53 protein-coding genes and 1 pseudogene (1 of these 54 running past the window's edge) are annotated in these 56,234 nt (G+C 71.4%); 33 read left to right on the top strand and 21 right to left on the bottom strand.

All coding sequences use genetic code 11. The features are described from left to right. On the top strand, positions 1-593 hold the final stretch of the coding sequence (locus tag ABN273_RS47415) for a WD40 repeat domain-containing protein (RefSeq protein WP_349456185.1). It extends 3,007 nt beyond the left edge of the window; the window shows 593 of its 3,600 coding nt (coding positions 3,008-3,600); its start codon lies beyond the left edge, outside the window; it ends in the stop codon at positions 591-593. A 68-nt stretch (positions 594-661) separates the two neighbouring features. On the opposite strand, the gene ABN273_RS47410 is transcribed toward ABN273_RS47415, so the two are convergent. The 8 genes from ABN273_RS47410 to ABN273_RS47375 form a co-directional block, all read right to left on the bottom strand. Next, entirely contained in the window at positions 662-1,156 is a 495-nt protein-coding gene (locus ABN273_RS47410; protein ID WP_349456184.1) for a virginiamycin B lyase family protein, read from the bottom strand. Positions 1,157-1,329: 173 nt separating this feature from the next. Beyond that, on the bottom strand, positions 1,330-1,788 hold the full coding sequence (locus tag ABN273_RS47405; RefSeq protein ID WP_349456183.1) for a hypothetical protein: 459 nt from the start codon (positions 1,786-1,788) through the stop codon (positions 1,330-1,332). Between the two features lie 106 nt (positions 1,789-1,894). Beyond that, positions 1,895-2,296 (bottom strand): type 2 periplasmic-binding domain-containing protein, encoded by a 402-nt coding sequence (locus ABN273_RS47400; RefSeq protein ID WP_349456182.1) that lies wholly within the window; start codon positions 2,294-2,296, stop codon positions 1,895-1,897. A 42-nt stretch (positions 2,297-2,338) separates the two neighbouring features. Continuing rightward, a complete protein-coding gene (locus ABN273_RS47395) occupies positions 2,339-3,220 on the bottom strand; it encodes an ATP-binding cassette domain-containing protein (RefSeq protein WP_349456181.1) in 882 nt (293 codons plus the stop codon). Then, complete coding sequence (locus ABN273_RS47390; RefSeq protein ID WP_349456180.1) at positions 3,217-4,206, bottom strand: ABC transporter ATP-binding protein; 990 nt, start codon at positions 4,204-4,206, stop codon at positions 3,217-3,219. The genes ABN273_RS47395 and ABN273_RS47390 overlap by 4 nt, the downstream gene beginning before the upstream one ends. Then, positions 4,203-5,933 (bottom strand): ABC transporter permease subunit, encoded by a 1,731-nt coding sequence (locus ABN273_RS47385; RefSeq protein ID WP_349456179.1) that lies wholly within the window; start codon positions 5,931-5,933, stop codon positions 4,203-4,205. The genes ABN273_RS47390 and ABN273_RS47385 overlap by 4 nt, the downstream gene beginning before the upstream one ends. Further along, positions 5,930-7,300 (bottom strand): ABC transporter substrate-binding protein, encoded by a 1,371-nt coding sequence (locus ABN273_RS47380; protein ID WP_349456178.1) that lies wholly within the window; start codon positions 7,298-7,300, stop codon positions 5,930-5,932. Before ABN273_RS47380 ends, ABN273_RS47385 begins: the two co-directional genes overlap by 4 nt. A 254-nt stretch (positions 7,301-7,554) precedes the next feature. Then, a complete protein-coding gene (locus ABN273_RS47375) occupies positions 7,555-7,977 on the bottom strand; it encodes a MerR family transcriptional regulator (RefSeq protein ID WP_349456177.1) in 423 nt (140 codons plus the stop codon). Between the two features lie 28 nt (positions 7,978-8,005). Here ABN273_RS47375 and ABN273_RS47370 point away from each other — a divergent pair, with 28 nt between their 5' ends. Beyond that, positions 8,006-8,755: an MBL fold metallo-hydrolase gene (locus tag ABN273_RS47370; protein WP_349456176.1), complete on the top strand. Its 750-nt coding sequence runs from the start codon at positions 8,006-8,008 to the stop codon at positions 8,753-8,755. A gap of 13 nt (positions 8,756-8,768) precedes the next feature. On the opposite strand, the gene ABN273_RS47365 is transcribed toward ABN273_RS47370, so the two are convergent. Next, positions 8,769-9,686 (bottom strand): SPFH domain-containing protein, encoded by a 918-nt coding sequence (locus tag ABN273_RS47365; protein ID WP_349456175.1) that lies wholly within the window; start codon positions 9,684-9,686, stop codon positions 8,769-8,771. Positions 9,687-9,817: 131 nt separating this feature from the next. Between ABN273_RS47365 and ABN273_RS47360 the strand changes: the two genes are divergently transcribed. Continuing rightward, positions 9,818-10,492 (top strand): class I SAM-dependent methyltransferase, encoded by a 675-nt coding sequence (locus tag ABN273_RS47360; RefSeq protein WP_349456174.1) that lies wholly within the window; start codon positions 9,818-9,820, stop codon positions 10,490-10,492. A 209-nt stretch (positions 10,493-10,701) separates the two neighbouring features. Here the strand turns inward: ABN273_RS47360 and ABN273_RS47355 are convergent, their stop codons facing one another. Further along, positions 10,702-11,676, bottom strand: a complete 975-nt coding sequence (locus ABN273_RS47355) for an Lrp/AsnC family transcriptional regulator (RefSeq protein WP_349456173.1) — start codon at positions 11,674-11,676, stop codon at positions 10,702-10,704. Positions 11,677-11,803: 127 nt separating this feature from the next. Between ABN273_RS47355 and ABN273_RS47350 the strand changes: the two genes are divergently transcribed. The 5 genes from ABN273_RS47350 (at position 11,804) to ABN273_RS47330 (ending at position 16,247) form a co-directional block, all read left to right on the top strand. Beyond that, positions 11,804-13,225 carry an MFS transporter gene (locus ABN273_RS47350; RefSeq protein ID WP_349456172.1) on the top strand — a complete coding sequence of 474 codons (1,422 nt, stop codon included), beginning with the start codon at positions 11,804-11,806 and terminating at the stop codon, positions 13,223-13,225. Between the two features lie 65 nt (positions 13,226-13,290). Beyond that, entirely contained in the window at positions 13,291-13,581 is a 291-nt protein-coding gene (locus tag ABN273_RS47345) for an antibiotic biosynthesis monooxygenase family protein (protein ID WP_349456171.1), read from the top strand. Beyond that, entirely contained in the window at positions 13,581-14,732 is a 1,152-nt protein-coding gene (locus ABN273_RS47340) for a serine hydrolase domain-containing protein (protein ID WP_349456170.1), read from the top strand. Before ABN273_RS47345 ends, ABN273_RS47340 begins: the two co-directional genes overlap by 1 nt. Before the next feature lie 82 nt (positions 14,733-14,814). Continuing rightward, entirely contained in the window at positions 14,815-15,414 is a 600-nt protein-coding gene (locus ABN273_RS47335; protein WP_349456169.1) for a TetR/AcrR family transcriptional regulator, read from the top strand. Positions 15,415-15,434: 20 nt separating this feature from the next. After that, positions 15,435-16,247: an SDR family NAD(P)-dependent oxidoreductase gene (locus ABN273_RS47330; RefSeq protein WP_349456168.1), complete on the top strand. Its 813-nt coding sequence runs from the start codon at positions 15,435-15,437 to the stop codon at positions 16,245-16,247. A 97-nt stretch (positions 16,248-16,344) separates the two neighbouring features. Here the strand turns inward: ABN273_RS47330 and ABN273_RS47325 are convergent, their stop codons facing one another. Then, positions 16,345-17,196 (bottom strand): FadR/GntR family transcriptional regulator, encoded by an 852-nt coding sequence (locus ABN273_RS47325; RefSeq protein WP_349456167.1) that lies wholly within the window; start codon positions 17,194-17,196, stop codon positions 16,345-16,347. Between the two features lie 231 nt (positions 17,197-17,427). Between ABN273_RS47325 and ABN273_RS47320 the strand changes: the two genes are divergently transcribed. Both ABN273_RS47320 and ABN273_RS47315 read left to right on the top strand, forming a co-directional pair. Continuing rightward, positions 17,428-18,630 (top strand): mandelate racemase/muconate lactonizing enzyme family protein, encoded by a 1,203-nt coding sequence (locus tag ABN273_RS47320; protein ID WP_349456166.1) that lies wholly within the window; start codon positions 17,428-17,430, stop codon positions 18,628-18,630. Further along, positions 18,627-19,223 carry an alcohol dehydrogenase catalytic domain-containing protein gene (locus ABN273_RS47315; RefSeq protein ID WP_349456165.1) on the top strand — a complete coding sequence of 199 codons (597 nt, stop codon included), beginning with the start codon at positions 18,627-18,629 and terminating at the stop codon, positions 19,221-19,223. Before ABN273_RS47320 ends, ABN273_RS47315 begins: the two co-directional genes overlap by 4 nt. Here ABN273_RS47315 and ABN273_RS47310 read toward each other — a convergent pair. Continuing rightward, positions 19,201-19,632, bottom strand: coding sequence for a MarR family winged helix-turn-helix transcriptional regulator (locus ABN273_RS47310; RefSeq protein ID WP_349456164.1), 432 nt, complete (start codon positions 19,630-19,632; stop codon positions 19,201-19,203). The two genes, ABN273_RS47315 and ABN273_RS47310, sit on opposite strands and share 23 nt — an antisense overlap. Before the next feature lie 100 nt (positions 19,633-19,732). Between ABN273_RS47310 and ABN273_RS47305 the strand changes: the two genes are divergently transcribed. After that, positions 19,733-21,184, top strand: a complete 1,452-nt coding sequence (locus tag ABN273_RS47305; protein ID WP_349456163.1) for an MFS transporter — start codon at positions 19,733-19,735, stop codon at positions 21,182-21,184. On the opposite strand, the gene ABN273_RS47300 is transcribed toward ABN273_RS47305, so the two are convergent. From ABN273_RS47300 to ABN273_RS47290, 3 genes are all read right to left on the bottom strand, one after another. After that, positions 21,181-23,829: an NACHT domain-containing protein gene (locus ABN273_RS47300; RefSeq protein ID WP_349456162.1), complete on the bottom strand. Its 2,649-nt coding sequence runs from the start codon at positions 23,827-23,829 to the stop codon at positions 21,181-21,183. The two genes, ABN273_RS47305 and ABN273_RS47300, sit on opposite strands and share 4 nt — an antisense overlap. Continuing rightward, positions 23,826-24,422, bottom strand: coding sequence for a hypothetical protein (locus tag ABN273_RS47295; protein WP_349456161.1), 597 nt, complete (start codon positions 24,420-24,422; stop codon positions 23,826-23,828). Before ABN273_RS47295 ends, ABN273_RS47300 begins: the two co-directional genes overlap by 4 nt. 86 nt (positions 24,423-24,508) lie before the next feature. Continuing rightward, positions 24,509-28,153, bottom strand: coding sequence for an nSTAND1 domain-containing NTPase (locus ABN273_RS47290; RefSeq protein WP_349456160.1), 3,645 nt, complete (start codon positions 28,151-28,153; stop codon positions 24,509-24,511). Positions 28,154-28,364: 211 nt separating this feature from the next. On the opposite strand from ABN273_RS47290, the gene ABN273_RS47285 reads away from it, so the two are divergent. After that, the gene (locus ABN273_RS47285) at positions 28,365-29,702 is read left to right on the top strand and encodes a helix-turn-helix domain-containing protein (protein WP_349456159.1); all 1,338 of its coding nucleotides are present in this window, start codon (positions 28,365-28,367) and stop codon (positions 29,700-29,702) included. A 225-nt stretch (positions 29,703-29,927) separates the two neighbouring features. Here the strand turns inward: ABN273_RS47285 and ABN273_RS47280 are convergent, their stop codons facing one another. Next, positions 29,928-30,677: an SDR family NAD(P)-dependent oxidoreductase gene (locus ABN273_RS47280; protein WP_349456158.1), complete on the bottom strand. Its 750-nt coding sequence runs from the start codon at positions 30,675-30,677 to the stop codon at positions 29,928-29,930. 89 nt (positions 30,678-30,766) lie between these two features. On the opposite strand from ABN273_RS47280, the gene ABN273_RS47275 reads away from it, so the two are divergent. The 7 genes from ABN273_RS47275 to ABN273_RS47245 all read left to right on the top strand — a co-directional run bounded on the left by ABN273_RS47275 (position 30,767) and on the right by ABN273_RS47245 (position 35,094). Then, on the top strand, positions 30,767-31,327 hold the full coding sequence (locus ABN273_RS47275; protein WP_349456157.1) for a TetR family transcriptional regulator: 561 nt from the start codon (positions 30,767-30,769) through the stop codon (positions 31,325-31,327). A gap of 59 nt (positions 31,328-31,386) precedes the next feature. Continuing rightward, positions 31,387-32,184 carry an alpha/beta fold hydrolase gene (locus ABN273_RS47270; protein WP_349456156.1) on the top strand — a complete coding sequence of 266 codons (798 nt, stop codon included), beginning with the start codon at positions 31,387-31,389 and terminating at the stop codon, positions 32,182-32,184. A gap of 128 nt (positions 32,185-32,312) precedes the next feature. After that, positions 32,313-32,936: a DivIVA domain-containing protein gene (locus ABN273_RS47265; RefSeq protein ID WP_349456155.1), complete on the top strand. Its 624-nt coding sequence runs from the start codon at positions 32,313-32,315 to the stop codon at positions 32,934-32,936. Positions 32,937-33,020: 84 nt separating this feature from the next. Then, positions 33,021-33,326: a hypothetical protein gene (locus tag ABN273_RS47260; protein ID WP_349456154.1), complete on the top strand. Its 306-nt coding sequence runs from the start codon at positions 33,021-33,023 to the stop codon at positions 33,324-33,326. 54 nt (positions 33,327-33,380) lie between these two features. Next, a complete protein-coding gene (locus ABN273_RS47255) occupies positions 33,381-33,956 on the top strand; it encodes a CGNR zinc finger domain-containing protein (RefSeq protein ID WP_349456153.1) in 576 nt (191 codons plus the stop codon). Further along, positions 33,953-34,507, top strand: coding sequence for a GNAT family N-acetyltransferase (locus ABN273_RS47250; RefSeq protein ID WP_349456152.1), 555 nt, complete (start codon positions 33,953-33,955; stop codon positions 34,505-34,507). The genes ABN273_RS47255 and ABN273_RS47250 overlap by 4 nt, the downstream gene beginning before the upstream one ends. A 26-nt stretch (positions 34,508-34,533) precedes the next feature. Further along, complete coding sequence (locus ABN273_RS47245) at positions 34,534-35,094, top strand: nitroreductase family deazaflavin-dependent oxidoreductase (RefSeq protein ID WP_349456151.1); 561 nt, start codon at positions 34,534-34,536, stop codon at positions 35,092-35,094. 30 nt (positions 35,095-35,124) lie between these two features. Here the strand turns inward: ABN273_RS47245 and ABN273_RS47240 are convergent, their stop codons facing one another. Further along, positions 35,125-37,137, bottom strand: a complete 2,013-nt coding sequence (locus tag ABN273_RS47240; RefSeq protein ID WP_349456216.1) for an ATP-binding protein — start codon at positions 37,135-37,137, stop codon at positions 35,125-35,127. 74 nt (positions 37,138-37,211) lie between these two features. Then, positions 37,212-39,542: an ATP-binding protein gene (locus ABN273_RS47235; RefSeq protein ID WP_349456150.1), complete on the bottom strand. Its 2,331-nt coding sequence runs from the start codon at positions 39,540-39,542 to the stop codon at positions 37,212-37,214. 300 nt (positions 39,543-39,842) lie between these two features. Between ABN273_RS47235 and ABN273_RS47230 the strand changes: the two genes are divergently transcribed. Further along, positions 39,843-40,265 carry a DUF7144 family membrane protein gene (locus tag ABN273_RS47230; protein WP_349456149.1) on the top strand — a complete coding sequence of 141 codons (423 nt, stop codon included), beginning with the start codon at positions 39,843-39,845 and terminating at the stop codon, positions 40,263-40,265. Positions 40,266-40,296: 31 nt separating this feature from the next. On the opposite strand, the gene ABN273_RS47225 is transcribed toward ABN273_RS47230, so the two are convergent. Continuing rightward, positions 40,297-41,883 (bottom strand): IclR family transcriptional regulator domain-containing protein, encoded by a 1,587-nt coding sequence (locus ABN273_RS47225; protein WP_349456148.1) that lies wholly within the window; start codon positions 41,881-41,883, stop codon positions 40,297-40,299. A gap of 118 nt (positions 41,884-42,001) precedes the next feature. Between ABN273_RS47225 and ABN273_RS47220 the strand changes: the two genes are divergently transcribed. The 4 genes from ABN273_RS47220 to pcaH all read left to right on the top strand — a co-directional run bounded on the left by ABN273_RS47220 (position 42,002) and on the right by pcaH (position 45,364). Then, entirely contained in the window at positions 42,002-42,751 is a 750-nt protein-coding gene (locus tag ABN273_RS47220) for a CoA transferase subunit A (RefSeq protein ID WP_349456147.1), read from the top strand. Beyond that, complete coding sequence (locus ABN273_RS47215) at positions 42,748-43,377, top strand: CoA transferase subunit B (RefSeq protein ID WP_349456146.1); 630 nt, start codon at positions 42,748-42,750, stop codon at positions 43,375-43,377. The genes ABN273_RS47220 and ABN273_RS47215 overlap by 4 nt, the downstream gene beginning before the upstream one ends. After that, on the top strand, positions 43,374-44,519 hold the full coding sequence (locus tag ABN273_RS47210) for a thiolase family protein (protein WP_349456145.1): 1,146 nt from the start codon (positions 43,374-43,376) through the stop codon (positions 44,517-44,519). Before ABN273_RS47215 ends, ABN273_RS47210 begins: the two co-directional genes overlap by 4 nt. 77 nt (positions 44,520-44,596) lie before the next feature. Then, on the top strand, positions 44,597-45,364 hold the full coding sequence (gene pcaH / locus ABN273_RS47205; protein ID WP_349456144.1) for a protocatechuate 3,4-dioxygenase subunit beta: 768 nt from the start codon (positions 44,597-44,599) through the stop codon (positions 45,362-45,364). On the opposite strand, the gene ABN273_RS47200 is transcribed toward pcaH, so the two are convergent. Continuing rightward, the gene (locus ABN273_RS47200; RefSeq protein ID WP_349456143.1) at positions 45,347-46,576 is read right to left on the bottom strand and encodes an RNA-guided endonuclease InsQ/TnpB family protein; all 1,230 of its coding nucleotides are present in this window, start codon (positions 46,574-46,576) and stop codon (positions 45,347-45,349) included. The two genes, pcaH and ABN273_RS47200, sit on opposite strands and share 18 nt — an antisense overlap. A gap of 149 nt (positions 46,577-46,725) precedes the next feature. Here ABN273_RS47200 and pcaG point away from each other — a divergent pair, with 149 nt between their 5' ends. From pcaG to ABN273_RS47175, 5 genes are all read left to right on the top strand, one after another. Further along, the gene (gene pcaG / locus ABN273_RS47195) at positions 46,726-47,250 is read left to right on the top strand and encodes a protocatechuate 3,4-dioxygenase subunit alpha (RefSeq protein ID WP_349456142.1); all 525 of its coding nucleotides are present in this window, start codon (positions 46,726-46,728) and stop codon (positions 47,248-47,250) included. Between the two features lie 28 nt (positions 47,251-47,278). Continuing rightward, positions 47,279-47,488, top strand: coding sequence for an ATP-binding protein (locus ABN273_RS47190; RefSeq protein WP_349456141.1), 210 nt, complete (start codon positions 47,279-47,281; stop codon positions 47,486-47,488). Between the two features lie 79 nt (positions 47,489-47,567). Continuing rightward, positions 47,568-48,224, top strand: coding sequence for a YqjF family protein (locus tag ABN273_RS47185; RefSeq protein ID WP_349456140.1), 657 nt, complete (start codon positions 47,568-47,570; stop codon positions 48,222-48,224). Between the two features lie 107 nt (positions 48,225-48,331). Beyond that, positions 48,332-49,534 (top strand): hypothetical protein, encoded by a 1,203-nt coding sequence (locus ABN273_RS47180; protein ID WP_349456139.1) that lies wholly within the window; start codon positions 48,332-48,334, stop codon positions 49,532-49,534. Between the two features lie 92 nt (positions 49,535-49,626). Continuing rightward, positions 49,627-50,061 carry a hypothetical protein gene (locus tag ABN273_RS47175; RefSeq protein WP_349456138.1) on the top strand — a complete coding sequence of 145 codons (435 nt, stop codon included), beginning with the start codon at positions 49,627-49,629 and terminating at the stop codon, positions 50,059-50,061. Between the two features lie 51 nt (positions 50,062-50,112). Here ABN273_RS47175 and ABN273_RS47170 read toward each other — a convergent pair whose 3' ends face one another. Further along, on the bottom strand, positions 50,113-50,898 hold the full coding sequence (locus ABN273_RS47170; RefSeq protein WP_349456137.1) for a DeoR/GlpR family DNA-binding transcription regulator: 786 nt from the start codon (positions 50,896-50,898) through the stop codon (positions 50,113-50,115). 170 nt (positions 50,899-51,068) lie between these two features. Between ABN273_RS47170 and ABN273_RS47165 the strand changes: the two genes are divergently transcribed. The 4 genes and pseudogenes from ABN273_RS47165 to ABN273_RS47150 all read left to right on the top strand — a co-directional run. After that, positions 51,069-52,370 (top strand): extracellular solute-binding protein, encoded by a 1,302-nt coding sequence (locus ABN273_RS47165; protein ID WP_349456136.1) that lies wholly within the window; start codon positions 51,069-51,071, stop codon positions 52,368-52,370. Next, entirely contained in the window at positions 52,367-53,278 is a 912-nt protein-coding gene (locus ABN273_RS47160; protein ID WP_349456135.1) for a carbohydrate ABC transporter permease, read from the top strand. Before ABN273_RS47165 ends, ABN273_RS47160 begins: the two co-directional genes overlap by 4 nt. Next, entirely contained in the window at positions 53,275-54,087 is an 813-nt protein-coding gene (locus ABN273_RS47155) for a carbohydrate ABC transporter permease (RefSeq protein ID WP_349456134.1), read from the top strand. Before ABN273_RS47160 ends, ABN273_RS47155 begins: the two co-directional genes overlap by 4 nt. After that, positions 54,084-56,234: pseudogene (locus ABN273_RS47150) on the top strand (hypothetical protein); the annotation flags it as partial. The gene ABN273_RS47155 and the pseudogene ABN273_RS47150, both read left to right, overlap by 4 nt.

The following is a 56,234-nucleotide window of genomic DNA, read 5'->3' as shown; positions in this document are numbered from 1 at the left end:
CCGCCAGCGGCCTCTACTCGCTCGGCGGCGGGGAGACGGCGGTGCGTCTCTGGGACACGCGGGATCGCGCGAAACCGCGCCTCGTCAGCGACACGATCGTCGACGACAGCGGCCTGAGCGGCGTACTCGCCCTGTCGCCGGATGGCCGCATGCTGACCGTGGGCAACGCCAGCGGCGCCATCGTCCTGTGGGACATCTCCGACCCCCGCGCGCCCGAACGCGTCGGTCAGCCCCTCACCGGCGGCGGCGAGTCGGTCGTCGCCGCCTTCACCGGGGACGGAACAATGTTGGCGGTGGGCGACGGGAACACCGGTGTCTACCTCTGGGACGTGAGCGACCCGGCCCGGGCGGGCCAGATCGGCCACTCGCTGTACGGGCTCGACGCGCGACCGGCTGCGATGGCTTTCCTGCCAGGGGCAGATGACCTCTTCGCCGTGGACACGCGGGACACCCTTACCGGATGGGACTTCCGCAACTTGCACCGGCTGCGGGCGGACCTGGTGGGGAGCGCCTGCCGGCTGGCCTCGGGTGGGCTCGACATCAACCAGTGGCGCCGCTACATCGTGGGCTTGAACTACGAGCGAACCTGCTAGATCAGGCGCGACGTCGTGGACATCCTCGTGCCGGCCGGCAGCACCGTCATCACGGTCCGCTGGCCTGGTCATGGAGTGACGACTGCTATTCGGTCGACGTAGTTCTCGGTGAGCCAGAGCTTGGCGTCGGGGCCCTCCGTGATCTCGAAGCCCCCCGAGAAACGGGTCGGCAGCGGATACTCGTTGATCGTCCCCGCCGTGGTGATGCTGCCGACCTTGTCGCCGATGAACCACAACGCGTCATCCGGCCCCTTCTTGATGCTGATGGGACTCGCGGGACTGCTCGGCACCGGAAGTTCGTTGATCGTCGCCCGCTGGGCGCCGTTGGCCGCGAGCCTGGCAGGCGAGAGGCTCCAGGGCGGGGTCCTGGGCGGGCGGGGGCAGCGTATGCCCCGGTGCACGGGCATCTGCTTGAGTACCTGGCAGAGCTTCACCCAAGGGCGTGGGGGCGGCGGCTCGAGTCTCGCGCCGGCGGACGCGGACACGGGCGAGAGCGTGCTCGCCGCCAGGGCCACCGCTGTGACCACGAGCGGGTATTTCCGGCGTCGAGTCGAGGAACGCATGGCATCCTTCCAGACGGAGAACGAAGGACCGCTGGCGGCCGTAGTCGCTCCCAATATCACGCACGGTGACCGTCTCTTCGCGCCGTCCGCGTTCGTGGCTGGTCATGGAAATGCCAACTCATCAGCGCGCCCATGCTGCCCCGGGCCTTACCGAGCCGGCCGATGGCCTCCGCTCAGGCGGGGAGCTCGAACCAGAGAGTCTTGTCCGAGGTGCCCCAGCAGCACGCCAGCTGCTCGAAAACATCGGGATGGCGCTGCGTCAGCGCGCCGGTCGCGGCCTCGACCTCGACCTCGACCTCGCAGCGCAGCAGGCCACCCGTGGCCCAGACGGTCAGCCGGTACGACCCGCGCGCCTGCCACACCGCATCGGCGACCAGCTCGCCGGCCAGCCGCTCAGCGGCCGCTGCCGGTCCGGCGAGACCCCACGTGGCAAGCCGGGTACGGACGAGACGCCGCGCCCGGAGCGCGGAGAACATGTTCGGCGAAAGCGACCAAGAGGCGATCCGCTCGCCCTGACCCTCGCTCTCGTCGGCGCCCAGGACCTTGGATCTGATCCGGTCCCAGGCCAGACCATGGACGCTCGTGTCGAGGTCCTGCCGGATGCTCTGTCCCATGAAGGCATAGGTGTTCATGCAGCACTCCCACAGTCGAGACGCTGTCCATCATGCGCATGGCGGCCGCGCGTGGGGGACGGGAGGGTCACCCATATGGGTACCTATTCCTGCGAAACTAAGTACCTTAGCCTCTAGCTCCAGGCCCGGGCAGCCTGCCGGAGCCGGTCGCGGACCCGCACGAGCCGGCCCGAGGCCAGGTGCTCCTGGCACAGCGAGCGGGCAGCACGCTGTAGCCGGCGCCCGCGGTGACCGCCGACAGGACGGCGTACAGGTTCGGCACGGTGACCGCGGCCGGGGTCGCGAGCTGCTTGCCGAAGACGTGACGCCAGTAGCGGCGCACGATGGGCAGGTCCTCCGCGTACGTGACCAAGGGCGCGCCCCGGCGCGCGGCGCAGAGATCCTCTGGACGTCCGGTGTACGGCACAGTCACGCGGCCGGTGGGGGTCCACAGCGACACGATGCGGGCGTCCCGGTTCCAGCTCATCAGCCGCGCGTCGTAGGGGACCGCCCCGTACGGGCGGAACACATGGCCGGAGCTGCGCCGACCTGTACGCCATCGCCAACCAGCTCAACCGCCAGCCTGACTTCCACGAGGGCCACGATCTGCGCCGCAAGCCGTACCTCCCGGTACGCGTGCCGATCGACGCGGGTCCGGTACGCCTCCGGCGCTGAGCGAGGGCCTGCCCACCGAGAGCAGCTCGCGGGTGTAGGGATGGGCGGGCGCGTCCCACACCTGGTGCGCCGGGCCGGTCTCGACGATCCGGCCGTGGTGCAGCACCGCGACGTCGTGCCGCGCCACATGCCGGACCAGGGCCAGGTCGTGGGCGATGAACAGCTGGCCGAGGCCCAGCTCGTCGCGCAGCTCGGTGAGCAGGTTGACGATCCCGGCCCGTACGGACGGATCGAGCGCGGACACGGGTTCGTCGAGCACCAGGAGCCTGGGGGAGCAGGCGAGGGCGCGGGCGATGCCCACGCGCTGGCACTGGCCGCCGGACAGCTCGTGCGGCCGGCGCCGGGCGAGCGAGGCGTCCAGGCGGACGAGCTCGAGCAGCTCGGCGACCCGCGCCCGGCCCGTCACCGGATCCCAGCGTCCCTGGACGCGCAGCGGTTCGGCGATCGCGTCGTGGACGCGCAGCCGTGGGCTGAGCGAGCCGTACGGGTCCTGGAAGACGGGCTGCAGCGCGGGCCGCAGCGGGCGCAGGGCCCGCTCGTCGAGTCCGGTGAGCTCGCGCCCCTCGAACCGCACCGACCCGCCCTCGGGCCTGCGCAACATCAGCACGGCGGCGGCGATGCTGGACTTCCCCGACCCCGACCCGCCGACCAGGGCAAGGGTCTCGCCGGCCCGCACGGTGAACGAGACACGATCGACCGCGAGGACCGGCGGGGTACGGCGGCCACGTGCCGGGTAGCGGACGGTCAGGTCACGCACCTCCAGCAGGGGCGTTGTCATCGGGACTCCTCGAACAGCTCGGTGACCGGATCCGGCAGCTCGCCGAGCCGGTGGCAGGCGGCCAGCCGCCCGTCGCCGGCCTCGTACGGCTGCGGCTCCCGCGCTCGGCAGGCGTCAGCGGCGGCCGGGCAGCGGGGCGCGAAGGCGCACCCGGTCGGCAGCGCGCCGGCCGACGGCGGCGAGCCGCCGATCGAGGGCAGCCGCCGGCCCGTCATCCGGACAGAGGCGACGAGGCCGCCGGTGTAGGGGGCGCGCGGGTGGCTCAGCACCTGGCCGACCGGCCCGGATTCCGCGAGCCGGCCCGCGTACATGACGAGCACGCGCTCGGCGTGCGCCGCGGCCACCGCCAGATCGTGCGTGACCAGCAGCACGGCCGCCCCCGACCGTTCGCGCTGCTCGCCCAGCATGCGCAGGATGCGGTCCTGGACGAGGGGATCCAGCGCGGTGGTCGGCTCGTCGGCGATGACGAGGGCGGGATCGTTGACGGTGGCCATGGCGATCACCACGCGCTGGCGCATCCCGCCGGAGAACTCGTGGGGATAGGCACGCGCGCGCCGCGCCGCGTCCGGGATGCCGGCCCGGTCGAGAGCGGCCACCGCCCGCTCCATGGCGGCACTACGGCTCAGCCGCCGCACCGATCTCGCGGCGAGGGCGATCTGGTCGCCGACGGTGTGCACGGGGCTGAGCACCGACAGCGCGTCCTGCGGCACGAAGGCGACAAGCCGTCCACGTACCCGCTGGTAGAGGCGCTGGGGCGCGCCGCACAACTCCTGCCCGTCCAGGCGTACGCTGCCGGAGGCGCGCAGGCCGGGCGGCAGCAGCCCGAGCACGGCTCGCGCGGTGAGCGACTTGCCCGCGCCGGACTCGCCGACGACGGCGAGCATCTCCCCACGGTTCACCTCGAAGGACAGCCCCCGTACGAGCTCCGTGTCCCGGCCGGTGACGCGCAGGTCGCGCACGGCCAGCAGCGGCTCGGGGCCCGTCATGCCGGATCTCCCGGCCCGCGGCGGAGCGTGGACAGCGACACCGCCAGCGCGGCCAGCAGCAGGAGCATGCCCGCCGGGACCAGCGCCGCCCACGGCGCGCGCTCGACGTACGGCAGCGACTCGGCCAGCGTCAGCCCCCACTCGGGGGCGGGCGGCTGGGCGCCCAGCCCCAGAAAGCCGAGGGACGCCAGGGCCAGCGCGACGCCGGGCAGCCGCAGCACCGCGTGGCGGGCGATCGGACCGGCGACCGCGGGCAGGACGTGGCGGGTCAGGATCCAGGCGGGCGGGGAGCCGATGGCACGCTGGGCCACCAGGTGGGCCGCGGCGCGGGTCTCGGACACCAGGGCGGCCGCGTGAGCGGCGAGCACGGGCCAGGACACCAGCGCGACCGCGACGGAGGCGCCCAGCGTGCCGGGCCCCAGCAGCGCCGCGACCAGGATGCCGGCGATCACCGGCGGCACGGCGTTGGCGATCTCGGCGGTGCCGGAGGCCACACCGGGCAGGAAGCCCATGGCCAGGGAGAGCGCGTACGAGGCCGCACACACCAGGGCCGCCACCCCCAGCGTGGCCGCCGCCCCGTGACCGGCCCTGGCCAGCACGTCCCGGCCCAGCGCGTCGGTCCCCAGCGGATGCTCCCAGCTCGGCCCGGCGAGCCTGGCCGCCAGGTCGACGGCCAGCGGATCGAGGAACAGACCCCAGCCGATGGCCACCGCCAGCACGGCGGCGCAGGCGGCCGGTACCAGCCGGCCCGCCCTGGCCGCCGGGAGCGGGTCCGGCGCGGGCAGCGACAGGGCGGCGTCGCGCAGCCCGGGGCCGAGCATCCAGCGCCGGACGGCACCGGCCAGCGTACCGGCGAGCACGCCGAGGAGGACGAGGGCGAGCACCGCGGCCTGCAGCAGCGGCAGGTTCTGCGATTCCGCCGCGCCCAGCGCGGTCCGCCCGATGCCGGGCACCGCGAACACCGTCTCGACGGCCACCGCGCCGCCCGTCAGCCCCACGGCGACCAGCCCGAACTGGGGGATGAGCGCGGGCAGCGCACGGCGGAGCACCGCCCGCGCGACGACCCCGGGACCGCAGCCGGCCGAGCGCCACAGCCCCACCCACGGCTCGGCGAACACCGCGGGCAGCGCGTCGTCCACCAGCCGCCCCAGGATCCCGCCGGCCGGGATGCCCAGCGCGAGCGCGGGCAGCACCAGGTTCCGCGGCTCCTGCCAGCCGTAGGGCGGCAGCCAGCCCAGCCACACCGACAGCGTCACCAGCAGCAGCGTCGCGATGAGGAACTCGGGCAGCGCGCCCAGCGCCGCCGCCGCGGCCCCGGTGCCCCGGCCGCCGCGCAATGAGCCCCGCGCACCGCGCACCAACGTCGGCGCGCACAGCACGCACACCAGCACCAGCGTCACGGCCAGCGCCGCGGCCATCAGCGTCAGCGAGACGCTGACGGACGACAGCACCAAGGGCAGCACCGGGCCGCCGTCCACCCAGGAGCGGCCGAAGTCGCCGCGCAGCACGCCTCCCAGCCAGTCGCCGAGCAGCGGCACGGGACCGCCGTCCAGGCCGAGCTCGCGCCGGATGGCCGCAAGCGTCTCCGGTGACGGCTCCTGCTCGGCAGAACGGGCGCGCAGCAGCGACAGCGCCGCGTCGCGACCGGACAACCAGGGCAGCAGCCCGACCACGACGATGATCGCGACCAGCGAGACGGCGCGCGAGATCAGCGGGGACGCCCTCATTTGAGCCGGGTGTCCACCGTGACCAGGAGCCGCTCGCGCGGGTCCTTCGCCGAGTCCACCACCGCGGTGGCGTCGCCCTGGATGACGCGCTCGTGCAGCATCGGGATCGCGGCATCGGTGCCCAGGATCGCCGCCTCTGCCTCGAGGATCGCCGCGCGCCTCGCGGCGCCCGCCTCCGTCGCCGCAGCCCTGCGCACCGCCCGGTCGACGTCCTTGTCGCACAGCTTGGCCAGGTTGAACGAGCCGTCGCAGGTGAAGTCGGCCTGCAGGTACGCGACGGGGTCGCCGGAGTCCAGCATCGTCGCCCGGGAGAGGATGAACGCGTCGAACTTGCCGGCCAGCGCGTCCTCCTCGATGTGCGCGTACTCCCGCACCACGAGCCTGACCGTGAACCCGGCGGCCTGGAGCTGCTGCTGCAGCACTGAGGCGATCTCGGGCAGCTCCGGCCGGTCGGAGTAGGTCGCGAGGGAGATCGACGTGCCCTTGGCGTCGGCGGGTGCCGTCCTTTCTGTCAGGGCTCGACGGCCTTCGGCGGCCCACGGGAGGGCGGGCCCCAGCAGGCCCCCCGCGACGTCGGCGCGGCCCTCGTACACGCCCTTGACCAGTTGCGCGGCGTTGATCGCGGCCCGTACGGCGGCGCGCGCCCCCGGGTCCTTGAAGGGGCCGGTCGCGGTGTTCAGGTAGAGGGTGTTGGTACGCGGCATCGGCACCTCGCTGATCGTCTCCTTCGGCAGCAGCGCGGCCTGCGAGACCGGCACCGCCTCGGCGATGTGCGCCGCGCCGCTGCGGATGGCGGCAGCGCGCGCGGTGCCGTCCGGGACGAAGGAGACGTCGATGCCGGTTGCCTTGGCCTTTCCGCCCCAGTAGCCGTCGTAGCGGTCGAGGGTCGCGGTCGTGGTGCCGTTGACGCGGGTCAGCTTGAAGGGGCCGCTACCGGTGCCGACCGGGTTCACCTTGCCGTTCTGGCCGTAGGCGCTTTCGGCCAGGATCGACAGCTGCGGAGAGGACAACCGGTGCGGTACGAGCGGGTCCGGCCCGCCCGTGGTGACGACGACCTTGTCGCTCTCGGCCCTGGCCTTGAGCGCCACGCCGTCCAGAATGCGCGGTTTGGGAGTGGCCTCCGCCGCGTGGGTCAGCGCGTTGGCGGCGACCTGCGCGCTCAGCCGGGTGCCGTCATGGAAGGTCACGCCCTGACGGACGGTGAACTCCCAGGTCCGGTCGTCACGCCGCGTCCACACGGTGGCCAGCCCGGGTCGCGCGTTGCCCTGCTCATCCAGGTTGACCAGGGTCTCGGCGGTGGACCAGCGCGACAGCTTGAAGGCGTCGTCGCTCAACGGCGACAGGCCCGCACGCGGGGGCAGGAGCATCGCCACCTTGATCCGGCCACCGGCGGGGGAGGAGCTCGTGCTCTGCCCGTCTACTGGGAGGGAACACGCGGCCAGTGAAAGGGCACAAGCTGTCATGAGGGCATGCAAAGACCTGGGATTACGCATGGACGGTCCAGACGTGGAGGAGTTAGGCGATCGAGAGATTAGCACATTGAAAACCGTTCCCATTTTCACAAGTGCTTGAGCCCGCAATACGCCCGCTTCGTCCCCGTCGGCCTCGCCGGCCGGCCGGGTCAAACCCCCGAGCGCGGGGTGTCCCCGGGCGGCGGGATGTGTGCCGCGATCTGCTCGCGGGCGTGCTCGCATTCGGCGAAGCTGTGCGGACAGGCCAGGGCGTGCTCGATGAGTTCCTTGGCCGCGCGAGCCCGCGAGATGCGCTCCTCCAGCTTCACGACGTGATGGCGCAGCAGGTCCCGGTGGTCCATCGGGCTGGCGGTGGACAGGAGCGAACGCAGTTCGGGCAGCGTGAAGCCGGCTTCCTTGCCCATGCGGATCAGCGCCACCCGCTCCAGATCGGCGTGCCCGTAACTCCGCCGGCCGCCCGTCTGCCGGGCCGGCTGGAGCAGGCCCATGCTCTCCCAATGCCGCAGCACATGAGTGGGCAGACCGAAGCGTTCGGCTAGCTCGCCGATCGACAGGTCCTCGCTTGACTTCATGTATACATTAACCGGCACCGTGGGCGGCATGATCAAGCAATCGATCGCGGTCACCCGCGTGGTGAACTCCTGTGTGCTGCTCGAGCTGGACGGGCACCAGGTGCTCACCGACCCCTGGTTCATCGAGCGATGGTGGCTGCGCCGTGGCGAGCCACTGGGCCTGCGGGTCGCCGACCTGCCTCCCCTGGCCGCCGTCGTCGTCACCAACCCGGCCACCAACCACTGGGATCTGCGCGCCCTGCGCCTCCTGCCGGACAAGGACGTCCCCGTGTACGTGCCCTTCCCGCGCATGGCTCGCCAGGCCAGAGCGCTCGGTTTCCGGAACGCCGAGCGGCTGGGCTGGGGCGAGACCCGGAAGATCGCGCCGGGCGTGTCCATGCGGGTGGTGCCCTCCGGGCGCACTCTGATGTGGCCCAACAACGCCTACGCCTTCAGCACGGCCGACGCCGAGGTCTTCTTCGGCGGGGAGATCGCCGAAGTGGGCCCGCTGGAGCGGTACCGGTCCGAACACCGGGCAGTGGACCTCGCCCTGCTGCCGGTCAACGGGCTGCGTCCGGTGTTCGGCCCGCGCCTGGTGATGGATCCCGCCCGCGCGGTGGCCGGGGCGTCCGTCCTGGGTGCGGAGGTGCTCATCCCGGTGCACGACGCCCACGGGCACGATCCGCTGTCGGCCCTGTTCCGGACCGGCGGCACCGCCGCGGACGCGGCGGCGCTGGCCGGGACGCGCTTGCGGGTCGCGGACCTGAGGCCGGGCGAGCGCTGGACACCCGCGCCCTGAGCCGGCCCTTGGTCTATGCGGTACGTGCGACGCCACTTCTCGCGGCCGGTTCCGCGGCGGGACGTTCGAACGAAGGCCCTGGCGGGGCCAGCTCGGGCGTGCCGGCGTCCGTCACGGCCGGTTGCTCTTCCTGCTGCCGCTCCGAGGGAGCGGCGGCCTGCTCAGCGGCAGGCGTGTCCTTCCCGGAGCGCTCGAAGAAGCGCAGCAGCTCCACCGGCAGCGGCATGACGAGCGTGGAGGTCTTCTCGGCCGCGACCTCCACCACGGTCTGCAGCAGACGCAGCTGCAGCGCGCCGGGGGTCTCGGTCATGATGGCCGAGGCGTCGGCGAGCTTCCGCGCGGCCTGGAACTCTCCGTCCGCGGTGATCACCCGCGCCCTGCGCTCCCGTTCGGCCTCGGCCTGGCGGGCGATCGACCGCTTCATGGTGTCGGGAAGATGGACATCCTTGATCTCCACGCGGTCGATGTGGATGCCCCATCCCAGCGCGGGGCTGTCGATCATCAACGCCAGGCCCTTGTTCAGCTCCTCACGGTTGGAGAGCAGGTCGTCCAGATCGCTCTTGCCGATGATCGAGCGCAGTGAGGTCTGCGCCACCTGCTCGATCGCGAACAGGTAGTTCTGCACCGCGATGGCCGCCCGTAGCGGCTCCTCGACCCGGAAGTAGGCGACGGCGTCGACCTGTACGGAGACGTTGTCACGGGTGATGCCCTCCTGCGTGGGCACCGGCATCGTGACGATCTGTACGTTCACCTTCCTCATCCGGTCCACGACCGGGATGAGGAAGGTGAGCCCTGGCTGGCGGATCTCCCGCTGTGCCTTGCCGAAACGGAAGACCACGCCGCGTTCGACCTGGTTGACGACCCTGACGCTGGAGACCGCCAGCCAGACCGTGATCAAGACGATCAGTGCGAGCACAATATTGATGATCATGGTCTCATCCCTCCCTTCAAGGCTAGATCCGGAGACATGCCTGCGTAGGTAAGGAAGTCGTCAAGACCTGGACATCGCCGCCCGGCACATGTCGTGCCGCACGCCGCGGAATCAGCGGGTATGAATAGATCATGACCGCACGGTATGACGGGCAGGCCGAGTGGTACGACGAGCGCATCGGGTCCCACGCCGCCGTTACCATCGCCGACCTGGGTGACCTGCTCGGTCCCGGCGAAGGGCGGTGCCTGGACCTCGGCTGCGGCACCGGCCTCTACCTCGACGCCATCCGCTCCAGCGGCCGGGCCGTCGTCGGCCTCGACCGTTCCGCCGACCAGTTGCGTCTCGCCCGCCGCAGGGACGGCGCCGCCCCGCTCCTCCAGGGCGACGCGACGGTGCTTCCGTTCGCCGCGGACACGTTCGGCACCGTCACCGCGCTCTGGATCTCCACCGACATCGCCGACTTCGCCGGGCTGCTGCGCGAGGCGGCCCGGGTCCTGCGCCCTGGCGGGTTGCTGCTGTTCTACGGCGTGCACCCGTGCTTCAACGGCCCGCACATCGAGACCCGCGAGGACGGAGCCGTGGTCATCCATCCCACGTACCGGATCAAGGGCTGGCACAAGAGCTCGCCGTGGTGGCGCAAGGGCGGGATCCGGGAGCGGGTCGGGATGAGCCATGTGCCGCTGGCCGACCTGGTCAACGCCTTCATCGACGCGGGACTGACCGTCGAGCGCGTGTACGAGCCCCAGCAGCGCCCCATCCCGAACGTGCTGGCCGTACGGGCAGTCCGCCGGGACTCCAGCGGGTGATGGGGGCTCACTTCCAGACCGTGACCTTGGAGGTGGTCACCCGGCCGCCTGCGCGGAAGACCAGGTTCGGGTCCGAGCTCGTGTAGTGGGCAGGCGTGTAGTACCGGCCGCCGTTATAGGTGAACGGTCCGCACTGGATCCAGCCCTTGCCCTTGGTGCTGGAGACGTCGAGCCAGAACTTGTGCCCGGGATGGCAGCGGCCGGGGACCTCAGGAGGGGCGGCGGGGCGAGTGCCCGGCCGCCTTGAGGGTGTGCATGACCGGGGCGGTCTCCAGGGCGCGGATCTGGTCCAGCGCGCTGAGCCGGTGGGTGAGGTAGCGGTGCAGGTCGGCGGGGGTGGGGCAGAGCGCGCAGGCGAGCAGGTTGGTCGCGCCGGTGGTGGCGGCGACGACGGCGAGCTCGTGGTGGGTGGCGAGGGTGGTCGCGACCTGGTCCAGGTGTGCCGGCGCGACGGTCATCCACAGCAGGGCCTGGGTGGTGACGCCGTACGCGGCGGCGTCGACCTCCACGTCGAAGAAGACCAGCCCCCGGGCGCGCAGGTCGGCCAGGCGGCGCGCCACGGTCGCCTGGGACCAGCCGGTCGCGGCGGCCAGCTCGGCGTAGCCGGCCCGGCCGTCGTGGCGCAGGGCGTCGATCAGGCCGTGGTCCGCACCGGTCAGTGCGGACGGGCCTGGCGCGACGGCGGGTTGAGCCGGTGGCGCCAGCCGCTGCCGCTGCCGCTCGTCGAGTGCCTGGAGGCGTCCGTGCCACGCCGTCGGACCGCCCAGGTACGTGTGGAGCAGCAGCTGCGCGGAGACCGCGGTGATCCCGGACGTGCGGGGGATGTCGTGCAGCAGCAGCGACCGTGACGGCCCGCTGTGGCCCGGCGCCTGGACGATCGCGAAGATCTCCGTGCCTCCGGAGGCCAGCTTGACCCAGGAGGTGTCGGGCCGCCGGGCCAGCGCGTGGGCCAGAGCCTGCGAGGCGGACGGGGCGGCGGTGAGCCGGACCACCCATTGCGCCTGGCCGGTGCGGTCCTGTTCGGGGAGGCCGACGACGCGCAGCCCGGCCTCGGCGCGCAGCCGCCGGTAGCGGCGCGCCACCGTCTGCGTGGACACGCCGAGCACCTCCGCGATCCGGCTGAACGGGGCCCGCCCGTCGATGTGCAGAGCATGGATCAGGCCCCGGTCCAGATCGTCGAGCATGGTCACATTCTTTCGCCTGGCGGACTCTGGTGGAAGAAATCATCCAATACAGTCCTGTGGCTGGAACACCGGCACCTCCCGGGATCACGCTGCTGCCTGCAATCACAAGCCGGCAAAGGAGTAGCGGATGCTCGTACGAGAGGACACATCGGCGGCGGTGGCGTATCGGTGGCGGTGGCTCGCCCTGGTCACGCTGTTGATCGCCGAGGCGATGAACCTGTTGGACGCCACGATCGTCACGGTGGCCGCTCCGGTGATCCACCACGATTTCGGCGGCGCCGGATCCGATATCCAGTGGTTCAGCGCCGCCTACACGCTGCCCTTCGCCGTGCTGCTGATCCCCGGCGGCCGCCTGGGCGACCTGGCCGGTCGCAGGCGGATGTTCGCGGCGGGCGTCGCGGCCTTCGCGCTGGCATCGGTGATGTGCGCGTGCGCCACCGGCCCGGGAATGCTGATCGGCATGCGCGCGATCCAGGGCGCCGCGGCCGCACTGATCATTCCGCAGACCATCGGGCTGATCCGGGCCATGTTCGACGGGGCCGAGCTGGCCAAGGCGATGGGCAGCATCGGACCGGTGATGGGCCTGGCCGCCATCTGCGGGCCGGTGCTGGGCGCCGTGCTCACCCACGCCGACCTGTTCGGCGTGTCGTGGCGGGCGGCGTTCCTGATCAACATCCCCCTCTCCGCCGTCGTGCTGGCCACCGTTCCGGCGCTGCGGGAGAACAGGTCGTCCCGGCCCGTCCGCTTGGACCTGAGCGGGACCGCCCTGGCGATGCTCGGAACCGGACTGGTCGTCTACCCCCTCATCCAGGGCAACACGGCCGGCTGGCCGGCCTGGACCTGGGCCGCCCTGGGTGCCGGCGTCGTGGTGCTGGTGGCGTTCGGCCGGCAGCAGCGTCGCCGCGCCCGCCGCGGCCGCACCGCGCTGATCGAGCCGAGCCTGTTCCGCGGCCGGGCCTTTCCCGCCGCGCTGGCGACCTCCACGCTGTTCTTCGCGGCGGTGAACGGCTTGACGGTGGTGATCGTCCTGCAGGTGCAGCTCGGCCTGGGCGGCGACGTCCTCGCGTCCGGGATGACCCTGCTGCCGTGGTCGGTCGCGATGGCCGTCGCGTCATGGGTCTGCGGCACCCGCCTGTTCCCCAGGTATGGGGCCAGGGTCATGTTCGCGGGGCTCGCCGCCCTGCTCGCCGGGGTCTTCGGCGCCATCGCCGCCTACCGGACCGCCACCTGGCTGCTTCCCGCCGCCCTGGCGCTGGGCGGGCTCGGGAACGGGCTGTTCACCGTTCCGTTCTTCACCACGGCGCTGTCGCGGGTCCGCCCCCATGAAACCGGCTCCGCCGCGGGCCTGCTCAACGCCGTCCAGCAGTTCGGCGGCACGCTCGGCATCGCCGTACTCGGCACGGCCTTCTTCCACGTCTTCACCCGTGCCGGCATCGCACCCGGGACGGCCGCTCTCGACGCGACCGGGCTCGCGTTCTGGATCGCCGCGGCGCTCATCGTCGCCACCGCCGCCACGGCGGCTCTCATGAACGCCCAAGATAGTCACTAAATTTGACTGTATGGATTGGTGACTATATGGTGGCCTGTGTTGGAGCACGAACGATGGAGGCAGAGATGACCGCGGTGGAGTTGACCCGGTTCACGGTGGCGCCGGACAAGACTGAGGAGATGCTGGCCGCCCGTCCTGGGATGGTGGCGGATTTCCGGGCCGACCGGGAGGGCTTCCTCGGCGCCCGGCTGGTGCGGTTGCCCGGCGATGAATGGCTGGACGTGGTGGAGTGGCGATCGCCGGAGGACTTCGCCGCCTCTCGTGCCAAGGGCGCCAACCTTCCAGGCATCGCCGCGTTCTTCGCCACGCTCGGCGACCTCGTCAGCGACGAGCTGGGCACTCTGGAGGTGCAGTGATGCCCGGCACGACGAGCCTGGTTCATGGCACGGTGGCCACGGGATTCGAGGGCGTCGCCGAGCGGTTCGCCGCCGTCGTGGCGGCCGAGCCCGACCCCGGCGCGCAGCTCGCGGTCTATCACCGGGGCCGCCAGGTGGTCGACCTGTGGGCCGGCCGGGAGGTGAGCGCGGATTCGCTGCACGCCCTGTTCTCCTCGGGCAAGGCCGCCGCGCACCTGGTGGTCGCGCTGCTGGTCCAGGACGGAACGCTGGACCTGGACCGGCCCGTCGCCTCCTGGTGGCCGGAGTTCGCCGCCGAAGGCAAGGCCGCGATCACGTTGCGGGAGCTGCTGGCCCACCGCGCCGGGCTGATCGGCGTGGACGGCGGATTCACCGTCGCCGAGCTGGCCGACGACCGGCTCATCGCCGAACGGCTCGCTTCCCAGCGCCCCTATTGGCAGCCGGGGACCGGATACGGCTACCACGCCTTCGTGATCGGCGCGCTCACCGGCGAGGTGGTGCGCCGGGCCACCGGAAAGTCCCTCCAGGAGGTGTACGACGAGCGCATCCGCGTTCCGTACGGACTGGACTTCTATCTGGGGCTCCCCGAGCACCTCGAGCCCCGCTACGTCCCGGTCCAGCCGCTGTTCCCCGAAGAGCAGGAGGCCGCCGCGGCACACGCGCCCGCGCCGGACAGCCTCACCGGGATCGCCTTCAACCTCAACGCCACCCCAGCCACCGATCTGGCCGAGTTCGCCAACACCCGGATGGTCCGGGCCCTGGGTCCCGCCTCCTCCGGCAGCGTCGGCAGCGCGCGCGGCCTGGCCAGGATGTACGCGGCGGCCATCGGTCGGATCGACGGCCACCCGCCGCTCCTGCGTCCGGGCACGCTGGCCGAGTTCACCGCGCCGCACACGCCCGGCCGTGACCTGGTCACCGGCGAGAGCGACCACTTCCTGCTCGGCTTCGAAGCCCAGGGCGTCCGATACCCGGCACTCGGCCCCGCCGCGTTCGGCCACAGCGGCGCGGTGGGCGCCCAGTCCTTCGCCGATCCCGCCACCGGCATCGCCTACAGCTACACCCGGCGCCGCTTCTCCTTCGGAGGAGGCGGCGGGGCGTCCGAGAACCAGCACCTCATCCGCGCGGTCGTCCAAGCCGCGGGCAACGCTTGATAGCCATTCGCGGAAGTGTGCATCGTTAACTTGGTCGGCGGCCAAAGTTGAACTCCATCCAACTTTCTACTATGTTCGAGATGTGACCGAAGAGGAGAAGCTGGGGCTACGGGAGCGCAAGAAGCTGGAGACGTGGCGGTCCATCAGGGCCGCCGCGCTGCGGCTGATCAACGAGCGGGGCTACGAGGCGGTCAACGTCGACGACATCGCCGCCGCGGCCAACGTCTCGCGCAGCACCTTCTTCAACTACTTCGCCACCAAGGAAGCCACCGTCTTCGACCCCGACCCCATGGAGGCGGACGCGTGGCGCGGGCTCATGAACGACCGGCCGGACGACGAGCCGCTCTGGGTCTCGCTGCAGGAGATCCAGCTGGGCTACATGTCGCTGCTGGCCGACCGCCTGGCGCTGCAGAAGCGGCTCAAGGCGGCCTCACCGGCCCTGGCGACGTCCAAGCGTGACTCCTCCGACCGGTTCTTCGCCGAGCTTCGCGAGTGGGTCGCCTCCCGCACGCCGCCCGGCGCGGAGATGCATGCCGCCCTGCAGGCCAACACCGCGCTCGCCGTACTGAGGACCGCGTACGACGCCTGGTCGCCCGAGGACGGATTCGAGCGGTTCCTCCAGCTCGCCCACGACTGCTTCGACCGGGCCGGCCGAGGGCTGGCCCCGGACCGACCACACTGATCATCAGAAGGACACCCATCATGAGCAAGGTCTGGTTCATCACCGGCACTTCGCGCGGCTTCGGCCGCAGCTGGGCCGTCGCCGCGCTGGAGCGCGGCGACAAGGTCGCCGCCACGGCCCGCGACACCGCGACCCTCAAGGACCTCGTCGAAAGGCATGGCGAGTCGATCCTCCCGATCGCGCTGGACGTCACCGACCGCGAGGCCGCCTTCGCCGCCGTACGGCAGGCCCACGCCCACTTCGGCCGTCTGGACGTCGTCGTCAACAACGCGGGCTACGGCCACTTCGGCATGGTCGAGGAGCTCACCGAGGCGGAGGCCCGCGCCCAGATCGAGACCAACGTGTTCGGCGCGCTGTGGGTCACCCAGGCCGCGATCCCGCTGCTGCGCGAGCAGGGCGGCGGGCACATCATGCAGGTCTCCAGCATCGGCGGCGTCGCCGCGTTCCCCGGTCTGGGCATCTACCACGCCTCCAAGTGGGCGCTGGAGGCCTTCTCCGAGGCGCTCTCCCAGGAGGTCGCGCCCGCCGGCATCAAGGTGACCATCATCGAGCCGGGCGGGTACGCCACCGACTGGGCCGGCGACTCCTCCGTCCACTCCGAGCCCAACCCCGTCTACGAGCCGTTCCGCGAGGTCAGGGCCAAGATGCGGGCCGGCATCACCGCGCCGGGGCCGGACGCCACCGTCGCGGCCGTGCTCGCCGCCGCCGACGCCGGCGAGCCGCCGCTGCGCCTGCTGCTGTCGGGCGCGGCCTACGACATCGCCGCCGGCGTGTACGCCCAGCGCCTGAAGACCTGGGCCGAGTGGGAGGACACCTCCCGCGCCGCCGGCTGACCCGCCGCCACCCGCCACGCCGAACGCGGTGACGCCCTGCGGCTCAATGGGCCGCGCATCCTGAACGGGGTGCCGATCAGCGGCGGCGGGGGCGACGTCATGAGGGCGTGCGCTCCGCCATGAGGTCGTCGCCGGACTGCGCCGCAGGGGAGGCGAGCTGGTGCTCGATGACCTCGGCGAGATTGGCGTCCATGTCGGGACCGTAGAACTCCTCGGCGAGGTCGAGGTGGCGGCGCATCGCCTCGCGCGCGCCGTCGGGATCGCGGTCGAGGATGTGCTCCAGGATCACGGTGTGCAGGGGCTCGCCGGCCTCCCGCACCTCGCGGTCGCTGAGGCTGCGCAGCATCAGCCCGTACGTGAGGTCCTGGATCGAAGTGAACATCATGTGGATGACCGGGTTGCCGGAGGCCCTGGCGATGGTCTCGTGGAAGGTGAGGTCGACCCGTGCCCTGGCGTGCACGTCGCCCGGCCGGGCGAAGAGCTGGTGGACGCGGAGCAGATCGGTGCGGTCCCGCTTGGTGGCGTTGACGGCGGCCAGGCCCGCGGCCTCGGTCTCCAGCATGACCCGCGCCCGCATGAGCTGGCGGGCGGTCACGCCGGCGGCGCGGGCCGCGAGGTACATCGGCCGCATCAGGTTCTCGGCCGTGTAGCGGCGCACGAAGCTGCCGCGCTGCGGCGAGACCTCGATCAGCCCGCGCTCCTGCAGGGCACGGAGCACCTCCCTGATGACCGGGCGGCTGACCGCGAACTCGGTCGCCAGGTCGCGCTCGGACGGCAGCCGCACGCCGGCGGCCCAGTGGCCGGTCAGGATCCGGTCCTCCAGGACGGCGATCAACGCTCCCGGCGTGGTCTTACCACTTTCCGCGGTCACGCTCTCGGGCGACGGCCTCTTCCCGTCATCGGCGGTCACGCTCTCGGGCGACGGCTTCTTCGCGCCATCAGCGGTCATGCCGACCACGGTAGCGGCTCGCCGCCGGTGGCGAGCCCGGTGCCGTGCCAGCACGCCCGGTCCAGCCAGGAGAAATCCCACATGGTGATCGCTAAGGGACTGTTGGTCAACGTCATGGTCTCAACATCCGTTCTGACGTTGGTCTTACCAGATTGCTCGAGCTTCCCTGGCAGATATGGTCCTGTCAAGGTCCTTGTGTGTGCTGGTCTGACCAGATATGGTCCTCGAACCATGAGCATCCGAGCCGTCGGCCTGGAAACCATCCGATGCCCGATTCAGCCCAACGTGCTCCTGGTACGGCTGCACACCGACGACGGCCGGACCGGCCTCGGTGAGTCGTTCTTCGGGGCGGAGTCGGTCGAGGCGTACCTGCACGAGACCGTCGCGCCGCAGCTCGTGGGCGCGCCGCTGCCCAGCCCGGAGCGGCTGCGCCGGCTGCTCACCGGCCACGTGGGCTTCCAGGGCAGCGGGGTGGAGACCCGCGGCAACGGGGCGATCGACATGGCCGTGTGGGACCTGCTCGGCAAGGCGGCGGGCCTGCCGGTGGCCGCCCTGCTCGGCGGGCCCTACCAGGACGGCCTGCCGGTCTACAACACCTGCGCGGGGCCGTCGTACGTCAAGAACGAGTCGCGCCAGGCCGTGTCGAACTGGGGCCTGGCGGAGACGTCGCCGTACGAGGACCTGCGCGGCTTCCTCGAACGGCCGGGCGAACTGGCCAAGGACCTGTGGGACGAGGGGCTGCGCGCCATGAAGGTGTGGCCGTTCGACCAGGCGGCCGAGCGCACCGGCGGCATGCGGCTGGAGCGGGCCGACCTGCTCGCCGGACTGCGGGTGCTCGACGAGATCAAGAACGCCGTACCCGACATGGACGTCATGGTCGAGCTGCACGGGCTCTGGAGCCTGCACGCCGCGCTCGGCCTGGTCGCGGAGCTCGAGCGCTTCGCCCCGTACTGGGTCGAGGACCCGTTGCGGTCCGACAGCCACGCCTCCTACGCCACGCTGCAGGCCGCGACGTCCGTGCCGCTGGCCACCGGCGAGACGCTGACCGGGCAGCGCTCGTTCCGCGCGCTGCTGGAGCGCTCGGCGATCCGGGTCGCGATCGTCGACATCGGTTGGACGGGCGGGCTGACCGAGGCGCGCAAGATCGCCGCGCTCGCCGACTCGTACGACTTGCCGTTCGCGCCGCACGACTGCACCGGGCCCGTCTCGTTCGCGGCCTGCGTGCACCTCGCCCTGAGCCAGCCCAACGCGCTGGTGCAGGAGAGCGTGCGCGCGTTCCGCCACACCTGGTACCAGGAGCTGGCGACCGGCCTGCCGCGGGTGGAGCACGGCCGGGTGACCCTGGACGGGCGGCCCGGGCTGGGCGTCGAGCTCGCCGACGGCCTCACCGAGCGGCCGGGCGTGACGACCCGGCTGACCGGGTCCCGGGCATGAAGGCGCTGCGCTGGTACGGACGCGGCGACGTCCGGCTGGTCGACGTCGACGTGCCGAGGCCCGGCCCCGGCGAGGTGCTGATTGCGGTCACGCTCTGCGGCATCTGCGGCAGCGACGTCGAGGAGTACCACGCGGGCCCGATCGTGGTGCCGGTGTCGCCGCACCCGCTGACCGGCCGGGCGGCGCCGCTCACCCTGGGACACGAGGTCGTCGGCGTGGTGGCGGAACCCGGCGAGGGCGTCACCCTCGCCCCCGGCACCCCGGTCGTGCCCGACGTGGTGCTGGGCTGCGGGCGGTGCTGGTGGTGCGCGCGCGGGGAGTACCCGCTGTGCGAGCGTGGGGCGGCGCTCGGGCTGCAGGACGACGGCGGGCTGGCGGAGTACCTGGTGGCTCCGGCCGACCGCTGCGTCCCCCTGCCCGACGGCATGCCCGCCGACGTCGCCGTCTTCGCCGAGCCCGCGGCGGTCGCCGTGCGCGCGCTCGACAAGGCCGGCCCCGTGTCCGGCCCCGTGTCCCGCCCCGGTGGGCTCGCCGTTGCGGGGCGCGGCGGGGCGTTCGGCGTGTGCGAGGCTAGTGCTCGATGCTGGCGTTGAAGTGCGCCAGTCCTTCGGCGAAGGCGGCCAGCTCCTGCGGGGTCCAGTCCCTCAGGACCGTGGCGAGGCCGTTGAGCCGGTACTCGCGCTCACCGGCGACCCGGCGCAGGCCCTCCTCGGTGATGCGGAGTTTGCGCGCCATCCCGCCCTCGGGGTCGGGGATGCGCTCGGCCAGGCCGTCGCGGAGCAGGACGGCGGTCTGCCGGTTGACGGTGGAGGTGTCGAGGCTGAATGCCTGCGCGAGCTGGCCGATCGACATCGGTCCCTCGGCCTCGAGCCGGCTGAGCAGGATGTAGCTGCTGCCGCGCTCGAGCCGCCGTTCCTGGGCGGGCGCGGCCGTCGCCGCCAGCTCCTTGTAGCGGCCGATGAGCATGAGCTCGCGCTCAATGTGAGCGATCTCCTCGCGCACGAGTACCTCCCCACCGCGTCTCGAATATCCCTCTATATAGCGAACTGTAGGATACACACCATATGCATCGTGCATACTCTCGGTGAGATTCGGAGAACTCATGAGTTCGACGCGCGCCGCCCCGTCCAGCGGAGCGATCATCAGTGTGCTGGCGGCGGCGGGCATCACGGTCTCGCTGATGCAGACCCTGATCGTCCCGCTGATCGCCACCCTGCCGACCCTGCTGCACACCACCGCTGCCGACGCCTTCTGGGCCATCACCGCGACCCTGCTGGCCGGCGCGGTGGCCATGCCCGTGTCGGGACGGCTCGGCGACCTGTACGGCAAGCGCCGCGTCATGATGGCCAGCGCGCTCCTGCTGGCCATCGGCTCCCTGGTGTGCGCGCCCGCCGACTCGCTGACCCCCATGGTGGTCGGCCGCACGTTGCAGGGGCTCGGCATGGGCGTGATCCCGCTGGGCATCGCCATCATGCGTGACGTGCTGCCGCCGCAGCGGCTCGGCTCGGCCATCGGGCTGATGAGCTCCTCGCTGGGCGTGGGCGGTGCGCTCGGGCTGCCCGCCGCCGCGCTCGTCGCCCAGTACGTCAGCTGGCATGCGCTGTTCTGGGCGGCGGCCGGGCTCGGCCTGCTGATGAGCGTCCTGATCCTGCTGATCGTGCCGGAGTCGCCGGTGAAGTCGCCGGGACGCTTCGACTTCGTCGGGGCGGCGGGGCTGGCGGCCGGCCTGGTCCTGCTCCTGCTGCCGGTCTCCAAGGGCAGCGACTGGGGCTGGACGAGCGGCACCACGCTCGGCATGTTCGCCGCCTCGGCGGTGATCCTGCTGTTGTGGGGGTGGTGGGAGCTGCGCACGCCCGCGCCGCTGATCGACCTGCGCACCAGCGTGCGCCGCCAGGTGCTGATGACCAACCTGGCCTCCATCGTCATCGGCTTCGCCATGTACGCGATGTCGCTGATCACGCCCCAGCTGCTGCAACTGCCCACGGCGACCGGGTACGGCCTTGGCCGTTCGATGGTCGAGGCCGGCCTGTGGATGGCGCCGGCCGGGCTGATGATGATGGCCATCTCGCCCGTGGCGGCGCGCCTGTCGGCCGCCCGCGGACCCAAGACGTCCTTGCTGCTCGGCACGATCGTCATCGCCGCCGGCTACCTCCTGGCCCTCGTGCTGATGGGCGAGGCGTGGGGAATCCTGATCTTCTCCGCCGTGGTCGCCGCCGGGATCGGCTTCGCCTACGCGGCCATGCCGTCCATCATCATGAGCGCCGTACCGCTCACCGCGACGGCCGCCGCCAACGGCCTCAACAGCCTGATGCGCTCGATCGGCACGTCCTGCGCCAGCGCCGTGCTCGGGGCGGTGCTGGCCAACATGACGATCAAGCTCGGTCCCGTGACGCTGCCGTCCGAAGCCGGCTTCCGCGCCGGCTTCCTCATCGGCGGCGGCGTGGCGCTGCTGGCGGCGCTGATCGTCCTGACCATCCCGGGCCGCCGCGCCACCGCGCCCCGTGCGGCCTCCGACCGGCCCGCCGACGCCGGCCGCGAGGTCCGCACGCACTAGCCGTACCGGCCCGACGGTGTTCCTTCGTATCGTGACGACTCGCGGCCGGTGCCGTTCCCGGCGCTCTCGGGCGGAGTCAGGAAGTCCTGGAGTTCGCGGTGCCGGAACTGGTACGTGGCGCCGGTGACGCGCAGCAGCCGTGCCTCGCAGGCCCAGTCGAGAAAGTCCCACAGCCGCAACGGAAGCAGACCGCGCGTGGCTGCGACGGCCAGGCCGATCATGGCGCGGGTCCAGGCGATCGCGCCGAAGGCCAGGCCGAAGGTCACGCCGCCGACGATCGCGCACACCAGTGACTCGACGACGTCCTGGTTCATGACGAACACCAGGAAAGCGGCGACACCGCCGGTGAGGCCGAAAGCCAGGCCGATCGTCGGGTTGCGGTGGAGGGCCTCCCGCGGGTGGGCGAGCTCCGCATCCCTGCTCCAGCCCCCAGTGGCGATCTTGAAAACGACCCCGAGCGCGAAAGCCAGGACGAAGGCTCCGGTGACGCCTACGGCCAGCGGCACCGGGCCGGCGTGGGCCAGCCGCAGCGGCGCCAGTCCGGTGAGCGCGCCGCACAGTCCGAAGCCCAGCAGGATGACGGGTTCGGCGCGGACCGCCTCCGACACAGTCATGCGCTCGGCTCCCCGCCGACCGGCAGCGGTCACTCCGATGACCGCGCCAAGCGCCAGCCCCCCGGTTCCCCCCGCGGCGACGGCGAAGACGGGACCGAAGATTCGCTCTCCGGTCAGTATCAGCCCGGCCAGGCCACCGAGCACTCCGACGGGGAGCCCCGCCAGGGCGCCGAGCAGACCGCCGGTGACGCGCCGCCCGCGAGGGACATTGGTTCGCCCACCGGCGGCGGCCGGCCACGGCGACAGCGACAGGCCGGTTGCGATGCCCACCCAGCCCGTCATGAGGGCCAAGGTGAGCATCTCCTCCGGGGCGAGTCCGTCACGCAGGTCGCCAGGGCTGTCGACCGCCGAGCCCGTCCAGAAGACCAGCATGGCGATGACCGAGAAGAGCACACAGCACAGACAGTGCAATGCCTGGACCAGGCGCCGGCCGCCGATCGGCCACAGCAGGTGGGGGACGATGTCGATCGCCGTCAGGCCGGGCGGCGGCCGATCCTCCTCGGCGGTGCGAGCGGCCTGCCAGCGCAGGTGGGCCGCGAGGTGCACGAGCCACGATCGCACCTGAGGGGGCTGGTAGGGAGCGCTGTGGGCGGCGCGGGGCGTGAGGCCGGTCGCCGCCGGGACGTACGCCTCCAGCAGCCGCCGGCCGATCACCGCCGCTCCCTCACGAGGGTCGGCGCGCGGATCCACCCGGAGCAGTTCGACCGGGTCGGCGCCGGCCTCCACGGCGGTGGCGGTCAGCAACAGCCGCCAGGGTGTGGCGAGAGCGGTGTGCACGGCCTTTCCCCCCGGTCCGGACAGTGCCGCGTGGATGTCGTCGCGGTGCCTTTCGCATGGATGGCGGTCCGGCCAGCGGGCGTGCAGGTACGTGCTGATCTGTTCGGTGGTCAGGTTGCGAAGATGGATCCGGGCGGCGTTGTCCAGCTCGACCCCGGCCTCGCGCAGCTCGGCGTGACGATCGGCGCGACAGGTCACGACGACCGCTCCCGGACGCCGCCCGGAAAGGTCGCTGTACCGGTTGAGCTCGGTGAGCAGCCCGATCGCCCGGCGCGGCGGGCCCATCGACGGCTCGGGGTCCAGCTCGTCCAGCCCGTCCACCACCGGCAGCACCCGGCGATCGCGCACCAGCCGCAGCGCGTCCTTGGCCGCGAGCCCGAAGTCCTGCACCAGCTGCTCGGCCAGCCATGGTTCGAACGGCCGCCCCAAGGTCCATCGGGTCGCGTTCAGGCGTACCGGCACCATCTGCGGCTGACCGGGTCGGCCATCTGCGGCCACGAAAGGCTCCAGCAGTTGCAGCACCAGCTCGATGGCGAGCACTGTCTTGCCCGACCCTGAGGAGCCCACGACGAGCAGGCGCTGCGGGCGCAGGCCGGTGAAGAGACGGCCGATCGACTGCAGGTCGTCCGCCACCTCGCCGGGTGCGTCGTCGCGATGGATGGAGTCGGCGTACAGCCCGAAGGAGACGGGCGCGATGTTGTAGCCGCCCAGCAGCCCTTTTCGGGCCCTGTCCTCTTCCCGGACCACTCGCCGTGACAGCAGTTCGAGTGTGTGATCCGCCGCGAGACGATCGTTGGTCCTGGCCTGGGCCGTCGCGTCCCCTGCCGGGCCGGCGGTCTCGCCCGTGGCAGGCGTCTCCGCCGCCGGAGGTTCCGCCACGGCCTCCGGCGGCATTCGCTCATCGGGTGGAGTGACCGGTTCGGTCAGGGCCGTCCTGGCGGCTCGCCAGCGTTCGAGCTCACCGGGAACCAGCTCGGCCGGAAAGTCGCAGGAGCGTAGGCAGGCGGTGACGAAGGCCCGCACGAAATCCCACCGCGGCAGCCGGTCGGTCTGCCGCAGAACATGCGAGGTCGTGCTCTTCGGCAACGCGTCGACCATGGCTCCGTCCGAGGCCGCCGTCTGGCCGCCGAGAGAGCGCAGCCTGCTCAACGACGGCTCGCCCGCCCATTGTTTGAGCCGGACCAGCGAGTGGACGAAGTCCGCCACGCTGTCGGCCTCGGTGGGATCGGGCGGGCCGGGACGGTCTGCGATCATGAGCGCCCCATCCCCACCAGTGACCACTCGAACCTGGCCCTGCCGCGCCGAGGCCAGCGGCCGTCCAGGTACCGGCCCTCCAGTGTCTGGACGTGGCGGGACTCCATCAGGAAGTTGCGTGCCTCGTCGGCTTCGACCAGCTCCCGGCCGACCGCGATCGGCACGAACCCGTGCCGGGGAATGTAGACCCATCGGCCGCGGTCCCAGTCATAGGGGTCGAACCAGCGGTGGCGGACCGTGCCGGACACCTCCACCTCCCGGCCGTCCCGGGTCAGGACGAACGAGCCCTGCGAGCGCAGCAGGCTCACCCTGCTGACGTAGAAGAGCTCCGTACCGATGAACGCGTTGATCCGCGCGTCCCAGTGGTCGTGCAGCCAGGTGGAGGCGCCGTCGTGCAGCCGCCGCGCCTCCCGGGCGAGCTGCCGTTCGAAGCGGCGCTGGTTCTTGCGCTCGGCATTCTTGATCACTTTGAACGAGCGCAGCCAGCGCAGGGACATCGTCCTGGAGGCGCCCGCGCCGTCCATGAAGTGTTCCAGGAAGTCGGACGCGAGCGGGTGGAGCTGCCGGCCGCCGTCGATGATCGAACGGAACAACGCAGCCAGTTCCGGGACGGGCCTGTCTGTCCGTCGCCGAAAACCTCGAAGGAACATGCTCGCTCTCTCCGTGGTGGGGGCCAGGGTCACGGACACGTCTCGCGGTACTTCTCCTGTGGTACCAGATTCTCCCATTCCTCCTTGGTGAGGGAGCGGCCCGCGTTGGCGCACGCGGCGGCCACCAGGTCGGGGGGCGTGCGGACGTTCCACAGCCGTGCGGTCTTGTCGTTCGACACCGTGGCGACGGTTGTCCCGTCCCCGCTGTAGGAGAGCGCGGTCACGCCCTTGGTGTGGCCGATCCTCGGAGAGCCGAGCTGCCGGTAGGTCCGCAGGTCCCACAGCTGCACGTCGCCGTTGCTGAGGCCGGTGACGAGTACCTCGCCGTCCGGGCTGAAGGCGAGGGTGTTCGTCGAGCCGTCCTCGAGCATCAGGCCGATGCCGACCGGACGGCGGCGCGGCACGTCCCACAACCGCACGCTGTAGTCGGAGGCCGTGAAGGCCAGCCTCCGGCCGTCGGGGCTGAACGCCATGGCGTTGACGAACCCGGCCTGGGCCGCGTTCGACGGGCCCGGGAGCTCGCGGCCCGTGGCCACGTCGAAGAGCCGTATCCGGTTGTCGAAGCCCGTGGTCGCCACAGTCGCCCCGTCGGGGCTGATCGCCATCGCCGTGATGAGGTCGGTGTGGTCGGGGACGGTGATGCGCGGCCCGGTCTCAGCGCGGCGCGCGAGGTCCCAGAACACGATGGACTTGTCCTTCTGAGCGGCGACGAACCTGCCGTCGGCACTGATCACGGCGGATGAGAGTGTCCTTTCATGGGCGATCTCGCGGCGGCTCGCGAGGTCCCAGAGCCGCAGGCCGTCCGCGCCTTCCGACAGGAGCGTCCGCCCGTCGGGGGTGAAGCTGAGCCGGTACACCGCACGGCGAGGGCCCTCGGGGTTCAGCGGGGGGCCGAGGCGACGCTGGGTGGCGACGTCCCAGAGCTGGATCGCGGGGTTCCTGTCGTCGGGCATGCCGGCGGCCAGCATCCGTCCGTCCGGGCTCAGCGCGACGGCCCCCAGCGCCGGCATGGGGGTTCCGAGCTGTAAGTAGGTCCGGGCGTCGGCCAGCCGTACCACGCCGTCGCCGCCCGCGGCGGCGACCAGCTTCCCGTCCGGGCTGAACGCCACGCTGTTGACGATGCTGTAGTTGTCGGCGAGCATGAGCAACTGCTGCCGGCTGGCCGTGTCCCACAGGACGGTACGGCCGCTGTCCCCGCCGGTGACGATCCGTGTGCCGTCCGGGCTGAAGGAGATCGACTCGTAACCGGCGTTGCGGTCCTTGAGCATTCCTATCTGCTTGCGCGTGGCGATGTCCCACAGGCGACCCGTCCGGTCCCAGCTCAGGGTCGCGAGCGTGGTGCCGTCCGGGCTGATGGCGACGTCGCCGACGGCCCCGCGGTGTCCGGTGAAGGGAGCGCCGAGCTGGCGGGACGTGGCGGTGTCCCAGAGGCGTGCGGTGTTGTCCGCGCTCGCGGTGGCCAGGATCTTCCCGTCCCGGCCGAAGGCCACGCCGTGGATGACGCTCGAAAGGTCGCGCCCGTAGTCGGGGCGGCCCATGGGAGCGCCGTGCGGACGGTGCGTGGCCACGTCCCACTGCTGGACGACGCCTCTGTTGTCGCCGGTCACGAAGGTCTTCCCGTCCGGGTTGTACGCGATCGCCGACACGACCTCCGTGTGCTCCAGCGGGGCGCCCAGCTCGCGGTGGGTGGCCACGTCGTAGAACCGGATGGTGCTGAGACACACCGTGGCCAGCGTACGGCCGTCGGGGCTGAGGGCCAGCGTGATGCGTGAGCACTCGTACTTCGGACGGGTGATCGGGGCGCCGAGTTGCCGCCGCGACGCCGTGTCCCAGAACCGCACGGTGCCGTCGTTACTTCCTGTCACGATGGTCGAACTGTCGGGGGTGAACGCCAGCGCCGTCAGTGGTCTCGTGTCCGCCGCGAGGTTCCCCCGGGCGGTGCGGGTCGCCGCGGACAGCACGCGGCTGCGGGCCTCGTCGGTCTCAGCGATCCGCCAGGCCGCCACGGCGAGCCTCGAGGCCAGAGGGGCGTCGCCGGTGACCTCGCTCTGCGCCGCGAGCTGGCGGGAGCTCGCCTGCCTGCGCTGCCAGTCGGCGTCGTTCGCCGCCTTGACGGCGGTGCCGGCCGCGATGAGGGCGAGCACCGACAGCACCGCGAGGCCGGCCATGACGAGACGACGGCGGCGGCCCGCCCGCCGCACCTCCCGCGTGGACGCCGCGAGGAAGCGCTCCACGGTGGGGCCGGGCGGCGGAAAGCTGTCGGGGTCGCGCTCCCAGCGGGGCCGGTTGTCGTCCACGGTCAGCAGCCGGGCGCCCCGGTAGAGGAAGGCGGGGTCGCGGTGGTTGCCGGCCCACTGCGCGGCGTCCTCGACGAGCTGGTCGTACACAGCTTGCGCGGCGAGGTCGGGCTCGAGCCACTGCCGCAGGGTGGGCCAGGCGGTCAGGAGCGCGTCGTGGGCGATCTCGACGGTGTCCTCGTGCAGGGTGAGCAGGCGTTGGCCGGCGAACGCGGACAGCAGCGCCTCGACCTGTAATCGGTGCTCCGCGGAGTGCGCGGCCGCGGCGGCGTGGATCTCGGCCAGCGTCGCCCTGCGCCGCGCCACCTGCTCGCCCGCGGTGATCAATGTCATCCGGCGGAAGAGCCTCAGCGCGGTCTTGCGGTCCTGCGGCGGCAGCCGCTCGAGGACCTCGTCGGCCGTACGGCGCACGGAGTCGTGGACCCGGCCGGATTCCTCGTAACCCCGGACGGTCAGGGTTCCGTCCTCACGCCTCTCCCAGGTGTTGCGCAGAGCCTGCGAAAGCAGGGGCAGGGCCCCGGCCTCGTAGTGATCGCCGGCAGCCGGGTCGACGCGCAGCTCGCCCAGGATGGTCTCCACCAGTCCGGGCTCGATCTCCAGGCCGCTCACGGCCGCGGGGCCGGTGATGGCCAGCCGCAGGTCCGACTCGGTCATCGGCTCGACGATGACCTGACCGTCCTGGATGGCCGCGGCGAACTGCGGGTAGGCGGCGCAGCGGTCCCAGTAGTCCGCGCGCACGCCGATGATCACTCCGGCGCCGTGCGGGCCCTCGGCCAGGGTGTCCAGGGCCCTGACGAACGCCTGGCGCTCCCGCTCGTCGGTCACCAGGGTGAACAGTTCCTCGAACTGGTCGACCACCAAGACGAGACGGGCGGCCGGTGGGAGAGTCTTGGACAGCGCCCGCCGTGGATCGTCCCGCAGTTGCTCGTCCACCGTGTCGACGGACCCGCCGAACGCCTGTGTCCATCCTTCGGCCAGCGCGTGAAACGGCTTCGCGGTGGGTGTGATGAGCAGGCGCGGCCAACGCTGTGATCCGGCGACCGGCAGCCTTCCTTCGGCCAGCGCCGGCATCAGCCCAGCCCGTAACAGCGACGACTTGCCCACACCGGAGGCGCCCGAGACCAGCAGGATGGATCCGTGCTCCGTCAGACGCCGTCCCAGGCGGTCGAGGAGGTTGAGCGTCGCCCGCGTCCGCCCGAAGAACAGCTCGGCTTTCGCCGTCTCGAACGGCGCAAGCCCTTGGTAGGGGCACACATCGTCCGAATGGTCGGACGACGGCGGTGCGCCGCGAGTCCGGGGCGGCTGACGGTCTGCCGGCACCCCCGGCTGGTCCTGTGCCCGCGGCCGGCGATGGCCGACCCCCTCCCGCTCGCCCATGGCGTTCATTCTGGCCAACCGCGGCCGTGCCCATCAATCGCCTTTCGGCCGGGAAGCACCGTTCGCCGGCGAGCCGGCTGGTGACGGATGACGAGCCGAAGGCCGCCATCGGCTCGCCCGCCGTCCGATTTCGTTCAATGTCGTCCGACCAGTGGCCTGAACGGTGCGAACACGGTTTCGATAGACCTCTGTCTTCACCGGCAGGGCGACGATGAGAACGGGGGTGTCGATCATCAGCGCAATGAGAGGACCGGCTCCGGTCATGGCGGGGTGGGGGCCCGGCGCGGAGCCGTCTTTGGGGGCGCTACTGCGCACGTGGCGGGAGCGGACATTACTCACTCAGGAGCAACTCGCCGAAAGGGCCGGCCTCAACGTCCGGACGGTTCGCCGGCTGGAGAACAGCGGGCTCTGGCAGCCTCGCAACAGGTCGATTCTGCTGCTGGCGAAGGCGCTGGAATTGGACGATGAAGAGCGGGCGATGCTGGTCGCTGTCACTCGCGGCCAGCAGCCTCCCGCTGACAGCGATGATCCGGAGGGGACCGGCTCACCGCCGGCATTGGCGGCCGTCCCCCGGCAGTTGCCTGCCGATGTCGCGGCGCTGGTGGGCCGCGAGCGCGAGCTGGCGATCCTGGAGAGTCACCAGAGCGCGAACACGGTGACAGTCGTCTCCATCGACGGTATGGCCGGAACAGGCAAGACGGCGCTGGCCGTGCACGCCGCCCACAGGCTCGCACCGCGATATCCCGACGGGCAACTCTTCGTGAACCTCCACGGCCATGCGCAATCGATGACGCCGATCGAACCGGGTGAAGCCCTTGCCCGCGTGCTCCGCACACTCGGCGTCCCTGGCGAGCACCTCCCCGGGCATGTCGATGACCGCGCCGCGCTGTACCGGAGCGTGCTGGCCGACCGCAAGGTCCTGATCGTCCTGGACGACGCCGCCGACGGACTCCAGATCCATCCACTGCTGCCCGCCGGCTCGGACTGCCGGGTGATCGTCACCAGCCGGCGCCGTTTCACCTGCCTGGGCGACACCCGAAGCCTGTCGCTGGAGACACTGACAGTGGCGGACGCGGTCACCTTGTTCACCCGCATGGCCGGATGGGAACGTGTCACGGGCACACCGGTGAATGTTCTGACCGAGGTTGTGCGGCGCTGCGGGCTGCTGCCCCTCGGGGTTCGCATCGCCGCCGCCCGGCTCCGGGCGCATCCCACCTGGAGCGTGCGGCATCTGCTGGACCGGCTGGCGGACGACCGGCTGGCCGAACTGAATGCCGGACGGCACAGCGTCACAGCCGCCCTGGACCTTTCCTACGCAAGGCTTTCCGCTGAACAACGACGCGCATACCGGGTGCTGGGCTCGCACATCAGTGCGGACTTCGGCGTCGACGCGGCCGCCGCCCTGTTGAACACGACCGCGCTACAGGCGAGACGGCTGCTGGACCAGCTATCGGACACCCATCTCCTGCAGGAGCCCGCCCCCGGCCGATATCGGCTCCACGACCTGGTCCGCGACCATGCCTCGGCTGTGCATCCCCGGGCCGGCTGACCGGCCCGCCCCGCTGGCGGATCTCGCGCAGCTGCGAATGGTATTGCCTGACACCGATCCCGCGAGCAGTGCTTTTGCCGTTGTCCTCACGAATCCGAGTATCACCTGCGGCCAAATAAGCGTCGAGGACATTGACCGGGCAGTAGGAGGTCATATCCGTTGAACGTAAAGATCGGGTGCTGGACACGGTGCGACGAGGGCCTTCCGGCCCGAGCGGCTCCGGGGTCAGGCCGCCGACCAGCCGCCGTCCACCGGGACGATCGCCCCGTTGATGAACGAGGCGGCGTCGGAGGCGAGGAAGACGGCGGCGTCGGCCATCTGCTCCGGCTGGGCGATGCGCTCGCCGAGTGAGAGCACGGGGCCGAGCCGGGTGGCGCCGATCGGGTCGAAGGACGCGTTGGTGGCGATGTTGGTCATGGTGGGACCGGGCAGGATGGCGTTGCAGCGGATGCCGTCGTTGGCGTACGCCCAGGCCACGCTGCGGGTGAGACCGACCACGCCGTGCTTGGACGCGGTGTAGGCGGCACCGGCGGCACCGCCGCGGATCCCGGCCTCCGACGCGGTGTTGACGATCGCGCCGCCGCCCTGGCGCAGCATGTGCGGCAGTACCGCGTGCGTGACCAGGAACGTGCCGGTCAGGTTGACCCGCAGCACCCGCTCCCACAGCTCCAGGGGGATGTCGGCGGGCAGCGCCATGGTGTCCATGATCCCGGCGTTGTTGCACAGCACGTCGACGCGCCCGTACGCGTTGATCGCGGCCTCGGCCAGGGCGGCGACCGAGGTCTCGTCGGCGATGTCGGCGGCCACCGCGACGGCGCAGTCCCCGAGCGCGGCGGCGGTCTGCTCGGCGCTCTCCGGATTGACGTCACAGGCCACGACGCGGGCGCCCGCCTTGCCGAACGCCACGGCCATGGCCCGGCCGATCCCGGACCCCGCTCCGGTGACCAGGGCCACCTTGTTGTCAAAGGTGCTCAAGAATCCGTCCTTTCGATCAGCGGGCGCCGAGCCCCGCCATGTGCGCAGCAGCAACCGGACAATGTTGTCCGGTTGCTACCATAACGGTTGTGCCGGACTCCCGTCGATCGAACAGAGGACCGAGCGCCGCGGCGGAGAACCGGGCGGCGCTGATAGCGGCGGCTCGCGAGGTCTTCGCCAGCGCCGGATACAACGCCCCGCTCAGCGCGGTCGCCCGCGCCGCGGGGGTCGGTCAGGGCAGCCTCTACCGGCACTTCCCCGACCGCATCAGTCTCGCGATGGCCGTGTTCGAGGACGGCGTCACCCAGCTGGAAGCGCTGGCGGCCGAGCCCGGCGCCACGCTCGACGACGTGCTGGCCCTGATCACCGAGCAGACCATCGACTCGACCGCGTTCATCGACATGGTCACCACGCCGCCGACGGACCCCGACCCCCGCGTCCTCGAGGTGCGCGATCGCGTGGCGAACCTCCTGGCGGGCATGCTCCCCGCCGCCCGGCGCGCGGGCGCCGTCCGCGATGACGTCACGGCCGAGGACCTGGTGCTGGTCATCGGCATGGTCGCCGGAGTCCTCGCCAAGACCCCGGCGCCCCGCCGGCGCGTGGTCGCCGGGCAGGCGTGGCGGCTGCTGCGCAAAGGGATGGCGCCATGAGGGCGCACCTCGGCTAGCATCCGCTGCGGAGGCCGGCATCAGCAGAGCGGCGGTGAGCGATGACCAGCGTGCGGCGCCGATACGTGGACACCCGGTTCGGGCAGATGCATCTCGCCGAATGCGGGAGCGGCACGCCGGTGCTGTTCCTGCACCAGACCCCGCGGTCGTGGACCGAGTACATCCGCGTGCTGCCGATCGCGGGCGGCCACGTGCACGCCATGGCGCTGGACACGCTCGGTTTCGGGCAGTCGGCCCACACCGGCGAGTTCAGCATCGGGCGCTTCGCCGACGGCGTCGAGGCGGTGCTCGACGCGCTCGGCCTCTCCCGGATCGCCCTCGTCGGTCACCACACGGGAGCCGTGATCGCGCTGGAGGTGGCGGCCCGCGCCCCGTCGCGGCTGTCGGCACTGGTGCTCTCGGCGATGCCGCACGTCACTCCGGAACGCCGGGAACGGGTGCGCGACCTGCCCCGGGTCGACCACGTCCAGCCGGCACCCGACGGCGGTCACGTCACCGAGCTGTGGCGGCAGCGGCGCGGCTTCTACGACGCCGGCCAGGAGGGCGACCTCACCCGGTTCGTGATCGACGCTCTGCGGGTCGTGGATCGCCTCCACGACGGTCACGCCGCCGTGAGTGCGTACGAGATGGCGCCGCGGCTGCCGCTCGTACGCACCCGCACCCTGCTGATGTGCGGGGCGGACGACGCGTACGCGCTGCCCGACCAGCCGGCCCTGGCGCGGGCGCTGGGATGCGAGCTGAAGGTGATCGACGGCGCCGGCGTCTGCCTGCCCGAGCAGCGCCCCGACGCGTTCGCCGAGGCCGTGCTGTCGTTCGTGACGGCCTCCCGCGCCCCATGACGGGGGCGGCTTTACCCATGAGCAGCTGCTCAGACGTTTAAGCGCAAGGTAACGAGTCAACTACTGTACGTATAAGTCGCCTGGTCAAACGGTAAAGGTCGCGCCGAAGGGTTCGGTGAAGCGCCGTCATGCACATCAAGCACGACGAACACGACCATCGCCTCCCGCTCCCGTTCAGTCACGCCGTCGACGACGCCGACACGCTGCCGGTCCAGGCGGCGGGGCCCGGCCAGCTCACCCTGCTGACCCCCACCGCCGTCCACCATCAGGTCTTCACCGTCGTCCGGCTGCGCGCCGGCTACGACCTGGCCGAGGTGGACACGTTCCTGGCCAGCGTGGAGACCACGCTCGGGCTCCTCTGGCAGGACAACGCCCACCTGCGCGAGCGGCTGGCGAGCCTTCCCGTCCCGCCGATGCCGGCCGACACGCCGGCAGAAGCGGAGCAGGCCGCGCAGGAGACCGTCGAGATCGCCCGGCAGGAGGCGTGCCAGATCCTCGCCGAGGCCCGCGCGGAGGCCGATCGGCTGCGGCGTGAGGCCGCCGCCGCGGCCGAGGCGCTGACCCGGACCGCCCACCTGGCCTACCGCGAGGTCATCGAAGAGCAGCTCGACCAGTTCGACGCGGTGCTGTCCGACCACGGCCGGCACCTGCAGGAAAGCCTGCGCAGCCAGCTGGGCCGGCTGCGCGACGTACTCGAGGACCTCGCCACGCCTGGGCACGGCACGCACACCGGTCCCGTCGCCGCCCCGTGAATCGAGCCGCTCCGTACGCACTCGCGAGAGGCGTGCTGCTGCGTACCGCCTCCCCGGCCGGAACCCAGGCGAGAGCCGGTGCCGATGACGGCCTCCGAGCTGCGCGCCGCCCTCGCCGCCGGGCAGCTCGGCGTGGAGGCCCTGCTGTCACGCAGCGAGCCGGCCACCATGAGCGCCGACGTCGAATCGCTGCTGCGGGCCCTGCCGGGACGCAGCGCGGCCGAGATCAGCAGAGTGCTGCGGAAAGGCGGGATCGGCAGCGGCGCCAGCATCGGCGACCTCACCCTGCGCCAGCGCCGCTACCTGCTCATCGCCCTCGGCGCCCGGCCCGGACGCCGCCCCGTCCTGCGCGCTCGTTCCGCCATGCCCGGAGGCTGTATCCCCATGTAGAGACTTCCAATATCAGGATGCTGACGGTTGCAAGGCTCTGTTAGCGTCAGCGTCGTGACGGCTGCCGAGTTCCCGATCCTCGGGACGGAACCTCTCGCGGTGGAGCTGGCCAACACGCTGTACGGCGTGGGCCAGGCGCAGATCGACTTCCTGGCGGACGACCGGCAGGTCGATCAGTGGTTCGCCGAGGTCTCCGTACGGCATGAGGTGGCGGCCTCGATGGGCCGGCACGCCGAGCAGGTGCGGACGCTACGCGACTGCGTGCACGCCCTGCTGTCGGCCGCGGTCGAGGGGCGGGACCCCGGCACGGCGGCGGTCGAGCGGGTCAACGGCTTCGCGGCGGCGGCGCCGACGTTCCTCCGCCTGGACTGGCGCGACGGCCCGCCCGCGGCGCGCCGGCTCGACGCCGCCACCGGTGCCGCCGCGGTGCTCGGCCGCATCGCCACCAGCTGTGTCGAGCTGCTGACCGGCCCGCGGGCCGGCCGGGTACGGCGCTGCCACGGCCCCGACTGTTCCCTCTTCTTCGTCCAGCACCATTCGCGCCGGCGATGGTGCCATCCGTCATGCGGTCACCGTGACCGCCAGGCCCGCTACTACCGCCGCCACCTCACCTCTGGAGGGTCTGGATGATCACGTGGCGTCGACTTGCCCAGGAGGACTTCCCCCTGCTGCGCGCGTGGCTGGAGCAGCCGCACGTGGCGCTGTGGTGGAACCACGAGACCTCGATGGAGGCGGTGGCGCGCGACTTCGGCCCCGTCGCCAGGGGAGAGGAGCCGTCGGAGGACCTGCTCGTGTTCCTCGACGGCCGGCCGCTCGGCCTGGTCCAGCGGTCGCGGCTGGCGGACTATCCGGACTATCTGGCCTCGCTGGCGGCCATCGTGCCCGTCCCCGACGGCACGATGACCATCGACTACCTGATCGGCGATCCTGGGCAGGTCGGCCGGGGACACGGGACGGCGATGATCCGCTCGGTCCTCGAGCGGACGTGGGAGGAGTTCCCCGACGCCCCCTGCGTGCTGGTCCCGGTCTCCGCGGGCAACCGCGGGTCGTGGCGGGCGCTGGAGAAGGCCGGGATGCGCCGGGTCGCGGAAGGCGAGCTCGAGCCGGACAACCCCGTCCACGGGCCCGCCCACTATCTCTACCGGATCGATCGGCCGGCGCCCTCGCCGTCCGTCGAGTAGACCTATCGCTTGGTTGGGAAGTATCCTTGGCCCCCGTCAGCAGCCCCACCCGAGCCGGACGTGAGGTCACCGTGGTCGAGCAGCAGTCCAGCGGCGGGGTCAGGGCGCGGTTCAGCACCGCGCTGCGCCCGTTCTTCCAGTGGCTCGCGGGCACCAGGGGCTTCGCCCGGGTCGCGCCCAAGATCGTGCCGCCCCTCGACCGCTTCGTCAACCGCGTGACCGGCGGACGTGTCCTCATGGGCGACCAGATGATCCCCCATCTGCTGCTCACCACCACGGGCAGCAAGTCTGGGCAGCCCCGCGAGAGCCCGCTGGCCTGCCTGCCCGAGGGCGGCGGCACCTTCCTGGTGGTCGGCAGCAACTTCGGCAGGGAGCACCACCCGGCCTGGAGCGGCAACCTGCTCAAGACCCCGCAGGCCACGGTGACCTTCCGCGGGCGCGTCATCCCCGTGACGGCCGCCCTGCTGACCGGCGCCGAGCGCGAGCAGGCCTGGCAGGCGCTCACCCGCTTCTGGCCGCTGTACCAGGGCTACACCGACCGCTCCGGCCGCGAGCTGCGCGTCTTCCGCCTCTCACCCCGTCCCTGACCGCATTCAGCCGGGCAGGACGCGGCGGCCTCAGCCGGGCAGGACGCGGCGGTCTCGGCCCGGCTGGCCCCGCGGTCCGCCCAGCGCGTAGGCCACGGCGCGTTCCGAGCCGAGCCTCGCGCCCTCGCGGAAGGCGGCCGTGAACGTCGGTCCGCCCAGCGCGTGGCGGGCCTGGCGGGTGCAGCGCTCGTGCCACGCCGCGTGGTGGCTCATCCATTCGGGTGAGGCGCCCACCGCCTGCCACATCGCGTGCGCCGCCCCCAGCAGCTCGGCCGCCCTGTCGTGCTGCTCCCGCGCACCCGCGATCCACGCCAGCACCTCCAGGCACTGGGTGAGACACCACCTGTCGTTGATCCCTCCGGTGACCTCGGTGGCCGTCGTCACCAGCGCTTCGGCCCGCCGGCTGTCGCCCAGGTTCCACCAGGCGACACCGAGCGCCAGGTGAGCGTACGCGCGGAAGACCAGGGCGTGCTGCCGCTCGCACAGGCCCAGGAGCTCTTCGCCGTAGGCGGCGGACTGGCGCGGGTCCTCATTGGAGCCGTACGTGGCGCCGACGTAGAGGCCGAACATGATGCCGTCGAGGTCGTCGATGGCGTGGTGCAGGGCCAGGGCCTCCCGCACCAGCGCGAAGCCGCGCGGGGCGTCGCGGGCGAGGAACGCCGCGACCCCCTTGGTACGCAGCGTGTACGCCAGCAACCTCTGGTCGCCCGCCGCACGGGCCAGGGCGATGGCGGCATGCAACCTCGGCATCCCCGCCACGAGGTCGCCCTGGCGGATGGCGAGCATGCTGTCGGCCCAGAGTCCGGCCGCCCGTACGGGGTGGTCTTCCGGCACCTGTTCGAGGCCGCGCTCCAGCCAGTAGCGGCCCTCGGTGAGCGAGCCGGCGAGCAGCCAGAAGCACCACATCGCCGTCGCGGCGCCCACTCCCACGGGAGCCAGCCCCGGCTCGCTCATGCACGTTTCGAGGGCGACGCGGATGTTGGGCAGCTCCCGCTGCAGCCGCAGGAACCGCTCCAGCTGCTCGGGAACCATCTGGTCGACCCGTTCTTCCTCCACCAGCTTCCGGTAGTGATCGACGTAACGCCGGCGCAGCTGCCGCAGCTCGGAGGGCGGCACCTGTTCGCAGCCGTACGTGCGCAGGCTCTCCGGCATGCGGTACCGGAGCCCGTCCCTGATCAGGACCGACTTGTCCACCAGACCGGCGAGGTGATCGAGCACGTCGAGACGGTCGATGCCCTCGCCCGCGCACACCGCCTCCGCTGTCTCCAGGTCGGCCCCGCCGGGGAACATCCCCAGCCGGGCCCACAACCGCCGCTCGCCGGGCGAGCACAGGCAGAAACTCCAGTCGATGGTCGCGCGCAGCGTCTGGTGGCGGGGCAGCGCGGCGGGATCCCCCGCGGCCAGCACGTCCAACCGCTCGTCCAGCTCGCGCGTCAGCTGTTCGAGCGGCAGGGTGCGCAGTCGTACCGCGGCCAGCTCGATCGCCAGCGGGATCCCCTCCAGGCGCTGCACCAGCCGCGCCACGGCCGCCATGTTCCCCGGATGCAGCGTGAAGCCGGGTACGGCGCCCGCCGCGCGTTCGAGGAACAGGCGCACGGAGTCCTGGCGGGCGATCTCCCGCAGGGTCGCCCCTGGGGTCGGGATGGGCAGGGGAGCGACCCTCAGCACCTGCTCGCCGTACACCTGTAGCGTCTGCCTGCTGGTCGCCAGCACCTGCACCCGGGGGGCGGCCCGCAGCAGCCGGTCCACAAACGGGGCGCAGACCGCGCTCAGATGCTCGCAGTTGTCCAGGACCAGCAGCATCCGCCGGCCCGACAGGTAGTCCAGCAGCACGGTCATGAGGTCGGGGCGCCCGCCGCGCAGCCCCAGCGCCGTGGCGACCGCCGGCTCGAGCAGGTCGCCGGTCTCCAGCGTGGCCAGCTCGACCACCTCGACGCCGTCCTGGTACGTGTCCCGCAGGAGCTCCGCCGCCCTGAGCGCCAGCCGGGTCTTGCCGACGCCGCCCACGCCGGTCAAGGTGAGCAGCCGGGCCTGGCCCAGCATCTTCCGCACCGCGGTCAGCTCATGCGTCCGCCCGACAAAGCTGGATTTGTCAGTCAGTAGACCGCCGGCGGCGTTCATGGAGACTTCCCGGGAAGGAGCTGACCCTGTTCGCCGACCCAGGCCGCGATCTGGGCCCGGGAGTTGAACCCGAGCTTGTTCAGGATGTGCTCGACGTGCGCCTCCGCCGTGCGCTGGGCGATGACCAGCTGGGACGCGATCGCCTTGTTGGTCATGCCCTGGGCGACGAGCCGGGCGATCTCCATCTCCCTGCGGGTGAGCGGTGAGGCCACCGCCTTGCGCGCCGGCTCGGCCACCTGGTCGGTCTCGCACATGGCGTACGCGATCGCCTCGGTGGAGGTGAGCTCGGCGCCCTTGCGGAAGCCGGCCTCGAACCGGCGCCCGCCGAGGTGCTCCCGGGCCAGCGCCTCGGCGGGGTCGTGATAGCCGGTCAAGTAGCTGAGCAGGGGAGCGCCGAACGACCGCCAGCTCTCCTGCGAGGCGCCGAACAGCACTGCGGCGCGCTCGGTCGCGCCGTCGGCGGCCATCCACGCCAGCGCCTCGATGCACAGGGCGATGCCCAGACGGTCGTCGAAGGGCCGCTTGAGCCGGATGGCCTCGCGCTCCATCTCGATCGCCTGGGCCGTGTCGCCCTGCCGCCACAGCTCGATCCCGTACACCCACAGCGTGTATGACCTGAACCAGTGGTCCTCGCGCGCCTCGCAGAGCGCCAGGCACTCCTTGTACTGGGTCTGGGCCTGATCGGAGTGGCCGAGCAGCGAGTGGGCGGTGGCGAGGTACATCAGCGCGTTCACCATGCCCATGTCCTCGCCGGCCTCGCAGTGGCCTTCGACCGCCTGCTCGAGGAAGGTCACCGCGCTGGTGAAGTCGCGCTGGATCAGGGCCGCGAGGCCGGAGACGTACGCGGCGCCCGCGAGGATCCCCGCGTCGCCGAGCTTCATGCCCAGGCTGTGGCACTCGACCAGCATCTTCGCGGCCAGCGCGAAGTCGCTCTGCAGGACCGCCAGCCGCGCGTTGAGGCACAGGGCGCCGGCGCGGGCGGGAGTCGGCTCGGCGCAGGCGGTCAGCAGGCGGTCGAGCCAGCCGCGCCCCTCGCGCAGCGAGCCGGCCGCGATCCAGTAGAACCGCAGCGCCGTGGCGATGGCCAGGCCGCGCTCCGCCTCGCCCGGCGTCGTGAGGCAGTGGTCGAGCGCCGTGCGGAGGTTGCCGTGCTCGCTGTGCAGGCGCGTGAACCAGGCCACCTGGTTGGGGCCGAACCATTCGCACTGCGCGCGGGTCACCAGGTCGTGGCACCAGTCGCGGTGCCGGACCTTCAGCTCCGCCTCCTCGCCCGCCTCGCGCAGCCGTTCGCGGCCGTACTGGCGGATCGTCTCAAGCAACCGGAAGCGCACCGTCGAGTCGTGCTCCTCGCGGGCCAGCACCGACTTGCCCACCAGGCCGATCATCAGGTCGACGACCTCCTCGGGGAGGATGCCGTCCCCCGCGCACACCTGCTCTGCCGCCTCCAGGTCGAGACCGCCGGAGAACACCGAGAGCCGGGCCCACAGCAGCCGCTCCTGATCGGTGCACAGGCTGTAGCTCCAGTCGATCAGCGCCCGCAGCGTCTGCTGGCGGGGCATGGCCGTGCGCGCGCCCATCGTGAGCAGCCGGAACCGGTCGTCGAGCCGGGCCAGCAGCTGCTCCACGGAGATGGCCCGTAGCCGCACGGCCGCCAGCTCGATCGCCAGCGGGATGCCGTCGAGATGGCGGCAGATGCGCGCCACGACCTCCTGGTTGGCCCCGGTCACCTCGAACCCCGGGACCACGGCCTGGGCCCGCTCGGCGAACAGCCGTACCGCGTCGAACTCCTTCAGCGACTCGGCGGAAGGGCGCGTACCGTTGCACTCGGGCATGGGCAGCGTCGGCACGGGCATCGTCTGCTCTCCGGCGACGCCGAGCGACTGCCGGCTGGTGGCCAGGATCCGCAGGCCGGGCACGGAGCGCATGAGCGTCTCCGCCAACATGGCGCATGAATCCAGCAGGTGCTCGCAGTTGTCCAGGATCAGGAGCAGCTGCTTGTCCTTCAGGTGATCGAGGAGCACCTCGATGGACGGCCGTACGGAACGGTCCTGGATCTCCAGGCACTCCGTCACCGTCTGCAGGAGCAGTTCGGGGCTTTCCAGCGCCGCGAGCTCGACCAGCCACACCCCGTCGGGGAAGGCGCGCCGCAGGTCGTAGCCGACCCGCAGGGACAGGCGCGTCTTGCCGACGCCGCCCACGCCGACGAGCGTCACCAGCCTGGCCTCGGACAGCAGCCGTTTGACCTCGGCGATCTCGCGCCGCCGGCCGACGAAGCTGTTGAGCTCAGCGGGCAACCGGCACGAGACGATCGGTGCGGTCATGGTCATGCATGCTCCAACGGCTCAGGCGCTCGGGTCACCGTGCCGTGTCCGAGCCTCCACAATCCACACTATTCGGTGAATGGTTTTGAGTGCACTTTGTCGCTTGTCAAACGGATATGTCGGTCAAGGGTGTCTTCCTTTTTGGGAAAATTGGTAAAAAAACCTCTTTGTCGAGTAGTTGCATTTTTGTCTGCCTTTGCCGGTGCGAAGACATAGCTTTGCCGAAGGGGATGTTGCTGCCGGGCATTTCGGGCATGGATGCATCTGCGACCCGTGAGGTTCCAGCTCACCGGGAAGGAGACGATCATGACGTCAACACCGTTCGGACGAGCCTTCCACCCAGGCGCCGGTTTCTCCGGCTGGCTCGGATTCGCCGGCACGCTGGCCATGGTGCTGGGCGTCTTCCACATCATCGAAGGCGTCATCGCCCTGTTCAAGACGTACTTCTTCGTCACACCCGGCGGGCGGCTCCTGGTATGGAACTACACCGCATGGGGCTGGATCTGGCTGGCCCTCGGCGTGCTGATGTTCGCCATCGGGCTCGGCGTGCTGGCCGGGCAGATGTGGGCCCGCGTGGCGGGGGTCATCCTGGCGGGGCTCGCCATGATCGGCCACTTCGCCTTCATGTCGGCCTTCCCCGTCTGGTCGGTGATCTCGATCGCGCTCTGCGCCCTGGTCATGTACGGCCTGATCGCGCCGCCGAGGGGGGCGATGGGCGTACGCGAGTGACAGCCTCCTGAGCCGGCCGCGGCCGGCCGCGTCACGGTCGCGCGGGGATGTGCCGCAGGTCGGCCGCCATCCTGGCGGCGGTCTCGGTGAGGGCGGGAAGCACGTCGCGGAGCAGGTCGGCCCGGCTCGCGCGGCTGGCGTGGGTGGCCACGTTGACGGCCGCGACCACCCGCCCTCCGCGGTCGCGTACGGGCACGGCGATCGACCGCACTCCCTCCTCCAGCTCCTGGTCGACCAGCGCGTACCCGTCTTCGTCGGCCTGCCGGACCGCCGCTCGCAACCCGGCGGGCGACGTGATCGTGCGGCGGGTCAGCGGCTCCGGCACGATGGCCGCCAGCCGCTCCTCGGGCTGGTCGGCGAGCAGTACGCGGCCCATGGAGGTGGCGTACGCGGGGAAGCGGGTGCCGACCGTGATGTTGACGGTCATGATGCTCACCGTGGGCACGCGCGCCACGTACAGGACGTCGTCGCCGGACAGCACCCCGACCGAGGCCGACTGGTGGACCCTGGCCACCAGGTCGGCCAGGTGCGGCTGGACGACCTCGCCGAAGGTGCGCTCCGACAGCGCGGCGTAGCCCAGCTCCATCACCCTGGGGAGCAGCGCGAAGCGGGCGTCGTGGCAGGCGGCGTAGCCGAGCCGCTCCAGGACCTGCAGCGACCGCCGCGCGGTGGCCCTCGGCAGCCCGGTGGCCTTGGCGGCGTCGGCCAGGCTCAGGCCGCCGCGGGCCGAGCCGAGTGACACGAGCACGGCCAGGCCGCGAGCCAGCGACTGCAGAAAACCCGCCCCCGTGCTGATGGCCTCCACTCCGTGGAGGCGGGCTCGGTCGCTGGGGAGCCGTTGCCTTCCCTCGTCGCTCTGGTCGCTACGCTCCCGCCGCTCCTCAGTCCAGGCAACGGCGCTCCCTCGCGGCTCTTCCTTGGTGGTGCGCGACAGATCCGGGGCGGCGGCGGGCTCCTTCGGGCGGGGTGGGGACGGCGGCTCGGTCAGGGCCGCCTCCATGGCCGCGACCGTCTTGCGCAGGCGGGGGAGAGCGTAGTCGCGCAGGCTGGCGGCGGTGTGCCTGCTGGTGTGGCTGACGACGCTCACCGCGCAGACCGCCTTGCCTGCCCGGTCCCGTACGGGCACCGCGACCGCGATCAGGCCGGGCTCGATGAGCTGGTCGTCCTCGGCCCACGGCGCCGACGGATCGAGCAGGGCCAGGCCGGCCGCGCAGCGGGCGGCGGGCAGCAGGTCGCCGACCCGGAAGGCGACCGACATGGTGCGCCGCCGGGTGAACTGGCCGATGAAGCGCACCCCGTCGCCGTCCTCGACGGCCAGCGACACAGACTCGTCCAGCTCCTCCGCCAGCCGCTCCGCCAGGGGCGCGAGGGAGTCGCGCAGTCCGCCGCAGGCGAGGTACGCCTCGCCCAGCTCCATCAGGGGCGGCGCAGGCAACATGTCGCGCCCCTCGGCGCGGACGTAGCCGAGGTGGACCAGCGTGGCCAGGACGCGGTCGACGGTCGACCTGGCCAGGCCGGTGGCGCGCACCAGGTCCGTGGCGCGACTCCGCCCGGCCGGGCCGGCGACGAGCGCCCTCAGCACGGTCAGGCCGCGCTCCAGAGTGCCGGCGGCCTCCATCCGGTCTCCCTCCACCCGATCAAGGGCTTTGACATGAACGCGGTCACGTACGCATACTCGTCATCACAATAGTGAACTAAAGTTCACTATGCGAACACTCCCCGGTGAATGGAGCGTCGTGCGGAGAGACAAGGTGGTCGCGACCGCGGAGGAGGCGCTGGCGGGCGTGCGTGACGGCGCGTCGTTCGCGGTCGGCGGATTCGGCCTCAGCGGCATCCCCAACGTGCTGATCCAGGCGCTGCACAACACCGGCGTGACCGGGATCGGCGTGGTGTCGAACAACTGCGGAGTGGACGGCGGCGGCCTGGGGGTCCTGCTGGCGGCCGGGCGCATCGCCCGCGTGACCGCCTCGTACATCGGCGACAACAAGGAGTTCGCCCGGCAGTACCTGGCAGGCGAGCTCGAGGTGGAGCTCACCCCGCAGGGCAGCCTGGCGGAGCGGCTGCGCGCGGGCGGCGCCGGCATCCCCGCCTTCTACACTCCGGCCGGGGTCGGCACGCCGGTCGCCGACGGCGGCCTGCCGCTGCGCCACAACCCGGACGGCTCGGTCGCGGTGGCCTCCCCGCCGAAGGAGGTCCGCGAGTTCGGCGGCCGGCAGTACGTGCTCGAGCACAGCATCACCACCGACTTCGCCCTGGTCAGGGCCGCCAAGGGCGACCGGTACGGCAACCTCGCCTTCAACAAGGCCGCGCGCAACTTCAACCCCCTCGCCGCGATGGCCGGGCGGATCACGATCGCCGAGGTCGAGGAGCTGACCGAGCTGGAGCCGGACGAGGTCCATCTGCCCGGCGTGTTCGTCCAGCGCGTCCTCGTCCTCACCCCTGAGCAGGCTGCCGACAAGGGTGTGGAGAAGAGGCTGACCTCATGAGCTGGACCAGGGACGAGATGGTCGCGCGGGCCGCGGCCGAGCTGCGCGACGGCGACTACGTCAACCTCGGCATCGGGCTGCCCACCCGCATCCCGTCCTTCCTCCCGCCGGACGTGGACGTGATCCTGCACTCGGAGAACGGCATCCTCGGCGTCGGCCCCTACCCGGCCCCCGACGCGCTCGACCCCGACCTGATCAACGCGGGCAAGGAGACGGTGACCGTGCTCCCCGGCGCGTCGTTCTTCGACTCGTCGCTGTCGTTCGGAATGATCCGCGGCGGGCACATCGACGTGGCGGTGCTGGGCGCGATGCAGGTCTCCGCACGTGGCGACCTGGCGAACTGGATGGTCCCCGGCAAGCTGGTCAAGGGCATGGGCGGGGCGATGGACCTGGTCCACGGTGCGCGCCGGGTCGTCGTGATCATGGATCACACCGCCAAGGACGGCACGCCGAAGATCGTCAAGGAGTGCTCGCTGCCGCTCACGGGGAAGGAGTGCGTGCACCGGATCATCACCGACCTCGGCGTGCTCGACGTCACCGGCGGCGGGCTGAGGCTGGTGGAGACCGCGCCCGGGGTGAGCGTGGCCGAGCTGCGCGATCGTACGGAGACGGAGGTTCTGGCATGAATACCGTGTACATCGTGGACACCGTCCGCACACCGTTCGGCCGCCACGGCGGGGCGCTGGCCGGGATCCGGCCCGACGACCTGGCCGCGCACGTCGTCAGGGCCATCGCCGAGCGCAACGGCGTCGAGGCCCCCGACGAGGTGATCCTCGGCAACGCCAACGGGGCGGGCGAGGAGAACCGCAACGTCGCCCGCATGGCCGCGCTGCTGGCCGGGCTGCCCGTGACCACGCCGGGCGCGACCGTGAACCGGCTGTGCGGGTCCGGCATGGAGGCCGTCATCCAGGCGTACCGCATGATCGCCCTCGGCGACGCCTCCATTGTGATCGCCGGCGGCGTGGAGTCGATGACCCGCGCCCCTTGGGTGCTGCCCAAACCGGACAAGGCCTTCCCGGCGGGTGGACAGGAGCTGGTCTCCACCACGCTCGGCTGGCGGCTGGTCAACCCGAGGATGCCCGCCGAGCACACCGTGTCCCTGGGCGAGGGGGCCGAGCTGATCGCCGACCGGCACGGCATCGCCAGGGCGGAGCAGGACGCGTACGCGCTGGCCAGCCACCAGAAGGCGGCCAAGGCGTCGTTCGAGCGCGAGATCGCCCCCATCGGCGGCCTGACCAGGGACGAGGGCATCCGCGAGGACACGAGCCTGGACAAGCTCGCCCGGCTCAAGCCCGTCTTCCGCGCGAACGGCACGGTCACCGCGGGCAACGCCTCGCCGCTCAACGACGGCGCGGCGGCGCTGCTGCTGGCCGACGAGGCCGGGTTGCGCGGCCGCGAGCCTCTGGCGCGGATCACCGCGAGCGCCGCGAGCGCGCTCGAACCCCGCTACTTCGGGCTGGGGCCGGTCGAGGCATCGCAGAAGGCTCTGGCCAAGGCGGGCAAGGGGTTCGACGACCTGACGACCGCCGAGCTGAACGAGGCGTTCGCCGCGCAGGTGCTCGGCTGCCTGGCCGAGCTGCCCGATCTCGATCCCGCCATCGTCAACCCCGACGGCGGCGCCATCGCCCTGGGCCACCCGCTCGGCGCCTCCGGCGCCCGCATCACCGGCGCCGTGGCCCACCGGCTCGCCGCCGCCGGCTCCGGCACCGGGCTCGCGTCCCTCTGCATCGGCGTCGGCCAGGGGTTGGCCGTCGTCCTGGAAAGGTAGCCGCACATGAGCCCGGGCGTCGTCCCGGAGAGGTAGCCGCACATGAGCCCGGCCGTCGTTCTGGAAGGTAGCCGCACATGACCCCACCCCTCACCCAAGCCGACATCGACCGCGAGATCGCCGAGCTGCACACGGCCCGCGGCGGAGCGGCGGCCGACCACCCCGATCGGGATTTCGCCCCCTACCGCAGCAGCGTGCTGCGCCACCCCAAGCAGCCGCTCGTCGCGCTGAAGGACCCGGAGGCGGCCGAGCTGGGCGGGCCGGTCTTCGGCGTCACCGACGTCACCCCGTTCGACTCCGACCTGACCCGGCAGCACCTCGGCGAGCCCCTGGGCGAGCGGATCACCGTGCAGGGGCGGGTGCTGGACCGCGACGGGCGGCCGGTGCGGGGCCAGCTGGTGGAGATCTGGCAGGCCAACGCCTCGGGCCGCTACCTGCACCAGCGCGACGACCATCCCGCGCCGCTCGACCCCAACTTCACCGGCGTGGGCCGCTGCCTGACCGACGACGAGGGCGGCTACAGGTTCACCACGATCAAGCCCGGCGCGTACCCGTGGCGCAACCACGTCAACGCCTGGCGGCCCGCGCACATCCACTTCTCAGTGTTCGGCAGGGCCTTCACGCAGCGGCTGGTCACGCAGATGTACTTCCCGAACGACCCGCTGTTCCCGTACGACCCCGTGCTCAACTCCGTCACCGACGAGCGGGCCAGGCAGCGGCTGGTCTCCGCCTACGACCACGATCTGTCCGTGCCGGAGTGGACGCTCGGCTACCGGTGGGACATCGTGCTGGACGGCCCCGCCGCGACGTGGATGGAGGAGGGCCGGTCAACTACCACCGGTTGAAGCCGGTGGCTTGCTCTCACGGTCCCGTCTGGCTGAAGGGAGGCCGGTAGCGTGCGGCTGGTTGACGACAGCCCGGCCCGCGACGCCGCGTTGGGCGATGTTGCGGGCCGCGATGTGGTCGGCGTGCCCAGCGAGGCCACACCGGGTGCAGACGAACCGGCCCCGCGCGGGCCGGTTCGCCCTGGAAGTCCACCCGCACTCCGGACAGGCCTGGCTGGTGTAGGCGGGATCGACCAGAGTGAAGGCGATCCCGGCCCGGGCGGCCTTGCAGCGGGTGAACTCGATCATCTGGGCGAACGCCCAGCCATGGAGGGTGCGCCGCTGGAGCCGGTGAGCCCTTACCCGCCCGCGGATGCCCTGAAGGTCTTCCAGGGCGATCCCGCGGCCGGTGCGTTCGGCTTCGCGCACCACGAACTTCGAGATTTGGTGGTTGAGGTCGGTCATCATCCGGTGCTCACGCCCGGACAGGCGGCGCAGCACCCGCCGCGCCGCGGGAGTGCCCTTCTTCTGCAACCGGCGGCGTTGCCGATGGCGCCGCTCGCGCAGAGCGCGGACGTGGCCGTTACCTTGGATGGGGCCGGGCAGGGCCGGTCCGGGCAGCACCACCCCGTCGGAGGTGACCGCCAGGTTGGCCACTCCTTGATCCACTCCCAGATAACCGTTGACCGGCTCGCGCGCCGCTGGTTTGGGCAGGGTGACGGTGACCTGCAACAGCCACACCCCGCGCCGGCAGATCAGGTCGGCCTCCCCGAGCGGCAGAGTGTCGACGGCCTTCAGATCCTCCTCCCGCCCAGAGTACGAAACGTGCACCCGGCCGGTGGGGGTCCACAGCGATACGACGCGGGCGTCGCGGTTCCAGCTCATCAGGCGCGCGTCGTAGGGGATGGCGCCGTGCGGGCGGAAGATGTGGGCGCGTTTCTTGGTGGCGCGCCGGTTGGCGTAGGCGCCGGCGACCCGGGCGATGGCCCGCACGGCCGCCTGCGCGCCCAGCCCAGCGGCCTGTGCGCGCACGGGATGGTGGGCCAGGCGGTGCAGCTCCAGCACGGTGAAGGTGCGCTGCTGCCAGGCCAGGCGGGAGATGTAGGTGGCCGCCTGATTGCACACCAGTATCGCCGCGTTCAGGGCGTCGGCCTGGGGCGGGGTGGGGGCGAGTCGGAGCTGCACGACCGAGGGCAGTCCCTGTCGCTTGGCGGTGGAGCGGCGGATCGCCATTGCACCTCCTGCCTCTTCTGTCACGTGAGCCTCACTCATCGCACATGTTACTGATCGTGACCGAAGTTTTCCATATTCTTTTCGAAAGGAGGGTGGCGCTTCCTCCCGGCTCCGAAGACTGAGGGCCGGGTCTTCGCGCCACATTTCAGATGAACCCCACCCCCTCCCAGACCGTCGGCCCGTTCTACGGCTTCGCGCTCCCGATCCCCCGCGGGGGCGACATCGCCGAGAGCGGCATCACCGTCCACGGGTACGTCTACGACGGCGCCGGCGACCCGGTGCCCGACGCGCTGCTGGAGTTCTGGCAGGCCGACCCGTCCGGCAGCCTGGGCGGAGCGCCGGGCTCCCTGCGGCGCGACCAGGTGAGCGGCGCGCTGCTCGGCAGGCACGGCGTCGACTTCACCGGCTTCGGCCGGGTGCCCACCGACGGCGACGGCCGCTGGACGTTGCGCACGCTCCCGCCCGGCACCGGGTACATCAGCGTCTGCGTGTTCGCCCGCGGCCTGCTCCACCACCTCTACACCCGCATCTACTTCGGCCAGGACGCCTTCCTCGACTCGCTGCCCCCTGAGCGCAGGCAGACGCTGGTGCCGGTGGCGGAGCGCGAGGGCGTCTACCGGTTCGACATCCACCTGCAGGGCGAGAAGGAGACCGTCTTCCTCGACTTCGGGTGACCGGCTGCGGCACAGCGAGGCAGGCCGCGTGACAATCGCCCTGTCCGCCGACTCCGGCGATCACGTACGCCTCCGCGTGACCAACGACGGCGTCACCGGGCACGCCGCCGAACCCGGCCAGGGAGTCGCCAACCTCACCGAACGCCTCGCCGCCCGCGGCGGGCGACTCACCACCACGTCGCGGGAGCGCCGCCATCAGCTCGAGGCGACCCTGCCCATGCGTGACCGGCCGGAGTGACGGTTCCGCTGACGGGCAGATATGCGAGGTGCCGTCTCCTCGCGTCGCCCGGCCGGTGATGTACCACCGCTGGTCGAACATGACTTTCATCCACTGGCGCTACCCGCCGGACCTCGTGCGGCGCCTGGTGCCGGCCTGCCTCACGCTCGAGACGTACGACGGGGCGGCCTGGGTGGGGCTGACGCCGTTCCTCATGGAAGGGGTGCGTGTGCCCGGCGTGCCCGCGCTGCCGGGGCTGTCCACGTTTCCGGAGACCAACGTGCGGACCTACGTGCGCGACGGCCGCGGGCGCAGCGGGATCTGGTTCCTGTCGCTGGACGCCGGTCGTCTCGTCGCCGCGCTCGGGGGCCGCGCCGGCTACTGGCTGCCGTACTTCTGGTCCGACATGTCGGTACGTTCCGACGGCGCCCACACGCGTTACCGGTGCCGCCGGCTCTGGCCGAGGGGCGGCGAGGCGTGGTGCGACGCGGACGTGACGGCGGGGCTGCCCCTGGAGCCGGGGGAGCGGGACGGGATCGCGAGCTTCCTGACCGCCCGCTTCCTGCTGTTCACCCGCGTGGCCGGCCGGCTGGCGGGCGCGCCGGTGGAGCATCCGCCGTGGCCGCTGCGCCGGGCCCGGCTGACCGACCTGGACCAGTGCCTCCTCCAGACGGCCGGGCTGCCCGCACCTTCCGGGCCGCCGCTCGTGCACGCCTCTCCAGGGGTCCCGGTACGCGTGGGGATGTGGCGTTGGTGACCGTGTCAGAGGCATTGCCATCTCTAGGACCTTTGACGGTGTAGTGGGGAGATTGCCCCGGGTAGGCCGCAACCCGAATGCCACGGCCTCGAAGGAGCGCTGCTCACATGACCTTCAACCCACTCCGGGAGCGGGGTATCCCGCTGGACGATCAGTTGCGTAACTGGCGCGAGCTGAACGTCGAGCCGATCGATCCCGACCACGCCGACCCGTACACGCGGTGCCGGATCATCGCGATGAACGGGATCGAGACGGAGGCGGTCTTCTTCAGCCACCAGCTGGCCCGCCACTGCCCCGACATCGAGCTCAAGCAGCAGCTGGCGCGGGTGCGCTACATCGAGGCGCAGCAGCAGAAGGCGGTCAACTGGCTGCTGCCGGGGGTGTCGTCGGTCCTGGAGACCACCCTCGCCTACGAGCAGGTCGCCGTGGACCTGACCGCCTGGGTGGCGCGGATGGAGCCGGACGGGTATCTGAAGCAGGCCTACCAGTTCGGTGTGCTGGAGGACTTCGACCACCTCTACCGGTACGCGAACCTGTACGAGATGATCGAGCACCGCAAGGCCGAGAAGATCGTCGACGGGCTGACCGAGGTGATGCCGGGGCGGCCCACGTACCTGCACCACCGGGACCCGATCGACAACGTGCGCGAGCCGTACGACAGGAACAACACCGCGCCCATCTCCAAGCTGCACGCGCTCACGATCATGGCGGCCGAGCAGCAGACCATGAACTTCTACATGAACGTCGGCCCCATGTACATGGAGCCGATCGCGCGCCAGCTCTACCAGGAGATCGGCCTGATCGAGGAGGAGCACGTCACCCACTACGAGTCGCTCGTGGACCCGGGCGAGAGCTGGTGGGAGATGCTGCTCAACCACGAGTACAACGAGTGCTACCTGTACCACTCGTTCATGGAGACCGAGTCCGACCCCAGGGTGAAGAACATCTGGGAGCTGCACCTCAACATGGAGCTGGAGCACCTGCGGCTGGCGGCCGAGCTGTTCAAGCGGCACGACGGGCGCGACCCGGAGCAGGTGTGCGCCCCCGAACTGCCCGCCCCGGTGACGTTCGAGCCGAACAAGGCGTACCTGCGCGAGCTGATCGCCACCCAGATCGACTACACCACCCTGGGCACCGGGTACGTGCAAAAGGCCCACGAGCGCTTCCAGAAGATGCAGGACGCGGTCATGGGCGGCGACAAGGCGCCGTCCGAGCGGGTCATCGAGGAGAACCGGGTGAAATCCGGCGAGGAGTACCGCCTGCAGACGGAGGGCGAGCACCCCGTCCACAGCCTGGCGTTCAGGCGCTGAGCCCGGCGGGTTTCTCCAAGGGATGTCACATTCGCCGGGGTGAAGCCGTCTTCTCTGTGTAGACGTCTTCACTCCTCAGCGAGGTGAGTCCCTTGGTTTCCTATACCGATCCCGGCGCCTGGCGGATCGCCATGGACGCCAGCGAGGCGATGTTGCCGACCGGCCTCGTGACCCGTGACTTCCACGGCTCCTTCTACCTGAGCCCGGCCGGGTCGCTGGCGGGCTTCACGCTTCGGTTCGCCCTTCCCGGGGCGGCCCAGCTCTGCTGGGACTCAGTGAGCCTCGAGGGCGGACGCGAGGTCCGGGGGAGCAGCCGGTTGTGGATCGGCGGCCGGGAGACGCTCGCCGATGTGTCCGGACTCTGCGTCCCGGTGCCCGCCGGGCATACCGGGAACAGGTACCTGAAGATCGTCTTGTCGGCGACGTTCTCCCCGCTGCGGCTGCGCTGGCCCAGGGCGCGGCTGCGGCCGGTGACGCTCCGGCTCTTCAGCGAGATCCGCCCGCTGACCCCCGGGGACGGCGCCTGATCCGGCGGGAGGTCTTAACAAGGCTCAAGTTACAAATCACAGATCAGGCTGTTACAACTCGGCGACCTCGACCCGCCGGTGCCGGTCGCGCAGCCGCTGCAGCATCTCGGCGGGCGCGTTCGAGTCGACCACGATGACGTCGAAGTCCTCGAGCGGCGCGACCCGGTGCAGGGCCACCCTGGCCAGCTTGGAGCCGTCCACGGCCAGGATCCGCCGCGTGCCCGAGCGCAGCATCGCCCGCTTGACCAGCACGATCTCCTGCTCCTGGTGAAAGGCGTACTCGTCGGAGACCGCCGAGGTGGAGACCACCACCACGTCGGTGCTGACCGCCTCGACCGCGTCCACGCAGCCGAGCCCGAGGAACGAGTCGTGGGTGGCGTGGTACTCGCCGCCGAGCGCGATGAGCCGGATGTCGGGAGTGCCGGCGAGCAGCCTGATCGCCTCGAGGAAGTTCGTCAGCACGGTCAGCGGCGCGAGCTCGCCCAGGTGGCGGGCCACGGCCAGCGCCGTGGTGGAGTCGTCGAGCATGACGGAGCTGCCCGGTTCGATCAGCCCGGCCACGACCCTGGCGATCGCGTCCTTCTCCGCCGTGTGCGCCTGGAGCCGGTAGGCGATGTTGCTCTCCCAGACGTTGGAGGCCTGGGCGGTGGCGCCGCCCCGGACCTTGCGCACCATGCCCTGGCGTTCCAGCTCGTCGAGGTCCCGGTGCACGGTCATGACGCTCACCTCGAAGCTCTCCGCGAGCTCCGTCACCGTGGCCGAGCCCTGCCGGACGATGTGCTCGGCCATGTCCCGCCACCGGGCGGACTTGCCGGAGGTGTGCTGCCGCGACTTCACCAAAGCCCTCACCCTCGCTTGGACGGTTGCGGATCCTACTCTTGACACCCTTCTCGGGCGACTCGTACCCTCCCGACATCCCTCAGTTTTAACAAAATCGGCTGTTAAGTTAACAGGCACGTCATTAAAACGTTCGTATCGGCTCCCCAGCGCCGGCGAGGAGACATGACATGACCGATCTGCGTGACGCCCGACTGAGCCGGGTCCAGTTCTTCCGCATGATGGGTGGCCTCGCGGTCGCGGCGGCGGCCACTGCCTGCTCGACCAAGCCCGAGACCACCGCCACGACCGGGGGCGGGGCGGCGACCGTCGACCTGAAGTTCGTGGGCGTGGCCGACCAGAAGGCGCCGATGGACGAGCTGATCGCCGCGTACCAGAAGGCCAAGGCGGAGGTGCGGCTCACCGCCTCCTACGCCCCCACCGACCAGGTGCAGACCTCCGTACGGACCCAGCTCGGCGCGGGCAACGGGCCCGACCTGCACGTGGTGTATCCGGGCAACGGCAGCGCCATGTCGATGAGCCAGATCGCCAAGGCCGGGCTGCTGGCCGACCTGTCCGCCCAGGCGTGGACGAAGACGATCCCCACCGGCTTCAAGCCCGCCTTCCAGCTCGACGGCAAGACCTACATCTTCTCCGCCGGGTCGTCGGTCATCGGCGCCGTCTACAACAAGAAGGCGTTCCAGAAGGCGGGCGTGGACGCGCCGCCGGCCACGTGGACGGAGTTCCTCGCGGTCTGCGACAAGCTGAAAAAGGCCGGCATCACCCCGATCGCGCTGGGCGCGCAGACGCCGTGGGTCACCCAGCTCATCACGTACGCGCTCGTGCCCTCCACCGTCTACGCCAAGGACCCGACGTTCGACGACAAGCAGCTCGCCGGGCAGACCACCTTCGCCCAGTCGGGCTGGCGCCAGGCCATGGAGATGTACCTGGAGCTGCAGAAGCGCGGCTTCTTCAACGACAAGCCGAACGGCACCACGTTCGAGCAGCAGATCTCGATGGTGGCCACCGGCAAGGCGGGCATGGCGATCCAGGTGTCGGCCGTGCTGCCCGACTTCCGCAAGGCGGCCTCCTCACCCGACGACCTGTCGATGTTCCCGGTGCCGGGGGCCGACGACGCCGCCCAGGTGTGGATCCCGGCAGGCGTGGTCGTCGGGCTCGGCGCCAACGCCAAGGGCAAGAACGTCGAGCAGGCCAAGGCGTTCATCGACTTCCTCGGCAAGCAGGAGAACATCAACGCCTGGGCCAAGGCCATCGCCGCCATCCCGCTCACTCAGGACTCCTCGTCCACGATCGACCCGGCCGTGCAGTCGTTCCTGCCGTTCACCAAGGACCGCGCGGTGCCGTTCATGGACCAGCGCTGGCCCAACGCCGAGGTGCAGCCCGTGCACTTCGCGGTGATCCAGGAGCTGCTGGCCGGCAAGTCGACCATCGACGAGGCGCTGAAGAAAATGGACGAGGCATACAAGAAGTGACTTCCCTGACTGCGCAGCGGCACTCGGCTGCCTCACGGCGGAGGCGGCGCTTCGGCGCCACCTCCCCGTCCTGGTTGTTCGCCGCGCCCGCGCTCGTCGTCTACGCGCTGGTCGTGCTCTATCCGGCCGTGGCCGGCGTGGTGTACGCCTTCACGGACTGGAGCGGCATCGGCCAGGACATGGCCTTCGTCGGGCTGGCCAACTTCGGCACGCTCCTGCACGACGAGCAGGCCATGGGCTCGATCGGCAACACGCTGCTGCTCACCGTGGCCATCGTGGCCGTGCAGAACGGCGTCGGCCTGCTGCTGGCCCTGGGCGTCAACGCCAGGCTGAAGAGCCGGGCGGTGCTGCGGGTGATCTTCTTCGCGCCCGTGGTCGTCAGCCCGGTCATGGTGGCGTTCCTGTGGAAGTACGTCTACAACCCCGACCCGTCGGCCGGTCTCAACGGGCTGCTCGGCCTGCACGTCGACTGGCTGGGCGACCCGTCGGTGGCGCTGTGGTCGATCGCCGGCATGGTCGTGTGGCAGTACGCCGGGTACTCGATGGTCATCTTCCTGGCCGGGCTGGAGGGCGTGCCCAAGGAGCTGCACGAGGCGGCGATGATCGACGGGGCGGGCACGTTCCAGCGCTTCCGCTACGTCACCTGGCCGCTGCTCGCCCCCGCGGTGACGATCAACCTCATGCTCTCCACGATCGGCGGGCTCAAGCTCTTCGACCAGGTCTTCGCCGCCACGAACGGCGGCCCCGGCTACGCCACGGAGACCCTGTCCACGGTGCTCTACAAGCAGGCGTTCGTGTTCGGCAAGTTCGGCTACAGCACCGCCATCGCGCTGGTGCTGGCGCTGTTCGTGGCGGCCGTCTCCCTGGTCCAGGTCTACTACCTGCGGGGCCGCGAGGTGACGGCGTGAGAAGGACATTCCTGCTGGAGATCGTGATGATCGCGGTGGCGGTGGCGTTCCTGTTCCCCGTCTACACGCTGGTCTCGCTGTCGCTGAAGGACCCGGCGCAGATCTCCCAGGCGCCGCTGGCGCTGCCCGACCCGCCCACACTGGCCAACTTCGGCAAGGCGTGGTCGGCCGCGGCGCTCGGCCCCTCGCTGGTCAACAGCACGGTGATCACCGTCGTCAGTCTGGTCGCGCTGATCGCGCTTGGCTCGTTCGCCGCCTACTTCCTGGCCCGCGTGCAGACCCGGCTCGGGTACGGCCTCTACATCCTCTTCCTGCTGGGCATCGTGCTGCCGTTCCAGCTCGGCATGATCCCGCTCTACGAGCTGGTGACCGATCTCGGGCTGATCGGCACGCACGCCGGAATGATCCTCTTCTACACCGGCATCCAGCTGCCCTTCACGGTCTTCCTCTACACCGGCTTCATCCGCGCGCTGCCCCGCGAGTACGCCAGCGCCGCCCAGATCGACGGCGCCTCGCACCTGACGGCGTTCACCAAGGTGGTCTTCCCGCTGCTGCGGCCCATCACCGGCACGGTGCTCATCCTCAACGCCGTCTTCATCTGGAACGACTTCTTCACCCCGCTGCTCTACCTGGGCGGCTCCGGGTTCGAGACGGTCCCGGTCAGCGTCTTCGCCTTCGTCGGCCAGTACGTCTCCGACCACGGCCTGGTCTTCGCCGGGCTCGTCCTCGGGGCGCTGCCGATCGTCCTGGTCTTCCTGGTGCTGCAGCGCTACGTCATCAAGGGCTTCGCCAGCGGGCTCAAGGGATGACCCTCTTCGACGTGCTCCGTGACCCGCCGCGGGAGTTCTCCCCGGCGGCGATCTGGTGGTGGAGCGGCGAGCCGCTGCGCCGCGACCGGCTGCGCTGGCAGATGGAGCGCCTGGTCGCCGGGGGAGTGCGCAACCTCGTCATACTCAACCTGGCGCCGTCGGGGCCGCTGTTCGGCTCCGACGCCGACGACCCGCCGTTCCTGTCCGAGGCGTGGTGGGAGCTGCTGGACGGGGTCTGCGCCGACGCCTTCGAGCTGGGCGCGTACCTGTGGTTCTACGACCAGCTCGGCTTCTCCGGCGCCGACCTGCAGGCCCGCCTCGTCCAGGAACGTCCGGAGTTCGCCGGTCAGTGGCTGGCCGCCGACGGGACGATCTCGACGCGCGGCTTCGACTACCTGTCCCGTGACGCCTGCGCGGTGCTGCTCGACCGAGTGCACGGCGAGTTCGAGCGGCGCGCCGGCCACTGGTTCGGCAGGGTGATCGCCGGGTCGTTCCAGGACGAGCTGCCCACCCTGCCCACCTGGTCGGCTGCGTTCGCCGAGGAGTACGCCGCCAGGCGTGGCAGGCGCTTCTCCCTCGACGAGCCGGACTGGCAGGCATACCAGCTCACCCGTGCCGAGCTGGCCGAGGAGGCGTTCTTCCGGCCGCTGGCCGCCTGGCACGAGCGCCACGGACTGCTCAACGGCTGCGACCAGCAGGACCCGGCCCGCGCGGGGCATCCCGTGGACGGGGTGCGGCTGTACGGCGACTACGCGCGCACCCATCGCTGGTTCAGCGCGCCCGGCTCCGACCACCACGGGGACGCGCGCCTGCACTCCTCACTCGCCCACCTGTACGGCAGGCCGCGCACCTGGATCGAGGCGTTCCACTCCAGCGGCTGGGGCGGCACCCTCGAGGAGACCTTCGACTGGCTGCTGCCCTGGTTGCGGGCCGGTGCCAACCTCTACAACCCGCACGCCGTCTACTACACGACCAGGCGCGGCTGGTGGGAGTGGGCGCCCCCGTCGACCGACTGGCGCCAGCCGTACTGGCGGCACCACCGCGTCTTCGCCGACGCGGTCACCCGCCTGTGCGCGGCGCTCTCCCTGGGCCGCCACGCCTGCGACGTCGCGGTTGTCCTGCCCACCGCGACGTCGCAGGCTGGCACCTCGCCGGCCGGGGTCTCTCCCGAGGCGGCGCGGGCGCAGGAGGTCTACCGCGAGCTCGTGGGCGACATGGCGTGGTTCGCGACCGTGCCGGGCGTGCTCGACCGGCTCTGCCTCGACGCCGACGTGATCGACGAGGACTCGGTACGGCGGGCGCGCGTCGAGGGCGGGCGGCTGGCCGTCTCCACCGAGGCGTACCGGGCGATCGTGCTGCCTGCCGTGACCGTGCTCGACGAGGACGTGGCCGCGCGGCTGACGGAGTTCGCCGCCGACGGCGGGCTGCTGGTCGCGGTCGGCGCGGCGCCGGAAGGGCTGCCGGCCGTCCTCGTGGAGTCGGGCGAACAACTTTCCGGGGCGCTGGCCGGGCTCGAACGGCGGGTCGAGGCGCCGGTGCCGCCGCTGGTGCGCGAGATCGGCGGGACCACGCTGGTGTTCCTGACCGCCGCGCACCCCATGGCCAGCAGGATCGGCGTCGGCCGGCCCGAGGAGCGCGGCGTCGAGCTGGGCTGGCTGGACGCCACGATCTCCTTCGACCCGGATCGCTACGCCAGGCAGATGCGGGTCAAGGTGCGGGGCGTGTCCGGGACGCCGCTGCTGGCCGGCCCCTTCAGCGGGGAGATCCGGGCGCTGCCGCACACCAGGGACGGCGACGCGGTGGAGGTCGTCGTGCCCTTCGACGACGGGCCCGCCGCGCTGCTGATCTTCGACGGGACCGCCTCCGAGGTGTCCTCGCCTCCGTCGTACCCGCACGAGATCGATCTCGGTGACGAGTGGGACGTCGAGCTGGTGCCGACGCTGGACGACACATGGGCGGACTTCGGCACCCGGGCCACCGTCGAGCGCTGGACGCTGCGCACGCCGGACGGCCGGCCGGTGCACGCCACCTTCGCGCCCCGCGGGGAGCAGCGGGTGGGGGCGGGGCCGTGGACGCCGTCGGTGTGGTCGCCCTCGCGCGGGCTGCGCAAGGACCCGATCCACCGGGAGACCCTCGGACCGAAGGGG

Origin of the sequence: Nonomuraea sp. B19D2 (assembly GCF_040137845.1) — a bacterium.
Taxonomy (GTDB): Bacteria; Actinomycetota; Actinomycetes; order Streptosporangiales; family Streptosporangiaceae; genus Nonomuraea.
Note: the sequence above shows the minus strand (reverse complement) of the source record. Positions and strands in the feature narration are given on the sequence as shown.

Bases quoted from the DNA above. Each gene is read 5' to 3' on its own strand.
- ABN273_RS47410 (WP_349456184.1), bottom strand. From the start codon at position 1,156: ATGCGTTCCTCGACTCGACGCCGGAAATACCCGCTCGTGGTCACAGCG.
- ABN273_RS47405 (WP_349456183.1), bottom strand. From the start codon at position 1,788: ATGAACACCTATGCCTTCATGGGACAGAGCATCCGGCAGGACCTCGAC.
- ABN273_RS47395 (WP_349456181.1), bottom strand. From the start codon at position 3,220: ATGACAACGCCCCTGCTGGAGGTGCGTGACCTGACCGTCCGCTACCCG.
- ABN273_RS47390 (WP_349456180.1), bottom strand. From the start codon at position 4,206: ATGACGGGCCCCGAGCCGCTGCTGGCCGTGCGCGACCTGCGCGTCACC.
- ABN273_RS47385 (WP_349456179.1), bottom strand. From the start codon at position 5,933: ATGAGGGCGTCCCCGCTGATCTCGCGCGCCGTCTCGCTGGTCGCGATC.
- ABN273_RS47380 (WP_349456178.1), bottom strand. From the start codon at position 7,300: ATGCTCCTGCCCCCGCGTGCGGGCCTGTCGCCGTTGAGCGACGACGCC.
- ABN273_RS47375 (WP_349456177.1), bottom strand. From the start codon at position 7,977: ATGAAGTCAAGCGAGGACCTGTCGATCGGCGAGCTAGCCGAACGCTTC.
- ABN273_RS47370 (WP_349456176.1), top strand. From the start codon at position 8,006: ATGATCAAGCAATCGATCGCGGTCACCCGCGTGGTGAACTCCTGTGTG.
- ABN273_RS47365 (WP_349456175.1), bottom strand. From the start codon at position 9,686: ATGATCATCAATATTGTGCTCGCACTGATCGTCTTGATCACGGTCTGG.
- ABN273_RS47360 (WP_349456174.1), top strand. From the start codon at position 9,818: ATGACCGCACGGTATGACGGGCAGGCCGAGTGGTACGACGAGCGCATC.
- ABN273_RS47355 (WP_349456173.1), bottom strand. From the start codon at position 11,676: ATGCTCGACGATCTGGACCGGGGCCTGATCCATGCTCTGCACATCGAC.
- ABN273_RS47350 (WP_349456172.1), top strand. From the start codon at position 11,804: ATGCTCGTACGAGAGGACACATCGGCGGCGGTGGCGTATCGGTGGCGG.
- ABN273_RS47345 (WP_349456171.1), top strand. From the start codon at position 13,291: ATGACCGCGGTGGAGTTGACCCGGTTCACGGTGGCGCCGGACAAGACT.
- ABN273_RS47340 (WP_349456170.1), top strand. From the start codon at position 13,581: ATGCCCGGCACGACGAGCCTGGTTCATGGCACGGTGGCCACGGGATTC.
- ABN273_RS47330 (WP_349456168.1), top strand. From the start codon at position 15,435: ATGAGCAAGGTCTGGTTCATCACCGGCACTTCGCGCGGCTTCGGCCGC.
- ABN273_RS47325 (WP_349456167.1), bottom strand. From the start codon at position 17,196: ATGACCGCTGATGGCGCGAAGAAGCCGTCGCCCGAGAGCGTGACCGCC.
- ABN273_RS47320 (WP_349456166.1), top strand. From the start codon at position 17,428: ATGAGCATCCGAGCCGTCGGCCTGGAAACCATCCGATGCCCGATTCAG.
- ABN273_RS47315 (WP_349456165.1), top strand. From the start codon at position 18,627: ATGAAGGCGCTGCGCTGGTACGGACGCGGCGACGTCCGGCTGGTCGAC.
- ABN273_RS47305 (WP_349456163.1), top strand. From the start codon at position 19,733: ATGAGTTCGACGCGCGCCGCCCCGTCCAGCGGAGCGATCATCAGTGTG.
- ABN273_RS47300 (WP_349456162.1), bottom strand. From the start codon at position 23,829: ATGATCGCAGACCGTCCCGGCCCGCCCGATCCCACCGAGGCCGACAGC.
- ABN273_RS47290 (WP_349456160.1), bottom strand. From the start codon at position 28,153: ATGGGCGAGCGGGAGGGGGTCGGCCATCGCCGGCCGCGGGCACAGGAC.
- ABN273_RS47285 (WP_349456159.1), top strand. From the start codon at position 28,365: ATGAGAACGGGGGTGTCGATCATCAGCGCAATGAGAGGACCGGCTCCG.
- ABN273_RS47270 (WP_349456156.1), top strand. From the start codon at position 31,387: ATGACCAGCGTGCGGCGCCGATACGTGGACACCCGGTTCGGGCAGATG.
- ABN273_RS47265 (WP_349456155.1), top strand. From the start codon at position 32,313: ATGCACATCAAGCACGACGAACACGACCATCGCCTCCCGCTCCCGTTC.
- ABN273_RS47260 (WP_349456154.1), top strand. From the start codon at position 33,021: ATGACGGCCTCCGAGCTGCGCGCCGCCCTCGCCGCCGGGCAGCTCGGC.
- ABN273_RS47250 (WP_349456152.1), top strand. From the start codon at position 33,953: ATGATCACGTGGCGTCGACTTGCCCAGGAGGACTTCCCCCTGCTGCGC.
- ABN273_RS47240 (WP_349456216.1), bottom strand. From the start codon at position 37,137: ATGCTGGGCCAGGCCCGGCTGCTCACCTTGACCGGCGTGGGCGGCGTC.
- ABN273_RS47235 (WP_349456150.1), bottom strand. From the start codon at position 39,542: ATGACCATGACCGCACCGATCGTCTCGTGCCGGTTGCCCGCTGAGCTC.
- ABN273_RS47230 (WP_349456149.1), top strand. From the start codon at position 39,843: ATGACGTCAACACCGTTCGGACGAGCCTTCCACCCAGGCGCCGGTTTC.
- ABN273_RS47225 (WP_349456148.1), bottom strand. From the start codon at position 41,883: ATGGAGGCCGCCGGCACTCTGGAGCGCGGCCTGACCGTGCTGAGGGCG.
- ABN273_RS47215 (WP_349456146.1), top strand. From the start codon at position 42,748: ATGAGCTGGACCAGGGACGAGATGGTCGCGCGGGCCGCGGCCGAGCTG.
- ABN273_RS47210 (WP_349456145.1), top strand. From the start codon at position 43,374: ATGAATACCGTGTACATCGTGGACACCGTCCGCACACCGTTCGGCCGC.
- pcaH (WP_349456144.1), top strand. From the start codon at position 44,597: ATGACCCCACCCCTCACCCAAGCCGACATCGACCGCGAGATCGCCGAG.
- ABN273_RS47200 (WP_349456143.1), bottom strand. From the start codon at position 46,576: ATGGCGATCCGCCGCTCCACCGCCAAGCGACAGGGACTGCCCTCGGTC.
- pcaG (WP_349456142.1), top strand. From the start codon at position 46,726: ATGAACCCCACCCCCTCCCAGACCGTCGGCCCGTTCTACGGCTTCGCG.
- ABN273_RS47185 (WP_349456140.1), top strand. From the start codon at position 47,568: ATGACTTTCATCCACTGGCGCTACCCGCCGGACCTCGTGCGGCGCCTG.
- ABN273_RS47180 (WP_349456139.1), top strand. From the start codon at position 48,332: ATGACCTTCAACCCACTCCGGGAGCGGGGTATCCCGCTGGACGATCAG.
- ABN273_RS47165 (WP_349456136.1), top strand. From the start codon at position 51,069: ATGACCGATCTGCGTGACGCCCGACTGAGCCGGGTCCAGTTCTTCCGC.